At 64.9% G+C, this 54,460-nt stretch carries 58 protein-coding genes, 1 tRNA gene and 1 pseudogene; 30 read left to right on the top strand and 30 right to left on the bottom strand.

From position 1 onward, the window contains the following. Positions 1-316: 316 nt before the first annotated feature. The 4 genes from DBV35_RS28755 (at position 317) to dnaQ (ending at position 3,432) form a co-directional block, all read left to right on the top strand. Positions 317-1,165, top strand: coding sequence for a pyruvate, water dikinase regulatory protein (locus tag DBV35_RS28755; protein WP_108663853.1), 849 nt, complete (start codon positions 317-319; stop codon positions 1,163-1,165). Next, positions 1,165-1,980: a shikimate dehydrogenase gene (locus DBV35_RS28750; protein ID WP_108663852.1), complete on the top strand. Its 816-nt coding sequence runs from the start codon at positions 1,165-1,167 to the stop codon at positions 1,978-1,980. Before DBV35_RS28755 ends, DBV35_RS28750 begins: the two co-directional genes overlap by 1 nt. Positions 1,981-1,989: 9 nt before the next feature. Then, complete coding sequence (gene coaE / locus DBV35_RS28745; protein ID WP_108663851.1) at positions 1,990-2,577, top strand: dephospho-CoA kinase; 588 nt, start codon at positions 1,990-1,992, stop codon at positions 2,575-2,577. Positions 2,578-2,709: 132 nt separating this feature from the next. Then, on the top strand, positions 2,710-3,432 hold the full coding sequence (gene dnaQ / locus DBV35_RS28740) for a DNA polymerase III subunit epsilon (RefSeq protein ID WP_108663881.1): 723 nt from the start codon (positions 2,710-2,712) through the stop codon (positions 3,430-3,432). Between the two features lie 60 nt (positions 3,433-3,492). Here dnaQ and DBV35_RS28735 read toward each other — a convergent pair whose 3' ends face one another. The 7 genes from DBV35_RS28735 to pyrF all read right to left on the bottom strand — a co-directional run bounded on the left by DBV35_RS28735 (position 3,493) and on the right by pyrF (position 10,278). Further along, positions 3,493-4,446, bottom strand: coding sequence for a DMT family transporter (locus tag DBV35_RS28735; protein ID WP_108663850.1), 954 nt, complete (start codon positions 4,444-4,446; stop codon positions 3,493-3,495). A gap of 335 nt (positions 4,447-4,781) precedes the next feature. Beyond that, positions 4,782-5,879 carry a 3-isopropylmalate dehydrogenase gene (gene leuB, locus DBV35_RS28730; protein WP_108663849.1) on the bottom strand — a complete coding sequence of 366 codons (1,098 nt, stop codon included), beginning with the start codon at positions 5,877-5,879 and terminating at the stop codon, positions 4,782-4,784. A 105-nt stretch (positions 5,880-5,984) separates the two neighbouring features. Further along, complete coding sequence (locus tag DBV35_RS28725; RefSeq protein WP_108663848.1) at positions 5,985-6,929, bottom strand: threonine/serine dehydratase; 945 nt, start codon at positions 6,927-6,929, stop codon at positions 5,985-5,987. 31 nt (positions 6,930-6,960) lie between these two features. Continuing rightward, positions 6,961-7,716 carry a sulfite exporter TauE/SafE family protein gene (locus tag DBV35_RS28720; RefSeq protein ID WP_108663847.1) on the bottom strand — a complete coding sequence of 252 codons (756 nt, stop codon included), beginning with the start codon at positions 7,714-7,716 and terminating at the stop codon, positions 6,961-6,963. Then, the gene (locus tag DBV35_RS28715; RefSeq protein WP_108663846.1) at positions 7,713-8,762 is read right to left on the bottom strand and encodes an aldo/keto reductase; all 1,050 of its coding nucleotides are present in this window, start codon (positions 8,760-8,762) and stop codon (positions 7,713-7,715) included. Before DBV35_RS28715 ends, DBV35_RS28720 begins: the two co-directional genes overlap by 4 nt. 104 nt (positions 8,763-8,866) lie before the next feature. Then, positions 8,867-9,514, bottom strand: coding sequence for an arylesterase (locus DBV35_RS28710; RefSeq protein ID WP_108663845.1), 648 nt, complete (start codon positions 9,512-9,514; stop codon positions 8,867-8,869). A 56-nt stretch (positions 9,515-9,570) separates the two neighbouring features. After that, positions 9,571-10,278, bottom strand: a complete 708-nt coding sequence (pyrF, locus tag DBV35_RS28705; protein WP_108663844.1) for an orotidine-5'-phosphate decarboxylase — start codon at positions 10,276-10,278, stop codon at positions 9,571-9,573. A 34-nt stretch (positions 10,279-10,312) separates the two neighbouring features. Here pyrF and hisB point away from each other — a divergent pair, with 34 nt between their 5' ends. From hisB to coaA, 7 genes are read left to right on the top strand one after another with little or no spacing between them, the layout of a single operon-like run. After that, positions 10,313-10,915 (top strand): imidazoleglycerol-phosphate dehydratase HisB, encoded by a 603-nt coding sequence (gene hisB, locus DBV35_RS28700; protein ID WP_108663843.1) that lies wholly within the window; start codon positions 10,313-10,315, stop codon positions 10,913-10,915. Positions 10,916-10,932: 17 nt separating this feature from the next. Then, complete coding sequence (locus tag DBV35_RS28695; RefSeq protein WP_108663842.1) at positions 10,933-11,439, top strand: DUF2628 domain-containing protein; 507 nt, start codon at positions 10,933-10,935, stop codon at positions 11,437-11,439. After that, a complete protein-coding gene (hisH, locus tag DBV35_RS28690) occupies positions 11,436-12,086 on the top strand; it encodes an imidazole glycerol phosphate synthase subunit HisH (RefSeq protein WP_108663841.1) in 651 nt (216 codons plus the stop codon). The genes DBV35_RS28695 and hisH overlap by 4 nt, the downstream gene beginning before the upstream one ends. Beyond that, complete coding sequence (gene hisA, locus DBV35_RS28685) at positions 12,083-12,814, top strand: 1-(5-phosphoribosyl)-5-[(5-phosphoribosylamino)methylideneamino]imidazole-4-carboxamide isomerase (RefSeq protein ID WP_108663840.1); 732 nt, start codon at positions 12,083-12,085, stop codon at positions 12,812-12,814. Before hisH ends, hisA begins: the two co-directional genes overlap by 4 nt. Further along, positions 12,814-13,584, top strand: coding sequence for an imidazole glycerol phosphate synthase subunit HisF (gene hisF / locus DBV35_RS28680; protein WP_108663880.1), 771 nt, complete (start codon positions 12,814-12,816; stop codon positions 13,582-13,584). The genes hisA and hisF overlap by 1 nt, the downstream gene beginning before the upstream one ends. Continuing rightward, entirely contained in the window at positions 13,577-13,897 is a 321-nt protein-coding gene (locus DBV35_RS28675) for a phosphoribosyl-ATP diphosphatase (RefSeq protein WP_108663839.1), read from the top strand. Before hisF ends, DBV35_RS28675 begins: the two co-directional genes overlap by 8 nt. A 29-nt stretch (positions 13,898-13,926) precedes the next feature. Next, a complete protein-coding gene (gene coaA, locus DBV35_RS28670; protein ID WP_108663838.1) occupies positions 13,927-14,898 on the top strand; it encodes a type I pantothenate kinase in 972 nt (323 codons plus the stop codon). An 18-nt stretch (positions 14,899-14,916) separates the two neighbouring features. Here coaA and murJ read toward each other — a convergent pair whose 3' ends face one another. The 5 genes from murJ to rph form a co-directional block, all read right to left on the bottom strand. Further along, positions 14,917-16,482, bottom strand: a complete 1,566-nt coding sequence (gene murJ / locus DBV35_RS28665; protein WP_108663837.1) for a murein biosynthesis integral membrane protein MurJ — start codon at positions 16,480-16,482, stop codon at positions 14,917-14,919. Between the two features lie 6 nt (positions 16,483-16,488). Continuing rightward, positions 16,489-19,242: a [protein-PII] uridylyltransferase gene (locus DBV35_RS28660; protein ID WP_108663836.1), complete on the bottom strand. Its 2,754-nt coding sequence runs from the start codon at positions 19,240-19,242 to the stop codon at positions 16,489-16,491. Then, positions 19,239-20,423, bottom strand: coding sequence for a radical SAM family heme chaperone HemW (hemW, locus tag DBV35_RS28655; protein ID WP_108663835.1), 1,185 nt, complete (start codon positions 20,421-20,423; stop codon positions 19,239-19,241). Before hemW ends, DBV35_RS28660 begins: the two co-directional genes overlap by 4 nt. Before the next feature lie 76 nt (positions 20,424-20,499). Continuing rightward, positions 20,500-21,144, bottom strand: a complete 645-nt coding sequence (gene rdgB / locus DBV35_RS28650; RefSeq protein ID WP_108663834.1) for an RdgB/HAM1 family non-canonical purine NTP pyrophosphatase — start codon at positions 21,142-21,144, stop codon at positions 20,500-20,502. Continuing rightward, positions 21,141-21,854 (bottom strand): ribonuclease PH, encoded by a 714-nt coding sequence (gene rph, locus DBV35_RS28645; protein ID WP_108663833.1) that lies wholly within the window; start codon positions 21,852-21,854, stop codon positions 21,141-21,143. The genes rdgB and rph overlap by 4 nt, the downstream gene beginning before the upstream one ends. A gap of 119 nt (positions 21,855-21,973) precedes the next feature. Here rph and hrcA point away from each other — a divergent pair, with 119 nt between their 5' ends. The 4 genes from hrcA to DBV35_RS28625 all read left to right on the top strand — a co-directional run bounded on the left by hrcA (position 21,974) and on the right by DBV35_RS28625 (position 25,487). Continuing rightward, the gene (hrcA, locus tag DBV35_RS28640) at positions 21,974-23,020 is read left to right on the top strand and encodes a heat-inducible transcriptional repressor HrcA (RefSeq protein WP_108663879.1); all 1,047 of its coding nucleotides are present in this window, start codon (positions 21,974-21,976) and stop codon (positions 23,018-23,020) included. A gap of 161 nt (positions 23,021-23,181) precedes the next feature. Next, the gene (locus tag DBV35_RS28635) at positions 23,182-23,496 is read left to right on the top strand and encodes a hypothetical protein (protein ID WP_157962060.1); all 315 of its coding nucleotides are present in this window, start codon (positions 23,182-23,184) and stop codon (positions 23,494-23,496) included. A 254-nt stretch (positions 23,497-23,750) separates the two neighbouring features. Next, positions 23,751-24,953, top strand: coding sequence for a pyridoxal phosphate-dependent aminotransferase (locus tag DBV35_RS28630; protein WP_108663831.1), 1,203 nt, complete (start codon positions 23,751-23,753; stop codon positions 24,951-24,953). Positions 24,954-24,986: 33 nt separating this feature from the next. Further along, positions 24,987-25,487, top strand: a complete 501-nt coding sequence (locus DBV35_RS28625) for a DUF992 domain-containing protein (protein ID WP_108663830.1) — start codon at positions 24,987-24,989, stop codon at positions 25,485-25,487. A gap of 109 nt (positions 25,488-25,596) precedes the next feature. Here the strand turns inward: DBV35_RS28625 and DBV35_RS28620 are convergent, their stop codons facing one another. From DBV35_RS28620 to DBV35_RS28610, 3 genes are all read right to left on the bottom strand, one after another. Continuing rightward, entirely contained in the window at positions 25,597-26,439 is an 843-nt protein-coding gene (locus tag DBV35_RS28620) for a WecB/TagA/CpsF family glycosyltransferase (protein WP_157962058.1), read from the bottom strand. Between the two features lie 163 nt (positions 26,440-26,602). After that, a complete protein-coding gene (locus DBV35_RS28615) occupies positions 26,603-28,084 on the bottom strand; it encodes an ammonium transporter (RefSeq protein WP_108663828.1) in 1,482 nt (493 codons plus the stop codon). Between the two features lie 29 nt (positions 28,085-28,113). Then, the gene (locus DBV35_RS28610; protein ID WP_108663878.1) at positions 28,114-28,452 is read right to left on the bottom strand and encodes a P-II family nitrogen regulator; all 339 of its coding nucleotides are present in this window, start codon (positions 28,450-28,452) and stop codon (positions 28,114-28,116) included. Positions 28,453-28,688: 236 nt separating this feature from the next. Between DBV35_RS28610 and DBV35_RS28605 the strand changes: the two genes are divergently transcribed. From DBV35_RS28605 to mepA, 4 genes are all read left to right on the top strand, one after another. Next, the gene (locus tag DBV35_RS28605) at positions 28,689-29,102 is read left to right on the top strand and encodes an EVE domain-containing protein (protein ID WP_108663827.1); all 414 of its coding nucleotides are present in this window, start codon (positions 28,689-28,691) and stop codon (positions 29,100-29,102) included. Positions 29,103-29,108: 6 nt separating this feature from the next. Beyond that, on the top strand, positions 29,109-29,750 hold the full coding sequence (locus DBV35_RS28600; protein WP_108663826.1) for a class I SAM-dependent methyltransferase: 642 nt from the start codon (positions 29,109-29,111) through the stop codon (positions 29,748-29,750). Between the two features lie 86 nt (positions 29,751-29,836). Continuing rightward, positions 29,837-30,649 (top strand): CE1 family esterase, encoded by an 813-nt coding sequence (locus DBV35_RS28595; protein ID WP_211100072.1) that lies wholly within the window; start codon positions 29,837-29,839, stop codon positions 30,647-30,649. Further along, the gene (gene mepA, locus DBV35_RS28590) at positions 30,646-31,593 is read left to right on the top strand and encodes a penicillin-insensitive murein endopeptidase (RefSeq protein ID WP_245944136.1); all 948 of its coding nucleotides are present in this window, start codon (positions 30,646-30,648) and stop codon (positions 31,591-31,593) included. Before DBV35_RS28595 ends, mepA begins: the two co-directional genes overlap by 4 nt. Here mepA and msrA read toward each other — a convergent pair. Next, positions 31,533-32,192 (bottom strand): peptide-methionine (S)-S-oxide reductase MsrA, encoded by a 660-nt coding sequence (gene msrA / locus DBV35_RS28585; protein WP_108663824.1) that lies wholly within the window; start codon positions 32,190-32,192, stop codon positions 31,533-31,535. The genes mepA and msrA overlap by 61 nt on opposite strands. 14 nt (positions 32,193-32,206) lie before the next feature. Next, positions 32,207-32,506 (bottom strand): hypothetical protein, encoded by a 300-nt coding sequence (locus DBV35_RS28580; RefSeq protein ID WP_108663823.1) that lies wholly within the window; start codon positions 32,504-32,506, stop codon positions 32,207-32,209. A gap of 124 nt (positions 32,507-32,630) precedes the next feature. On the opposite strand from DBV35_RS28580, the gene DBV35_RS28575 reads away from it, so the two are divergent. Beyond that, positions 32,631-32,720, top strand: a tRNA-Ser gene (locus DBV35_RS28575). 877 nt (positions 32,721-33,597) lie between these two features. Then, positions 33,598-34,179, top strand: coding sequence for a hypothetical protein (locus DBV35_RS30435; RefSeq protein ID WP_157962054.1), 582 nt, complete (start codon positions 33,598-33,600; stop codon positions 34,177-34,179). Between the two features lie 322 nt (positions 34,180-34,501). Here the strand turns inward: DBV35_RS30435 and DBV35_RS31510 are convergent, their stop codons facing one another. Beyond that, positions 34,502-34,792, bottom strand: coding sequence for a helix-turn-helix domain-containing protein (locus tag DBV35_RS31510; protein WP_108663822.1), 291 nt, complete (start codon positions 34,790-34,792; stop codon positions 34,502-34,504). 241 nt (positions 34,793-35,033) lie between these two features. On the opposite strand from DBV35_RS31510, the gene DBV35_RS28565 reads away from it, so the two are divergent. Then, a complete protein-coding gene (locus tag DBV35_RS28565; RefSeq protein WP_157962052.1) occupies positions 35,034-35,570 on the top strand; it encodes a YecA family protein in 537 nt (178 codons plus the stop codon). A 23-nt stretch (positions 35,571-35,593) separates the two neighbouring features. Here the strand turns inward: DBV35_RS28565 and DBV35_RS30430 are convergent, their stop codons facing one another. The 3 genes from DBV35_RS30430 to DBV35_RS30790 form a co-directional block, all read right to left on the bottom strand. Next, positions 35,594-36,463: a WcbI family polysaccharide biosynthesis putative acetyltransferase gene (locus DBV35_RS30430; RefSeq protein WP_157962051.1), complete on the bottom strand. Its 870-nt coding sequence runs from the start codon at positions 36,461-36,463 to the stop codon at positions 35,594-35,596. Positions 36,464-36,510: 47 nt separating this feature from the next. Beyond that, positions 36,511-37,542, bottom strand: a complete 1,032-nt coding sequence (locus DBV35_RS28560; RefSeq protein ID WP_108663820.1) for a glycosyl transferase family 90 — start codon at positions 37,540-37,542, stop codon at positions 36,511-36,513. A gap of 180 nt (positions 37,543-37,722) precedes the next feature. Then, entirely contained in the window at positions 37,723-37,959 is a 237-nt protein-coding gene (locus tag DBV35_RS30790; protein WP_205648929.1) for a hypothetical protein, read from the bottom strand. Between the two features lie 498 nt (positions 37,960-38,457). Between DBV35_RS30790 and DBV35_RS28550 the strand changes: the two are divergent. After that, positions 38,458-38,562: pseudogene (locus DBV35_RS28550) on the top strand (transposase); the annotation flags it as partial. A gap of 4 nt (positions 38,563-38,566) precedes the next feature. Here DBV35_RS28550 and DBV35_RS28545 read toward each other — a convergent pair. The 7 genes from DBV35_RS28545 to DBV35_RS30415 form a co-directional block, all read right to left on the bottom strand. Beyond that, entirely contained in the window at positions 38,567-38,974 is a 408-nt protein-coding gene (locus tag DBV35_RS28545; protein ID WP_108663817.1) for a hypothetical protein, read from the bottom strand. A gap of 5 nt (positions 38,975-38,979) precedes the next feature. After that, positions 38,980-40,290 carry a recombinase family protein gene (locus DBV35_RS28540; RefSeq protein WP_108663816.1) on the bottom strand — a complete coding sequence of 437 codons (1,311 nt, stop codon included), beginning with the start codon at positions 40,288-40,290 and terminating at the stop codon, positions 38,980-38,982. Further along, entirely contained in the window at positions 40,290-40,742 is a 453-nt protein-coding gene (locus DBV35_RS28535) for a DUF2924 domain-containing protein (RefSeq protein WP_108663815.1), read from the bottom strand. The genes DBV35_RS28540 and DBV35_RS28535 overlap by 1 nt, the downstream gene beginning before the upstream one ends. Positions 40,743-40,926: 184 nt before the next feature. Continuing rightward, positions 40,927-42,951: a hypothetical protein gene (locus DBV35_RS30420; protein WP_157962048.1), complete on the bottom strand. Its 2,025-nt coding sequence runs from the start codon at positions 42,949-42,951 to the stop codon at positions 40,927-40,929. Beyond that, positions 42,948-43,658 carry a DUF7146 domain-containing protein gene (locus DBV35_RS31505; protein ID WP_425428503.1) on the bottom strand — a complete coding sequence of 237 codons (711 nt, stop codon included), beginning with the start codon at positions 43,656-43,658 and terminating at the stop codon, positions 42,948-42,950. The genes DBV35_RS30420 and DBV35_RS31505 overlap by 4 nt, the downstream gene beginning before the upstream one ends. A 178-nt stretch (positions 43,659-43,836) precedes the next feature. Beyond that, on the bottom strand, positions 43,837-44,136 hold the full coding sequence (locus DBV35_RS28520) for a hypothetical protein (RefSeq protein WP_205648926.1): 300 nt from the start codon (positions 44,134-44,136) through the stop codon (positions 43,837-43,839). Between the two features lie 98 nt (positions 44,137-44,234). After that, entirely contained in the window at positions 44,235-45,599 is a 1,365-nt protein-coding gene (locus DBV35_RS30415; RefSeq protein ID WP_157962047.1) for a hypothetical protein, read from the bottom strand. A gap of 493 nt (positions 45,600-46,092) precedes the next feature. On the opposite strand from DBV35_RS30415, the gene DBV35_RS28510 reads away from it, so the two are divergent. The 5 genes from DBV35_RS28510 to DBV35_RS28490 all read left to right on the top strand — a co-directional run bounded on the left by DBV35_RS28510 (position 46,093) and on the right by DBV35_RS28490 (position 49,589). Continuing rightward, positions 46,093-47,349 (top strand): site-specific DNA-methyltransferase, encoded by a 1,257-nt coding sequence (locus DBV35_RS28510; protein WP_108663876.1) that lies wholly within the window; start codon positions 46,093-46,095, stop codon positions 47,347-47,349. Between the two features lie 12 nt (positions 47,350-47,361). After that, positions 47,362-47,886: a phage terminase small subunit P27 family gene (locus DBV35_RS28505; RefSeq protein ID WP_108663811.1), complete on the top strand. Its 525-nt coding sequence runs from the start codon at positions 47,362-47,364 to the stop codon at positions 47,884-47,886. A 5-nt stretch (positions 47,887-47,891) separates the two neighbouring features. Then, positions 47,892-48,110, top strand: a complete 219-nt coding sequence (locus DBV35_RS28500; protein WP_211100070.1) for a DUF7220 family protein — start codon at positions 47,892-47,894, stop codon at positions 48,108-48,110. Between the two features lie 113 nt (positions 48,111-48,223). Beyond that, the gene (locus DBV35_RS28495; protein ID WP_211100069.1) at positions 48,224-48,916 is read left to right on the top strand and encodes a recombinase family protein; all 693 of its coding nucleotides are present in this window, start codon (positions 48,224-48,226) and stop codon (positions 48,914-48,916) included. Positions 48,917-49,097: 181 nt separating this feature from the next. Then, entirely contained in the window at positions 49,098-49,589 is a 492-nt protein-coding gene (locus DBV35_RS28490) for a thermonuclease family protein (RefSeq protein ID WP_205648925.1), read from the top strand. A gap of 28 nt (positions 49,590-49,617) precedes the next feature. On the opposite strand, the gene DBV35_RS31500 is transcribed toward DBV35_RS28490, so the two are convergent. Together DBV35_RS31500 and DBV35_RS28480 are read right to left on the bottom strand one after the other, a co-directional pair. Next, the gene (locus DBV35_RS31500; protein WP_157962046.1) at positions 49,618-49,875 is read right to left on the bottom strand and encodes a helix-turn-helix domain-containing protein; all 258 of its coding nucleotides are present in this window, start codon (positions 49,873-49,875) and stop codon (positions 49,618-49,620) included. Positions 49,876-50,014: 139 nt separating this feature from the next. Continuing rightward, a complete protein-coding gene (locus DBV35_RS28480; protein ID WP_108663809.1) occupies positions 50,015-50,869 on the bottom strand; it encodes a WcbI family polysaccharide biosynthesis putative acetyltransferase in 855 nt (284 codons plus the stop codon). A gap of 179 nt (positions 50,870-51,048) precedes the next feature. Here DBV35_RS28480 and DBV35_RS30410 point away from each other — a divergent pair, with 179 nt between their 5' ends. After that, positions 51,049-51,669, top strand: a complete 621-nt coding sequence (locus DBV35_RS30410; RefSeq protein ID WP_157962045.1) for a S1 family serine peptidase — start codon at positions 51,049-51,051, stop codon at positions 51,667-51,669. A 366-nt stretch (positions 51,670-52,035) separates the two neighbouring features. After that, positions 52,036-54,096 carry a M13 family metallopeptidase gene (locus DBV35_RS28475; protein ID WP_108663808.1) on the top strand — a complete coding sequence of 687 codons (2,061 nt, stop codon included), beginning with the start codon at positions 52,036-52,038 and terminating at the stop codon, positions 54,094-54,096. Positions 54,097-54,460 lie beyond the last annotated feature (364 nt).

Here is a 54,460-nt window from a genome sequence, read left to right as displayed (position 1 = left end):
GCTTGGAGCGCTTCATTCCATCGGCGCGCGCTCTGGAACTCCCTGTTCACATGATTGAACAAGTCCGCGCAATCCCTCCGATTGCGGCGGATCGCGTTTCGTTTGCGCGGCGGGTCGGGCTTGGGGCGATGTGTGGACCGTCGCGCAAGAGGCTCGCGGCGGTAACGATCCGTTCATATCTCTTCCGGTGTTGTCCACCCCACGGTGGCGGTGGACAGGGACGGGGATCGACCAAACCCCTCTCCACAGGCTTGCGCCCGGCGGCCGTCGGGGCCAGGACTTGTCCCAACACTATCCCCATGCCGAGGCGCACCTCGTGAACCGGAAACGCACGTTCGTCCACGTCCACCTCGTCTCCGACTCGACGGGCGAGACTCTGATGACGGCCTCACGCGCCGCGGTGGCGCGATATGAAGACGTTGAGGCCATCGAGCACGTCTATCCGCTCGTCCGATCCGACCGTCAGCTCGACCGCGTGCTGTCGGAGATCGAGGACGCGCCGGGCATCGTCATGTTCACGCTGGTCGCGCCGGAGATCCTGCAGCGCCTGCAGATGACCTGTGCGAAGCTGGGCCTCCCTTGCATCGACGTGCTAGACCCGCTGGTCGCCGTCTTCCAGTCCTATCTGAACGTCCAGAAGGCGGCGCGCGTCGGCGCGCAGCACGAGCTCGACGCCGGCTATTTCCGCCGCATCGAGGCGCTGAATTTCGCGATGCGTCATGATGACGGGGCGCTGCCGGACGATATCGACGAGGCGGACGTGGTCCTCGTCGGCGTCTCGCGCACCTCCAAGACGCCGACCTCGATCTATCTCGCCAATCGCGGCGTGCGGACGACGAATTTGCCGATCGTCACCAATCTCGGCGTGCCGCCCTCCCTCTTCGAGGCCAAGCGCGCGCTGATCGTCGGCCTCACCGCCTCGCCGGAGCGGATCGTGGCGCTGCGCGAGAATCGCCTCCTCACCATGCAGGCGGAGCGGCGAGGCTCGTCCTACGTCAACCGGCAGGAGGTCGCGAAGGAGGTGGCGTTCGCCCGCAAGCTGTGCGCGGAGAATGGCTGGCCGCTCATCGACGTCACGCGCCGCTCCATCGAGGAGACGGCCGCGGCGATCGTCGCCCTGTTGACCGACCGGCGCTACGGCTCCGGCCTGACGGAACAATATTGATGGGCGAGACGGTGAGGGTCGGCGTCGTCGGCTGGCCGGTGAAGCACTCGCGCTCCCCGATCATCTTCGACCATTGGTTCAAGGCCTACGGGATCGATGCGCACTATGACCGCATCGAGGTGAAGCCGGAGGAGGGTGAGCGCTTCTTCGCCGACCTCGCCGCGTCCGACCTTGCCGGCGTCAACGTGACGATGCCGCACAAGGCAACGGCCGCGCGCTTTGCCGTGCTCGATCCCGCCGGCGTGCGGCTCCAGGCGATCAACACGCTGTGGCGCGACGGAGACCGGATGGCCGGGACGAGCAGCGACGGCTCGGGCTTTCTGAAGAGCCTCGACGCGCAGGCACCCGACTGGCGGCGCGATGGGCCGGCGCTGATCCTCGGCGCGGGCGGGGCGGCGGTGTCGGTCGCCGATGCGCTTGCGGCGGCGGGGGTGCGGGTGCGCATCGCGAACCGCACGCACGAGAAGGCGGCGGCGCTCGCCGCGCTCGTCGGCGCGGAGGCGGTGCCCTGGGAGCGTCTGCCGGCGGCGATGGAGGACACGACCCTTCTCGTCAACGCGACCTCGCTCGGCATGAACGGGTCGGGGCCGCTCGATCTCGCGCTCGCCCCGCTGCCGCACGACGCCACGGTCGCGGACCTCGTCTACTACCCGCTGGAGACGCCGCTCCTGCGTGATGCGCGGGCGCGCGGTCTCGTCGCCGTCGATGGGCTCGGGATGCTCCTCTATCAGGCGACGGTGGGGTTCGAGCGCTGGTTCGGCATCGATCCGACCGTGGACGATGCGCTCCGCCGCGCCGTCCTCGCGACGATGTAGGGTGATGCGATGATCGTCGTCGGCCTGACGGGCTCGATCGGGATGGGCAAGTCCACCACCGCCGGTCTATTCGGCGCGGAGGGTGACGCCGTCTACAACGCGGACGCTGCGGTCCATCGCCTCTATTCGGGCCGTGCCGTGGGTCCGGTCGGCGAGGCCTTTCCTGGCGTCGTGGTGGACGGGGTCGTCGACCGCAAGGCGCTCGGCCAGGCCGTCCTCAACGACGCGGCGGCGCTGAAGCGGCTCGAGGCGATCGTTCACCCGCTGGTGCGCGAGGAGCAGGCCGCCTTCCTGGAGGCCGCGCACCGGGACGGACGGCGGATCGCGATCCTCGACATCCCGCTCCTCTTCGAGACGGGGCGGGACCGCGAGGTCGACGCCGTGGTCGTCGCGAGCGCGCCGGCCGACATCCAGCGCACCCGCGTCCTGGAACGTCAGGGCATGTCCGAGGAGAAGTTCGCCGCGATCCTCGCAAAGCAGATGCCGGACGCGGAGAAGCGCCGCCGCGCCCACTTCGTGGTCAACACGGGCGTCGATCTCGACCATGCCGCGCGCGAGGTCGAAGCGATCCGCCGCGCGCTCCTGACGATGGGCTGAGCCCGGCGCCTCGGCGTTGGAAAGGCGCGGCCGGTTGGTGCAATTGCGCGCCGCTTGTGGCATTTTCGCGAGGTGCCCCGCCCGCTTGCGGGGCCGGCGACCATCTCAGACTTGGGCCAGGGGGCCGTCGCGGTGCGCGAGATCATCCTCGATACCGAAACCACGGGGCTCGATCCGGCGACGGGTGATCGCGTCGTGGAAATCGGTGCGGTCGAGGTGCTGAACACGATCCCGACCGGCAACAGCTTCCACGTCTACATCAACCCCGAGCGGGACATGCCGGAGGAGGCCTTCCGCGTCCACGGCCTTTCGGCGGAGTTCCTGTCGGACAAGCCGGTCTTCGCCGCGGTGGCGGAGGATTTCGCGACCTTCATCGGGTCCGACATGGTCGTCGCCCACAACGCCTCGTTCGACATTGCCTTCCTCAACCACGAGCTGACGCGCTGCGGGCGAACGCCCATCGGCGCGCATCAGGTGGTCGACACGCTGGCGATCGCCCGGCGCAAGCACTCCGGCTCCAACTCGCTCGACGCGCTGTGCGCGCGCTACGGGATCGACGCCTCACGCCGGACCAAGCACGGCGCGCTGCTCGACGCCGAGCTTCTGGCCGAGGTGTATCTGGAGCTGCGTGGCGGCCGCCAGGCGACGCTGCTTCTCGCGGAGGATCAGGGCGGCCCGGCGGTGGTCGAGGTCGGCGCAACGCGTCACCGGCCGCGCCCCGCACCGCTCCCGCCTCGGATCAGCGCGGCAGAGCGCGCCGCGCACGCCGCCTTCATGGCGACGTTCGAGGAGCCGCTCTGGCAGACCTTCCTCGCCGAAGAGGACGCCACGGAGGCGATGGTCGCCGCCGAGTGAGGTGCTGGGCCGGACGCTCCGGCCTCAATCCCGAATCTCGATCGCCGATCCTGTAGCCGGCTAAACATCTTCCTTGGATTTGACCGCGACATCCAGCGGTTCGACCGGCGCGAACGGCCGGTTGGACGTCTGGATCGTGACGCGACGGCCGAGAACCGTCTCGCGCCAGAGCGTATAAAGCCCGGCTGCGGCCACGATCAGCGCGCCGGTGATGGTCCACGCGTCCGGTACGTCGCCGAAGATTAGGTAGCTAAATATAAACGCCCAGAGGAGGACCGTGTAGCGGAAGGGTGAGACCGAAGCGATGTCGCCGGTCCGCATCGCGATCACCATGCAGATATAGCCGACCATCACCGCGAAGGCCGCGCCGCCATAGAGGCCGACGATCTCGACCGAGAGCGGGTTCCACCCTTCCACCAGCGACACGGCGAGCGCGATGAGGCCGACGGAGAAGGAGGTGAGGAGGCTCGCATAGAGCGACGGCGTCTCGCGGCTGAGCTGCCGCGTCGCGATATCGCGCAACACGACGAAGCCGACCGAGAGGAGTGGATAGACAACCGCCATGCCGATGCCGCCTTCGGCGCCCGGCCGGATCATCACGAGCACGCCGACGAAGCCGACCGCGATGGCCGACCAGCGCCGCCAGCCGACCGGCTCACCGAGGAAGAGGGCGGCGGCCATGGTGACGGCGAGCGGCGTCACCTGCACGACGGCCGTGGCGTCGGCGAGCGAGATGCGTTGCAGGGCCAGCATGAAAAAGACCGTCGCCCCGATCTCGCCGATGGTGCGGAAGAGGAGGGCGATCTTGTCCGTCCGGTTCGGCCGGTATCGGAAGGCGTGCGTGTAGAGCGCGAGCGGGAGCATGAACAGCGAGGCGAACGCGCCGCGAAAGAACACGCCTTGCGAGATCGGCATGGTCTCGAAGGTCACCTTCAGCAGGGCATCGTTCAGCGCGAAGCCGATCGTTGCCACCGCCATGAAGACGGCCCCACGAGAGTTCTCGGAAATTGGCATCGGACCTTGGGCATTTTTATTGTTCGTGGGGCGGTCACGAGCGAGCTCAGCTTGGCTATCCGACGGTCCACCCAGCCGTCGGCGACAAGAAAAGGTGCCCCAAGGACATGGGGAGATTGCGCCGATGTCGTGTCGCGCGGGCGGCACGGCGAGTCGGCGCGCATCGAAATGGCGTCGATGATATTTGCGATTCGATCGATCGTCAGACTGTGATCATGGCTGAGCTTTGGCGCGGCGTCGAGGCCGCTCCCGACAACCCTGACGCGCGAAATCGGCATGTGGCACCGCCGGCGCGGGGCCGGCGGTGTGCAGGGGGATGAGGCCGGTCGGCGGTCTCAGAGCGCCTTTTCGAGATTGCCGAGGATCGCGTCGGTCATCTCATCGGTGGAGATCGCCTTGGCGCCGTGGGCGATATCGGCGGTGCGCAGGCCCTCGGCGAGGGTCGCGGCGATGGCGGCGTCGAGCGCCTTCGCCTCCGTGATCATGCCGAACGAATATTGGAGCGCCATGCCGAAAGAGGCGATCATCGCGATCGGATTCGCGATGCCCTTGCCGGCGATGTCCGGCGCGGAGCCGTGCACCGGCTCGTAGAGCGCGCGGCGGCGGCCGGTCTTCGAATCGACCGCGCCGAGCGAGGCGGACGGCAGCATGCCGAGCGAGCCGGTGAGCTGGGCGGCGATGTCGGACAGAAGGTCGCCGAAGAGGTTGTCGCAGACGATGACGTCGAATTGCTTCGGGTCGCGCACGAGCTGCATCGCGCCCGAGTCGGCCAGCATATGGTCGAGCTTGACGTCCTCGTTGCCGTCCTTGTGCGCGGCCTCGACGACCTCGCGCCACAGGACGCCCGTCTTCATGACGTTGCGCTTCTCCATCGAGGTGACGCGGCCGTTGCGGGCGCGCGCGAGCTCGAAGGCGGCGCGGGCGATGCGGTCGATCTCGTAGGTGTCGTAGATCTGGGTGTCGATCGCGCGCTTCTGGCCGTTGCCGATGTCCTCGATCGTCTTCGGCTCGCCGAAATAGACGCCGCCGGTCAGCTCGCGCAGGATCACGATGTCGAGCCCCTCGACCACCTCGCGCTTGAGGCTGGAGGCGTCGGCCAGCGCCGGATAGCAGATCGCCGGGCGGATGTTGGCGAACAGCTCGAAGTGCTTGCGCAGGCGTAGGAGGCCGGCTTCGGGGCGCTTCTCGTAGGGCAGACCGTCATATTGCGGGCCGCCGACCGCGCCGAACAGCATCGCGTCGACCGACTCGCCGATCGCCAGCGTCTCGTCGGAGACCGGGTCGCCTTCCGCGTCGACCGCGGCGCCGCCCACGAGCGCGCGCTGCAGCTCGAAGCCCGCGCCACGCCGGTTGAAGAAGTCGATGACCCGCTCGGTCGCCGCCATCACTTCGGGCCCGATGCCGTCGCCGGCGAGAAGGAGGAGAGAAGGCATGTCACGTTTCTTTCTGATCGAGGCGGTTGGTCCGTCATGGACCGGTTGGTGTCTGGGTCGCCGCGGCGTCCTCCCCGGAGGCCGCCGCGGGTGATTCTGGGCCCCTCAGCCGAGGAGCGCGGCGAATGTGGCCGGGTCGGTGTTGGCGCCGCAAGTGAGCACACCGACGCGCTCGCCCGGCTCCGGAACATAGGCGCCGGAGGCGAGCGCGGCGAACGCCGTGGCGCCCGACGGCTCCAGCAAGAGCCGCGCGCTCTGCCAGAGGGTGCGCTGCGCGTCGAGGATCGCCGCGTCGGAGACGAGCACGACATCGGAGACGAAGCGGCGGGCGATCGCGAGATTGAGGGGGCTCGTCCGCCCCGCGCCGAGCGCGTCGGCGGCGATGGTGTCGATCGAGACGTCCACCGGCGTGCCGCTCTCGAGCGCGGCATGGAGCGTCGGCGCGCCTTCCGGCTCGACGCCGACGACCTTGATCCGGTCGCCGAACCAGGTGCCGATCCCGCTGATGAGGCCGCCGCCGCCGACCGCGATGAGGACGGTGTCGAGGCCCTCGCTGTCGGCCTCCCACTCCATCGCGACGGTGCCCTGGCCGGCGATGGTCGTCGCCGTGGCGTAGGCGTGGACGCTGATCGCACCGGTCTCGGCCTGGAAGGCCTCGCAGGCGGCGAGCGCCTCGGGATAGCGGTCGCCGACGATGTGGACATCGGCCTTCGCCGCCTCGATCGCGGCGATCTTCGCCGGGCTCGCGATCGAGGGGACGAAGATGGTCGCGCGGATGCCGAGCCGGTGGGCGGCGTAGGCGACGGCGGCGCCGTGATTGCCGCCGGAGGCGGCGGCGACGCCCGCGGCCGGCACGTCGGCCGACAGCAGCGAGTTGAACGCGCCGCGCGCCTTGAAGGAACCCGTCACCTGGTGGTGTTCGAGCTTCAGCTCGCACTTCACCGGGCCGTTCAGCCGCAGCAGGGGCGTACGCCGGACATACGGGGCGATCCGGACGGCTGCGGCGGCGACTTCGTCGGGCGCGACGACGGTGGGATGGAGGCGGGTCATGGCTGCGCTCTTCCTATCGGACCCGCCCGGTCTACACCAAGTCGCTCAATGCGCGCAGGACGAGCTGCACGCCGATCAGCGTCAGGACGACCTTCAGCGCCAGCTTGAGGGAAGCCTCGGGCAGCCGCTTCATCAGCTTGGCGCCGAGGAAGGTGCCGATGAAGCCGGCCACGATCATCGCCGCCATCATGGGCAGCCACGGGATGAAGTCGAAGCCGAGCGTGGCGAAGGCAGAGATCTTGAGCCCGTGCTGGACGGTCATGCCCATCGCGGTGGTCGCGACGAGGGCCGCGTGGGAGAGGCCCGCCTGGCGCATCAGCATCATCACGAAAGGGCCGGTCGCGCCGACGAACATGGTGAGGATCGTCGCGAGGAGCCCGCCGCCGGCGAGGATCCCGCGCTCGCCGCGCCCGAGCGGCGGCAGCTTCACCCACGTTGTGATGACGACGAAGAGGCCGATGATGAGGAGGAGGACGTGCTCCGGGAGGTCGGTGACGAGCATCCCGCCGATGATGGCGCCCACCACCGCACCGGCGGTGAAGGGCACGATAAGGCGGAGCGCCACGTCCTTCGCGAGAAGGGCGGCGCGTCCGATATTGGAGCCCATCTGCACGACACCGTGCACCGGGACGAGCGCCTCCACGGGAACGACGAAGGTCATCGCCGCGAGGAGGGTGACGCCGCCGCCGATGCCGACCGATGCCGAGAGCGCACTCGTCAGCGAGCTGAGGACGATCAGGATGATCGCCCCGAGCGGATCGATACCGGCGGGCAGCAGGTCGATCATGGGCAGACGTTCGCGTGCGCGCGGTGGATGGTGTCGATCGCGGCGAGGAGGTCGTCGCCGAGGGTGAGGGAGGCGGCGTCGAGAACGCTCTTCAGCTGCTCCATCTTGCTCGCCCCGATGATGACGCTCGTCATGAACGGGCGGCCCATCGCGAAGGCGATCGCCATCTGCGCCGGATCGATCCCTGCCTCTTCGGCGAGGGTGACATAGCGGTTGATGGTCTCGTCCGCGCCCGGCCCCTCATAGCGCTGGAGGCGGTTGTAGAGCGCCTTGCGCGAGCCTTCCGGCAGCGCGCCGTTGCGATACTTGCCGGAGAGATACCCTTGAGCGAGCGCCGAGTAGGCAAGCAGGCCGACATCCTCGCGCAGGCACGCCTCGGCGAGGTTGGTCTCGAAGGTGCGGTTGACGAGGCTGTAGGCATTCTGGATCGAGGCGACGCGCGGCAGCGGGTCGGAGGCGCCGAGCCAGCGCATCAGGCCCCAGGTCGATTCGTTCGAGAGGCCGATATGAAGGACCTTGCCCGCTTTCACGAGGCGGCCGAACGCCTCGAGGCTCTCCTCGATCGGGGTCTCGTCGGCCGGACGGTCCGGCACGTTGAAGACGGTCGGGTTCGAGCCGAATTGCGAGACCGGGCGATCCGGCCAATGCACCTGGTAGACGTCGATCCGGTCGGTCTGAAGGCGGCGCAGGCTTCCCTCGACCGCCTCCTCGATGTCGCGCGCGGTGAGGCGGGGCTCGTGCCCGTCCTTGCGCAGCCACGACATGTGCGAGCGGCCGACGACCTTGGTCGCGACCACGATCTTCTCGCGCGCGCCGGGGCGGGCGGCGAGCCAGTTGCCCATGATGGTTTCGCAGCGGTTGGCCGTCTCCGCCTTCGGCGGCGTCGGATACATTTCCGCGTTGTCGAAAAGGTTCACGCCGCGTTCGAGCGCGTAGTCCATCTGCTCGAAGGCTTCCGCCTCCGTGTTCTGATCGCCCCAGGTCATCGTGCCGAGGGAGAGCGCGCTGACGGACAGGTCGGTCCGACCGAGTTTACGGTATTCCATGCGGACAGAGGGTCCCAATTTTTGTGCGGAGAACGTCAGGCGGAGCCGCCCGGCGAAGTGTCGACCCCCCGTCTACTACCGGAAACGCCGTCGGGAAAGGGCAGTCAGCCTGCCTTTTGCACCCGGCCTACCAGCTCGCGCACCTTGGGAAGGATCCGTTCGACGATGACGGCGACCCCCTCGACGGTCGGATGGATGCCATCGCCGAGATTGAGGGAGGGGTCTGCGGCGACGCCGTCGAGGAAGAAGGGGTAGAAGACGACGTCGCGCGTCGCGAGGTCCTGGAAGACCCCGGCGAAGGCCTTGCCGTACTCCTCGCCGAGATTGGGCGGGGCGAGCATTCCGGCCAGAAGCACCGGGAGCCCGCGCTCGTCGAGCCGGTCGAGGATGGCTTCGAGGTTCGCCCGTGCGTCGGCCGGATCGAGGCCGCGCAGCGCGTCGTTGGCGCCGAGCTCCACGATCACCGCGTCCGCCTCGGGGCCGACGGACCAGTCGAGCCGGGAGAGGCCGGCCGAGGTGGTGTCGCCGGAGACGCCAGCGTCGAGAACCTTCACGTCGAGTCCTTCAGCCTGAAGCGCCTTTTCGAGCTGCGCCGGGAAGCCGGTGCCGGGCGGGAGCTGGTAGCCGGCCGTGAGGCTGTCGCCGAGCGCCACGATGGTGATCGGCTCCGCGCGGGCGGCGCCCGTCATCGCGCCCGTCATCGCGGCGGTGAGCGCTGCGGCGAGGACGAGGCGTCGGAACGAATGGGACATGGCGGGCTCCTTTGCGGTCAGCCCTAAGGTGCGGTCTCGCGGCCGGATCGGCCAGACTACAGTCCGTCGCGCCCCGCGAGCCCCTCGGCGATCGCCGCGCAATAGCGCTCGGCGGCGGCGCGCGGATCGGAAGCGGCGTTGATGGGCCGGCCGACGACGATGGCGTCCGCGCCGGCGCGGATCGCGTCCTGCGGGGTCGCAACGCGCTTCTGGTCGCCCGCCGCATCGTCAGGCATCCGGATGCCGGGCGTGATCACCGTGAGGCCGGTGCGCTTCGCGACCGTCGCCTCGGTCGGCGCGCAGACGATGCAGTCGGCCCCGAGCGCGGCGGCCTGCCCGATGCGCTTTTCGACGAGCGCCGCGGCGGTCATCGCGTAGCCGGTCTCGACGAGGTCCGCATCGTCGAGCGAGGTCAGCACCGTGACGGCGACGATGTTGAGGCCCGCCGGCCGCGCCGACACCGCCGCGCGGATCGCCTGCGGGTAGGCGTGGACGGTGAGGAATTTCGCGCCGATCAGGCCGGCCGAGCGGACCCCGCCCGCGACCGTGTTCGCGATATCGAGGAGCTTCATGTCGAGGAAGACGTCGTGTCCGGCGTCCACCAGCTCCTTGGCGAAGCTCAATCCGCCTGCTATCGCGAACTCGAGACCGACCTTATAGACCCCGACCACACCTTCGGTCGCGCGGACGAGGCGCTCGGCGGCGGCGCGATCTGCAACATCCAGGGCCACGATGAGCCGACTCTCGGGTGTTGAGAACGTCATTTGCCTAGCCTCCGCCGCTTGCTAGAAGCATCCGATGACACAGACGCCCCCTTCTCGCAAAGCCGACGTCAGCCGTCGCACCCAGGAAACCGCCATTCGCGTGTCGGTTGACCTCGATGGTGGCGGTGCGCGCACGATCAAGACCGGCATCGGCTTCTTCGATCACATGCTCGACCAGCTCGCGCGCCATTCGGGCATTTCGATGACGATCGAGGCGGAGGGCGACCTTCATATCGACGATCACCACACGGTGGAGGATGTCGGCATCGCGCTCGGCCAGGCACTGCTCGAGGCTGTCGGCGACAAGCGCGGCATCGCCCGCTACGCGGACTGTTTGCTGCCGATGGACGAGACGCTGACCCGCGTCGCGCTCGACCTGTCGGGCCGCCCCTTCCTGGTGTTCCGGACGACCTTCCACACCGACAAGATCGGCACGTTCGACACGCAGCTGGTTCGCGAATTTTTCACGGCACTTGCCATGAATTCGCGAATGACGCTTCACATCGAGACGTTGTACGGCGAGAACGATCATCATATTGCGGAAAGCTGCTTCAAGGGCGTCGCGCGGGCGCTGGGAGCAGCGGTGAGGATCACGGCGCCGGACGGCGCGATTCCGTCCACCAAGGGCGCGCTGTAGGGCGCGGGGGCAGTTCCATGGCCGTTTGGACCGTTTTTGAGCATGAGAAGTTCGAGCCCGAAGAGCGGGCCGAGCATGCGCGGTTCGTGCGTGACGGCTTTGCCTGGCTCGCGATGCTGTTTCCGCTCTTCTGGATGCTGGCGAACCGGATGTGGGTCGTCTTCCTCGCCGCGCTGGTGGTGAGCGGCGGGATCGTCGCGCTCGTCTCCTATACGCTCGGGCCGGACGTCGCGATCGTCGCCTCGATCGGCCTCGCAATCTGGTTCGGCTTCGAGGCGCGGGCGCTGAAGCGCTGGTCGATGACGCGGAAGGGCTGGATCCTGTCCGGCGTCGTCGAAGGCCGCCGCTTCCGCAACGCCGAGCGGCGCTATTTCAGCGCGCGGCTTGACCCGACCTATGTCGCGCCCGGCGCATCGCATCCGCACGTCCCCTCCCATATCACCCCGCCTGCCCCTTGGGGTCAGGCGGCCCCCGCATCGGCTGTGCCGAACGTCATTGGTGTCTTTCCCGAGGGGACAAGGTGAGCGTCGTCATCATCGATTATGGCTCCGGCAATCTGCGCTCGGCCGAGAAGGCCTTTGAGCGCGCCGCCTCGGAGCGCAATCTCAAGGACGCGATCGTCGTGTCGTCCGACCCCATGCGCGTCGCGCGGGCGGACCGGATCGTGCTGCCGGGCGTCGGCGCCTTCGCCGACTGCATGACCGGCCTCGCCTCGACCACCGGCATGGTCGAGGCGCTGAAGGAGGCCGTGCTGCGCCGTGGCGTGCCGCTCCTCGGCGTCTGCGTCGGGATGCAGCTCTTCGCCACGCGCGGGCTCGAGCATGTCGAGACGGAGGGTCTCGACTTCATCCCCGGCGTGGTGAGCGCGATCGAGGTCGACGACCCGGCGCTGAAGATCCCGCACATGGGCTGGAACGTGCTGGAAGAGGTCAACGCGCATCCGGTGATGAAGGGGATCCCCCTCGGCCCGGACGGGCTCCATGCCTATTTCGTCCATTCCTACGCGATCCGGCCGAATTCGTCCGACGATCTCGTCGCGACGACCGATCATGGCGAGACGTTCGCGGCCATCGTCGGTCGCGACAACATCGTCGGAACCCAGTTTCACCCCGAGAAGAGCCAGACACTCGGTCTCGCCCTCATCGGCAATTTCTTGACGTGGACACCATGATTCTTTTCCCGGCCATCGACCTGAAGGACGGGACCTGCGTGCGGCTCGAGCAGGGCGAGATGGATCGCGCGACGGTCTTCTCGAACGATCCGGGCGAGCTCGCCGCGCACTTCGCGCGCGTCGGCTTCAGCCGCTTGCATGTGGTCGACCTCAACGGCGCCTTCGCCGGCGAGAGCCGCAATGCCGAGGCCGTCGACGCGATCCTCGCCGCGACCGACTGCCCGGTGCAGCTCGGCGGCGGCATCCGCACCATGGAGGCGATCGAGGGCTGGATCGAGCGCGGCGTCGCCCGCGTCATCCTCGGCACCGCCGCCGCCCGCGACCCCGCGCTCGTGCGCGAGGCGTGCCGCGCCTTCCCGCATCGCATCGTCGTCGGCATCGACGCGCGCGACGGCAAGGTCGCCGTCTCGGGCTGGGCCGACGCGACGGAGCTTTCCGCCCATGACCTCGCCCTCGCCTACGAGGACGCGGGCGTCGCGGCGATCGTCCACACCGATATCGGGCGCGACGGGATGCTGACCGGCCTCAATCTCGAGGAGACGCTCGACATCGCCCGCGCGGTGACGACCCCGGTCATCGCCTCGGGCGGCTTCTCCGGCATGAACGACGTCGCCCGCCTCGCCGCGCCGGACGCCTCGATCCTCGAAGGCGCCATCATCGGCCGCGCGCTCTATGACGGGCGCGTCGACCCGGCGGCCGCGCTCGCCACCCTCTCCGGAGGCGAATGATGCTGAAGAAGCGCATCATCCCGTGCCTCGACGTGAAGGGCGGACGGGTCGTCAAAGGCGTGAAGTTCGAGAATCTCATCGACGCCGGCGATCCGGTCGAGGCGGCGGCCGCCTATGACCTCGCGGGCGCCGACGAATTGACCTTCCTCGACATCACCGCGAGCCACGAGGAGCGGTCGATCCTGTTCGACGTGGTGCGCCGCACCGCCGAGCGCTGCTTCATGCCGCTCACCGTCGGTGGCGGGGTGCGCACGATCTCCGACATCCGCTCGCTGCTCCTCGCGGGCGCGGACAAGGTGTCCATCAACACGGCGGCGGTACGCGACCCCGATTTCGTGCGCCGCGCCTCCGAGAAGTTCGGCGCGCAGTGCATCGTCGTCGCGATCGACGCCAAGAAGGCCGGCGACCACTGGGAGATCTTCACCCACGGCGGCCGCAAGGCGACGGGCGTCGACGCGGTGGAGTTCGCCGTGCACATGATGAAGAACGGCGCCGGCGAGATCCTGCTGACCTCGATGGACGCCGACGGCACCAAGCAGGGCTTCGACGTGGCGCTCACCCGTGCCGTGGCCGACGCCGTCACCATCCCCGTCATCGCCTCGGGCGGGGTCGGCACGCTCGACCATCTGGTGGAAGGCGTCACGGAGGGGCATGCCGAGGCGGTCCTTGCCGCCTCCATCTTCCATTTCGGAACCCACACCATCCAGGAGGCGAAGGCGCACATGGCGGCCGCCGGCATCCCGATGCGCCTCGACCCTCCCCATGGCTGATTTTTCCATCCAGGCCCTCGAGGCGATCGTGAAGGATCGCCTCGCGGATCCCGACGCGGCATCCTACACGCGCAAGCTCGCGGCGAAGGGTGTCGACAAGTGCGCCGAGAAGTTCGGCGAGGAAGCGGTGGAGGCGATCATCGCCGCCGTCCGCCGCCAGCCTGACGAGCTGACGGCCGAAGCCGCCGACGTCGTCTATCATCTGACGGTGCTCTTGGCTGTGTCGGGTCTTTCGTGGGACGCGGTGATCGCCGAACTCGAACGGCGCACGGCGCGTTCCGGCCTGGAGGAAAAAGCGAGCCGCGTGTCCTGAGGAGTCTCCCTCTGCAAGAGCATCGCATCATGCCGGCGCAAGCCGAAGCCGTAGCCCTCCAGCGGGACGAGCTGGCGCCGTTCCACGTGTTCGACGAGGCGGAGTGGTCGCACCTGCGTGCCGACCAGCCGATGACGCTCGACCAGGACGAGATCTTCGCCCTGCAAGGCTTCAACGACTTCATCGAGCCCGGCCAAGTGGAGACGATCTACCTCCCCCTCTCCCGCCTCCTCTCCCTCTATGTCGAGGCGACGGGCGCGCTTCATCGGGCGACCTACGAGTTCCTCGGCCGCAACGGGGCGCAGACGCCGTACATCATCGGCATCGCCGGCTCGGTCGCGGTGGGCAAGACCACCACGGCCCGCCTCCTCCAGGCGCTGATCGCGCGCTGGCCGTGGAAGCCCAAGGTGGACCTCATCACCACGGACGGCTTCCTCTACCCGAACGCCAAGCTGATCGAGTTCGGGCTGATGGAGCGCAAGGGCTTTCCGGAGAGCTACGACGTCGCCTCGCTGATCGCCTTCCTCGCCGACATCAAGGCGGGCGTGCGCCATGTCGAGGCGCCGGTCTATTCGCACCTCACCTACGACCGCGTGCCCGGCAAGACGATCGTCGTCGATCAGCCGGACATCCTGATCGTCGAGGGGCTGAACGTCCTCCAGACGCAGCGCCTGTCGGGCGACCGGCCGCGCGTGCCGTTCGTGTCCGACTTCTTCGACTTCTCGATCTATATCGACGCCGACGAGACTGCGCTGGAGCAGTGGTATCTGAAGCGCTTCTTCCGCCTGAAGGAGAGCCGGTTCACCGACCCGCGCTCCTACTTCCACAAATATGCCAGCATCTCCGACGACGAGGCGAAGGTGTTCGCGCGCGGGCTGTGGGAGCGGATCAACCTCAAGAATCTGCGCGAGAATGTCGGCCCGACGAAGCTGCGGGCCGACCTCATCCTGCGCAAGAGCGAGGACCACCGGATCTCCCAGGTGGCGCTCCGCCGGGTCTGAGCCGGGTCTGACGGGCCGTCAGCGCCGGCGGAAGACGCGCACCAGGTCGCGCACGCCGATCGCCCCGGAGAACTCGCACACCAGCGCGAAGATGATGGCCGACCCGGTCACGAGGAGGCCGAGCGCGGCCGCGGCGCTGACGAGGTCGGCGTTGAAGAACCACCCGTTCAGCTCGCGCGCGATCAGGACGGCGACGATCATCAGAGCCAGCGAGGCAGCGAAGATGCCGAGCGCCCGCGTCCACAGGAGCGGATCGGGCTTGAAGTCGCCGCGCCGCAGAAGGCCGACGAAGAGGAGCGACGCGTTCACCCAGCCCGCGAGGCTGGTGGCCGCCGCGATCCCGACATGGGGGAGCCCCTGGGGGGCGAGCATCCGCGCGAGGATGAGGCTGCCGCCGATGTTCACGACCATCGAGATGGCGGCGAAGATCATCGGCGTCGCGGTGTCCTCGCGGGCGAAATAGGCCGGCGAGAAGACCTTGATGAGCACGAAGGCGGGGAGGCCGAACCCGTAGGCCGAGACGGCGGCGGCGGTGAGGGCGGCCGCCTCTCGGTCGAACGCGCCGCGCTCGAACAGCGTCACGACGATTTCGAGCGGCACCACGATGAGCGCTGCGGCGGCCGGCAGCGTCAGCATCAGCGCGAACTCGAAGGCGCGGTTCTGCGTCCACAGCGCGCCGCCGACATCGCCGTTGCGCAGCCGGCGCGACAGGTCCGGCAGCAGCGCGACGCCGAGCGCGATGCCGACGATCCCGAGGGGGAGCTGGTAGAGCCGGTCGGCGTAATAGAGGTGGGAGACGGCGGCGGGCCAGAAGGAGGCGATGATCGTCCCGACCACGATGTTGATCTGGGTGATCCCGCCCGCCGCGACGCCGGGGAGACCGAGGACCAGGAGCCGCTTCAGCCGCTTCGAGGGGCGTGGGCGCGGCAGCGTGAGCCGCACGCCGAGTCGCTTCACCGCGACGGCGAGGAGCACGACCTGCGCGATACCGGCCGCGAAGACGCCCCAGGAGAGGGCGAAGCCCGCGCTCTCCGCGTCGAGCTCCATGAACGCCGCGACGAGGAGCGCGCTGATCATCACGATGTTGAGGAGGACGGGGGCGAAGGCGGCCGCCGCAAATCGGTCGAGCGTGTTGAGGATGCCCGAGAGGAACGCGACCAGCGACATCGCCGCCAGATAGGGGAAGCAGATCCGCGTGAAGAGCGTCGTCAGCTCGACCTTGCTGTCGGCCGAGAAGCCGGGCGCCATTACCAGGATGAAATAGGGGGTGAACAGCTCGGCGAGCGTCGTCAGCACGAGAAGGCAGATGAGGAGCCAAGAGAGCACGGACGAGGCGAATTTCTCGGCCCCGTCCTCCCCCTCCTCCGCCCGCACGCGCGCGAAGAGCGGCACGAAGGCGGAGTTGAACGCCCCTTCCGCGAAGAGGCGGCGGAAGAGGTTCGGCAGCTTGAAGGCGACGAAGAAGGCGTCCGCCACCGGCCCCGCCCCGAGAAGGGCGGCGACGAGGATATCGCGGGCGAAGCCCAGGACACGCGAGGCCGCAGTAAACGCGCCGACCGTCGCGAAATTACGCAGAAGCTGCATGGGCGCCTACGCGACCGGCAGCGCGATTCCGCGCGCTTCTTCTGGGTTGTCGTAGGCCTTCACCAGCCGCTCCACGATCTTGGCGCGCAACAGGGGGTCGGAGATCTGCTCGCCGTCGGGCCCCGTCACGTAGAAGACGTCGACGACGCGCTCGCCGAAGGTTGCGATCTGCGCCGAGCGGACGTTGAGGTCGAGCTCCAGGAGCGCGTCGGCGAGGTCGCGGAAGAGGCCCGGCCGGTCGAGGCCCGAGACCTCGATCGCGGTGTAGCCGTCCGACCAGTCGTTCGCGATGAGGACGTCGGTCGGATGGTGGAAGGCCTTCTGCTTGATGGCGCGCGGGCGGGCGTCGATCGGCTTCGGCACCGGCGCTCGGTCGGCGAGCGCGTCGCGCACGGTCTGGGCGATGCGGCGCACCCGCTCCTCCTCGTCGCGCGGATCGCCCGACAAAGGCGTCAGGGCGAAGATGTCGACGGCGAGATCGTCCGTCGTGGTGAAGACGTCGGCCGAGACGATGTTCGCCTGCGCGGAGGCGCAGGCGCCGGCGACGACGGCGAGGAGGCGCGGCGCGTCGGGCGCGATCAGCGTCATCTCGGTGACCGCGCGGTCGGCCCGCATCCGGACGCCGACGATGACATTGGACGGGTCGCCCTTGCTCATCAGCTCGGCATGATAGACGGCGTCGTCCACCGCCGTGCGGATCCAGTAGGGCGGCGTGTGACGTTGCAGCACGGTGTCGCGCTGGGCGGGGGTGAGCATGGTCGCCCGCTCGCGGAAGGCGGTCTTCGCCGCCTCGATCCGCGCCGAGCGCGGCCGGCGGGTGTGGCGCGAGGCGATGATCGCCTCGGTCTCGTCGAAGAGGGTCGCGAGGAGCTGGCTCTTCCAGCCGTTCCAGACGTTGGGGCCGACGGCGGCGATGTCGGCCTCGGTCAGGATCTCCAAGAGCTTCAGCCGCTCGAAGCTCTGCACCTTGTTGGCGAAATCGTCGATCGTCTTCGGGTCGGAGAGGTCGCGCGACTGCGCGACGATGGACATCGTCAGATGCTCCTCGACGAGCCAGGCGACGAGGTCGGTCTCGGCCGGGGTGAGGCCGAGGCGCGGGCAGAGGCGGCGCGCGATGCGGGCGCCCTCGACCGAATGGTCCTTCGGCCGCCCCTTCGCGATGTCGTGCAGGAAGACGGCGACATAGAGCGCGCGGCGGTTGTGGACCGTCTTGATGAGGTTGCTCGCGAGCGGGTGGTCCGCCTCGGCGCGCCCGTTCTCGATGTCGGCGAGGATGCCGACGGTGCGGATGAGGTGCTCGTCCACCGTGTACGAATGGTACATGTTGAACTGCATCATCGCGACGACCTTGCCGAAATCCGGCACGAAGGTGCCGAGCACCTCGGTCTCGTTCATCATCCGCAGCAGCGTCTCGGGATCGCGGCTTTCCGTCAGGATGCGCAGGAAGATGCGGTTCGCTTCCGGGTCGGCGCGGACGGTCGGGTCGAGCGCGCGCAGCGAGCGGCGCAGCTCGTGCAGCGTGTCGGGATGGGGGCGGATGTCATGCTCGTCGGCGAGCTCGAAGACGCGCAGCATGTTGACCGGGTCGTCGCGGAACGCGCTCTTGTTGGTGAGTACGATGCGGTTCAGCTCGGCGTGGAAGTCCGGCGTGAGGGGCTTCCAGCTCTGCCCGGTCAGCGTGCGCATCATGCGCGAGAGGCCCGCCGCCTGCATGACGTGCTGCGCCTCCAGCGCCGCGCACAGGATGAGCGTCAGGTCACCGACATCCTTCGCGACGAGGAAGTAGTGCTTCATGAAGCGCTCGACGTCGGACAGGCCCGGCCGCTTCGCGTAGCCGAGGCGTTGCGCGATCTCGCGCTGCAGCTCGAAGGTCAGCCGCTCCTCGGCCCGTCCGGTGAGGAAGTGGAGGTGGCAGCGCACCGACCAGAGAAAGTCGTCGCATCGCTTGAAGAGGCGGAACTCGTTCGCCGAAAAGACGCCCTTGTCGACGAGCTCGGCCTCGTTGCGGACGCGGTAGAAATATTTCGCGATCCAGAAGAGCGTGTTGAGGTCGCGAAGACCGCCCTTCCCTTCCTTCACGTTGGGCTCGACGAGATAGCGCGTGCGGCCCTGGCGGCGGTGCCGTTCGTCGCGCTCGGCGAGCTTGGCGGCGATGAACTTCTTGCCCGTCCCGCGCACAACGGCCTGGTCGAAGCGCTGGTTCAGGCTGTCGGCGAGCTCGGCGTCACCGTCGATGAAGCGGCATTCGAGGAGCGCGGTGCGGATCGTCATGTCCGTCCGCGCGAGTTTGATGCACTCGTCGATCGAGCGGGCGGCGTGGCCGACCTTCAGGCCGAGATCCCACATCATGTAGAGGACCGTCTCGACCATGGATTCGGTCCAGGGCGTCGGCCGGTAGGGGAAGAGGAAGAGAAGGTCGATGTCGGAGCCGGGCGCGAGGAGGCCGCGCCCGTACCCGCCGGTCGCCACCACGGCGAGGCGTTCGGCGACCGAGGGGTTGGCCGTCGGGTAGAGGTGCTCGGCGGCGAAGCGGTAGAAGGCGCGGATGATCGCGTCCTGCCCGGCGGCGAGCGCCTTCGCGGCGACGGTGCCCGATTTCGTCTCGTCCAGCGTCGCGGCGCAGTTGGCGAGCGCGTCGGCCCGCGCGCGCTTCAGGCGGGCGAGGATCGGCGGGCGTGCCTTGTTCCAGTCATTGCCGCGCTCGACATAGATCTCTTCGAGGTCGCCGAGGATGGTGACCGTGTCGACGGCGGCGTTCATGGCATCAGCTCCCGGACGACGGCGTTGGTGAGAAGGCGGGCGGACTGAGGAATGCGGATGCGGCCGTTCCCGTGTTCGAGAAGGCCGCTGTCGATGAGCGTCGTGATGCGCTCCGCATCGAGCGGCGCGCCGGCGCGTTCGGCATAGCGGTCGAGGGCGAGGCCCTCGCTGAGGCGCAGCGACATCAGGAGATATTCGTCCGCGATCATGTCGCGCGCCAGCGCCTCGCGCTCGGCAAGGCCGTGGCCCTCGGCCTCGACGGCGGCGAGCCAGGCCTCGGGCATCCTGTGGGTGGCGGTCGCGGTGCGCGTGCCGTCGACGAGGATGCGCCCGTGCGCGCCCGGCCCGATGCCGAGATAGCGCCCGCCGCGCCAGTAGACGAGATTGTGGCGCGCCGCCTCGCCCGCGCGGGCGTGGTTCGACACCTCGTAGCGCTCGAACCCGGCGGCGGTGGTCAGCGCGTGGGTGAGTTCGTAGAGATCGGCCGCGGCGTCGTCGTTCGGCACCACGAGCTTGCCGGCCTTCGCGAGGTCCCAGAAGCGCGTCTCCGGCTCGATCGTGAGCTGGTAGAGCGACAGGTGGTTGCCGCAGATCGCGAGCATCTCGCCGAGCTCGGCGGCCCAGGCCTCGGTCGTCTGCCCCGGCCGGGCGTAGATGAGGTCGGCCGAGACGCGCGGGAAGATGCGCTGGGCGAGCGCCAGCGCGGCGCGCGCGGTGGCGACGTCATGCCGGCGGCCGAGCGCGACGAGGTCCGCATCGTTCAGCGACTGGACGCCGAGCGAGACGCGGTTCACCCCCGCGGCGCGATAACCCTCGAACCGGGCCTGCTCCACCGAGGATGGGTTCGCCTCCAGCGTGATCTCGACGTCGGCCGGCAGGCCGAGCGTCCGGTCGATCGCCTCCAGCACCGCGCCGACGGTCGACGGCTCCATGAGGGAGGGCGTGCCGCCGCCGAAGAACACGCTGATCGGCCGGCGGTCGGGATTCCAGTCCGCCATCGTTTCGAGCTCGCGCACGAGCGCGGCGGCGTAGCGCGTCTGGTCCACCCCGCCGTGGCGAACGTGGGAGTTGAAGTCGCAATAGGGGCACTTCGACTGGCAGAACGGCCAGTGCACGTAGACGCCGAACCCGCCTTCGTCGTCGGCGCGCGTTGCGATGGCGTCGTCAAGCAGCGTCAGCATGGCCCCTCCCCGCACGTGGTCCGGCGGTGACTGTCACGCGTCCGCCTTGTGTGCGTCCTGCACTCCCGATCGTCGATCAGCGGGCGCCTCCTCCTTCCAGTGCGGCCTTGAACAGGGCGACCGCCCGCGCTCTGTGCGAGAGGGGCCTTTCGCCGCCGTGCTTCTCCTCCGAGCTCATCTCGCCGAAGGTCCGTCCATCTCCGTCCTGCGGGACGAATATGGGATCATAGCCGAAACCGAGACCGCCGCGCGGTGCATCGGTGATGTGCCCGTCGCAACGGCCTTCGAAAAGGAGCGTCTCCGCGCCGGGCCGCGCGAGGGCGAGGACGGCGACGAACGCCGCGCCGCGCGCCTCATCGGTGGTGGCGTCCGCCGTCGCGAGCTTGTCGAGGACGAGGCCCATCGCCATGCCGAAATCGCGCGGCTCGCCGGCCCAGCGGGCCGAATAGACGCCGGGGTCGCCGTTCAGCGCCTCGACCGTCACGCCCGAATCGTCGGCGAGGGCGGGCAGGCCCGTCGCGCTCATCGCCGCCACGGCCTTCAGCTCGGCGTTGCCGGCGAAGGTCGTCTCCGTCTCCTCGGGCTCCGGCAGGCCGCAATCGGCCGCGCTCATCACGGTGATGCCCATCGGGGCGAGAAGCTCGCGGAATTCGCGCAGCTTGCCCTCATTGTGGGTCGCCAGGATGAGGCGGTCGCTGATTCCGAGGCGGTCCTTCGTCATGCCACCGTCATTTTCTGAAGTTCGACGAGCTGCGCAATCCCCGCCGAGGCGAGGTCGAGGAGCGCGTTCAGCTCGTCGCGCGTGAACGGGACGCCCTCGGCCGTGCCCTGGACCTCCACGATGGTGCCGGCCCCGGTCATCACGAAGTTCGCGTCGGTGTGGGCCGACGAATCCTCGGCATAGTCGAGGTCGAGCACCGGGCGGCCCTCGACGATCCCGCACGAGATCGCCGCAACGTGATCGGTGAGCGGATTGCCCATGATCATCCCGGCGTTCTTCATATGCGTGATGCAGTCCGACAACGCGACCCACGCCCCCGTGATGGCCGCCGTACGTGTCCCGCCGTCCGCCTGGATCACGTCGCAATCGACGCTGATCTGCCGCTCGCCGAGCGCCTCGCGGTCGACGATGGCGCGCAGCGAGCGGCCGATGAGGCGCTGGATCTCCTGCGTGCGGCCCGACTGCTTGCCGGCCGACGCCTCGCGGCGCATGCGCTCCTTGGTGGCGCGCGGAAGCATCCCATATTCAGCCGTGACCCATCCGGCACCGCCGCCGCGCAGCCAGGGCGGCACCCGCTCTTCGAGCGAGGCGGTGCACAGGACATGGGTGTTCCCGAATTTCACGAGGCAGGAGCCCTCGGCATATTTCGAGACGCCGCGCTCCAGGCTGACGGCCCGCATTTCATCGCCTGATCGGCCGTCGTGTCTCATGTCGAATTCTCCTCCCGTTCGGGAAAGACCGTTGGCATATTAAATGCCGGGACGATAGGCCCGGAGGGACCCACCTTTTAGGAGGTTAAGGGACGACTATGCACTTGGTGGACGCGACGATGGATGCCATCGAGCTCGACGAGCGCTCGCAGGACATTTTTCGTCAGATCGTGGAAGCCTATCTTGCGAGCGGCGAGCCCATCGGTTCGCGGTCGATTTCGCGTGCGTTGCCGCACAAGCTCTCGCCCGCCTCCGTCCGCAACGTGATGAGCGACCTTGAGCAGCTCGGCCTGATCTACGCGCCGCACGTCTCGGCGGGGCGTCTTCCGACCGATCGCGGGCTGCGCTTCTTCGTGGACGCGCTGCTGACGGTCGGCGAGCTGACGCCGGACGAACGGGTCGGCATCGACCAGCAGGTCTCCGGCAGCGGGTCTGACGCGGTGGACGCGGCGCTGACGAAGGCGTCGATGGTGCTGTCGGGCCTGTCGAGCGGGGCGGGCGTCGTCCTCACCAACACGGCGGACCTGCGCCTCAAGCACATCGAGTTCGTCTCCCTCGATCCGGGCAAGGCGATCGTGGTGCTCGTGGGCGAGGACGGGTCGGTCGAGAACCGCATCGTCAATCTGCCGGCCGGCCTGCCGCAGTCCGCGTTGCAGGAGGCGTCGAACTATCTGAACGCGCACATCCGCGGCCGCACGGTCGGCGAGGCGCACTCGATCATCGAGCAGCTCGCCGTCGACGCGCGCGCCGCGCTCGATTCGCTGACACAGAAGCTCGTCGAACAGGGCATCGCGACCTGGAGCGAGGCGTCGAACAAGGGGCCGGGGACGCTGATCGTCCACGGGCGCGGCAATCTGCTGCAGAACCTGGAAGTGCGCAGCGATGTCGAGCGCGTGCGCCAGCTTCTCGACGACCTCGAGACCAAGCGCGACCTGATGCAGCTCCTCTCCCTCACCGAGGAAGGCGAGGGCGTGCGGATCTTCATCGGCTCGGAGAACAAGCTCTTCTCGCTGTCCGGCTCGTCGCTGATCATCTCACCCTATCGGGACAATCAGCAACGCACGGTTGGCGTCCTCGGGATCATCGGGCCGACCCGGCTCAACTACGCGAAGATCATCCCGGCGGTCGATTATACCGCTCAGGTTGTCAGCAAGCTTATGAAATAAAGCAACCTACGAGCAGGCTTGCGAGTTTATTTCGCAAAACGCATCTGATTGGGATAAGGTATTGCGGTCCAATCGATTGCGGAGTCGTGTACGTGGCGTATCGATCGGCACAGGCGACGCGCGCCACACGAGGCGGATGATCCGCCGGGGAGACATTGATGATGAAGCATCTTTTGGCGATCGCCCTGATCGCGGGATCCATGGGGACCGCGTTCGCGCAAGAGGTTCCACGGATCACCGTTCGCCCCTATGGAGACGGCGCCGGCGGCCAGGGTTATGTGGGTCCCTACGGCCGGAACCTTCCGGGCGTGGCGATGTTTGCCGGCCGCGCGGTCGACCTTTCGCCGCTGGCGGCGTTCGGCGGCGTCCCGGTGCCGAGCCTGCAGAAGATCGAGAACGAGGCGACCTACAATCCCTCGCGTCTGCCGATCCTCGATGGCTATCAGGGCACCCTCGGCTACGGCATTCCGTTCTAAGGGCTGATGCCCGCACGCGCGGCGGGGCCCCGGCTTGGCGGCCCCGCTCGGCGCTCCAGTGAACGCGACGGCAGCGCCCACGGATGGCGCGCGGACCGATCGAAAAGACGCTCGGCGACACGACGCGTAATTTAATCAGAATGTCGCCTTGCAGGCCGGAGGAGATGCTCCGATAAGGGCGGCGAAAAAAGAGCGGTTCTGCCAGGTCGTCCTGGTCCTTCCGCCCGTCGCTCCAGCACCGAACGGACCAAGCCATGGCCTTTTTGTCCGACACGTTATCGCGCGTCAAACCCTCTGCCACGATCGCCGTCACCACCAAAGCGGCCGAGCTCAAGCGCGCCGGTCGCGATGTGATCGGCCTTGGCGCCGGCGAACCCGACTTCGACACGCCCGAGAACGTCAAGGAAGCCGGGATCCGCGCGATCCGCGAAGGCAAGACCAAGTACACCGCTGTCGACGGCATGCCCGAGCTGAAGGAAGCGATCTGCCAGAAGTTCGCGAACGAGAACAAGCTCATCTACACGCCGGCCGAGATCTCCGTCGGCACGGGCGGCAAGCAGGTCCTCTACAACGCGCTGATGGCGACGCTGAACCCCGGTGACGAGGTCGTCATCCCAGCCCCCTATTGGGTGAGCTATCCCGACATGGTGCTCCTCGCCGGAGGGACGCCGGTGCCGGTCGATGCGGGGCTCGACACGAACTTCAAGGTCACGGGCGCGGCGCTCGAGGCGGTGATCACGCCGAAGACGAAGTGGCTGATCCTCAACTCGCCCTCGAACCCATCGGGCGCGGCCTACACCTATGACGAGCTGAAGCAGCTCACCGATGTCCTCGTGAAGCACCCGCACGTCTGGGTGATGACCGACGACATGTATGAGCACCTCGTCTATGACGATTTCACCTTCTACACGGTCGCCGAGGTGGAGCCCGCGCTGAAGGACCGCACCCTCACGGTCAACGGCGTCTCGAAGGCCTACGCGATGACCGGCTGGCGCATCGGCTATGCCGGCGGCCCGACGCACCTCATCAAGGCGATGGCGAAGATCCAGTCGCAGTCGACCTCGAACCCGTCCTCGATCTCCCAGTGGGCGGCCATCGAGGCTCTGCTCGGCCCGCAGGACCATATCGCGGCGAACAACAAGATCTTCCGCGAGCGGCGTGATCTCGTCGTCGCGATGCTCAACCAGGCGCGCGGCATCCGCTGCCCGTCGCCGGAGGGCGCGTTCTACGTCTATCCGAGCTGCGAAGGCGTGATCGGGCGCAAGGCGCCGTCAGGCAAAGTGATCGAGACGGATGAGGACTTCGTCACGGAACTGTTGGAAACAGAAGGCGTTGCCGTTGTCCAAGGTTCTGCATTCGGGTTGGCCCCCCACTTCCGGATCTCCTACGCGACGGCGACGTCGGCACTGGAAGAGGCTTGCCAACGCATCCAGCGGTTCTGCGGAAACCTGTCATAACCACGCCGCTGGCGGCTAGAAGGACGGTTCGCGATGTTACGGATGATCTCTGCGGCTTTATTGGCAATCGGGACGGTGTGGGCGGCAGCGCCCGCCCATGCTGAGTTCGGTGTGCGCGTCGGCATGCTCACATGCCACGTGGACCGCGGCTACGGCCTCATCCTCGGATCGCGCAAGACGCTCGGCTGCACGTTCCGTCCGCTCCGCGGCGGCCACGAGCCCTATGAGGGCTTCATCACCAAGATCGGCATCGACGTCGGCGAGACCGGCGGGAGCCAGATCGCCTGGGCCGTCTTCGCCCCGACGACGCAGCTCTCCCCCGGCGCGCTCGAGGGCCGCTATTATGGCGTGACCGCCGAGGCGACGCCGGGCGTCGGCATCGGCGCGAACGTGCTGATCGGTGGCTTCGACCGGTCGATCAACCTCCAGCCGATCTCGGTGCAGGGGCAGGTCGGCGCTAACCTCGCGGCCGGTGTCGCGGGTCTGCGCATCCGGTCGGTGAACCCCGGCCCGCCGCCCGTCTACAAGCCCTGAGGCGCCACGGGCCCGTCCACCAGGACGCGGCCCGCGGACGATGGCAAGCGACGATTGTCGCCGCTGGGTGCCCCGTGCGCCCGGCGGCGTTTTCGTTTGGGGGCGGGGTTTACTCGGCCGCCTCGTCGCGCGCGGCGAGCCAGGCTTTCCGGTCGCGCCGGTGCATGCTGTAGAGGGCGGGCAGGTTGGCGACGATGCCGAGATAGCGCCCGCCGAGCCGCTTCGGCTCGGAGGCGGCGCGGTAGACCCATTCGAGGCCCGTCCGGCGCATCCAGGTCGGCGCGCGGCGCACCTCCTCCGACAGGAAGTCGAGCCCGGCGCCGATGCCGAGGAACACCCCGTGCGGGACGGCGCGGGCCATCTTGTTCGCCCAGATCTCCTGCTTCGGCGCGCCGAGGGCGACGAGGATGAGGTCGGGCGCGGCCTTCCGGAGGAGGTCGACGAGCTCGTCGTGGAGCGTCGCGTCCTTCTCGAAGCCGAAGGGCGGCGCGTAGACGCCGCGGATCTCGAGGCCCGGATTTTCGCCGACCAGATAGTCCCGCGCGCGCTCCAGCCGCTCGATGGTGGAGCCAAACAGGAAGACGGAGCGGCCCGCATCGGCCGCCGCCTTCATCAGCGGCGCGATCATGTCGGAGCCGGTGACGCGCTCCTTGAGGGGGACGCCGTCATGCCGGGCGACCCAGACGAGGGGCATCCCGTCGGCGGTGACGAGGTCGGCCTCGCTGTAGACCCGCTGAAACTCGGCATTGTCCCGAAGCTTCATCACGTGGTCGAGGTTCGCGGTGATCACCGTGCGCGCCGGCGGGCCGCCGGCCCACGCGATGATCCGCTCAATCACCGCCTCGGGCGTCGCGACGGCGACGGTGATGCCGAAGACGCGGGCTTCCGGGAAATCTGGGAGAGGGGGGGCGGGCGGCACGGAAACGGGTCCGGTCGGCGTCGGGTCGGTCATCGGGCGCTCTGCGCGTTCGCGGGGAAAGGGCGGAGAGGGGTGGCCGCGGGCGGCACCGAATGCGACCGCCATCTCGGGAGCGTCGCATGATGGTGTGGACGAAAAAAGGCCCGGGCGTACCCGGGCCTTTCGATGCGCATGAAACGGAGCGGCTGGGCGCGGGTCAGACCCGCGTGGAGCCGAATTCCGGATAGGCGTGGACACCGACTTCGGACGTGTCGAGACCGATCGCTTCTTCCTCCGGCGTCGCGCGCAGACCCGTGACGGCGGCAAGGATGAGCCAGACGATGAGGCTCGAGAAGAAGGCGAGGGCACCGACGGAGACGACGCCGATGAACTGGACGTAGTAGGTCGCGTCGGAGTTCGACAGCGGGACGATCATCGTGCCCCAGATGCCGCACACGAGGTGGACCGGGATGGCGCCGACCACGTCGTCGATGCGGATCTTGTCGAGCAGCGGCACGAAGATCACGACGAACACGCCGCCGATACCACCGATCATCGCGGCCTGAGCCATGGTCGGGGCGAGCGGTTCCGCGGTGATCGAGACGAGGCCCGCGAGCGCGCCGTTGAGCGCCATCGTCACGTCGACCTTCCGGTAGAAGAGCTGGGTGAGGATGATGCAGACGATCACGCCAGCCGCCGCGGCGGTGTTCGTGTTGACGAAGATCTTCGCGACGGAGGACGCGTCCTCGATCGTGCCGAGGGCGAGCTGCGAGCCGCCGTTGAAGCCGAACCAGCCGAGCCACAGGATGAGCGTGCCGAGCGTGGCGAGCGGGATCGAGGAGCCCGGCATCGGGTGGATCATGCCGTTCTCGCCGAACTTGCCGTGGCGGGCGCCGACGACGATGGCACCGGCGAGAGCCGCCCAGCCACCGACCGAGTGCACCAGCGTCGAGCCGGCGAAGTCGGAGAAGCCCATCTGGTCGAGCCAGCCCGTGCCCCACTCCCAGGAGCCGGTGATCGGATAGAGGATACCGGTCAGGAAGACGGTGAAGATGAGGAACGGCCAGAGGCGCATGCGCTCGGCGATGGTACCGGACACGATCGACGCCGTGGTGGCGCAGAAGACCATCTGGAAGAACCAGTCGGACGCGGCGGCATAGTCACCCGTGTCGGCCGACGGATCGGGGATCACCTTCATGGACCAGGTGCCCATGTAGCCCGAGAGCTCGGCGATATTGTCGGCGACGTTCACATTCTCATACATGAGATTGTAGCCGAGCAGCCAGAACATGATGCCCGCGATCGAGTAGAGCGCGATGTTCTTCAAGCACTGCATCGCCGCGTTCTTCGAACGCACGAGGCCCGCTTCCAGCATGGCAAAACCAGCCGACATGAACATGACCAGGAAGCCGGCCATGAGGAAGAGCAGCGTGTTCAGGATGTACGGGTAGGGATCGGGCGCGGCCTCGGCAGGCGCCGCCTCGGCGGCCGGAGCCTCCGCAGCAGGGGCCTCAGCTGCGGGCGCAGCCGCGTCCGCAGCGGGTGCCGCGGGCGTCGCGTCCGGGGCAGTCGTCGTCACGGCGGGGGTCTCCGTCGTGGTCGTCGTGGAGGTGGAGTCGGCTTGCGACCACGCCGCCGTCGCCGTGAGCGCAAGCGCGAAGCCCGCTCCGGCGATCTTCCAAAGTAATGTATTCTTCATGAGGCTGTCCGCGAGAGAGGAAGGAAAGGTTACAGGGCTTCGGCATCCACCTCGCCGGTGCGCACGCGCACGGCGGTGTCGAGCGTGTAGACGAAGATCTTGCCGTCACCAATCTGACCGGTCTTCGCGCTTTGCTGGATCGCATCGATCACACGCGGAACCGACTCGCTCGTCACGGCCACTTCGATCTTAAGCTTCGGGAGGAAGCTCACGGCATATTCTGTACCGCGGTAGACCTCGGTATGGCCCTTTTGCCGGCCATAGCCCTTCACTTCGGTCACCGTCAGCCCTGCAACGCCAATGGCCGAAAGCGCATCACGCACCTCGTCCAGCTTGAAGGGCTTGATGATCGCCATCACAATTTTCATGCGCATTCCCTATGTCTCCCCGGCGGGCTCGGGGCGCCCGACGGCGGTCAACACACGCGCTTTACAAGACGTGTGCCAACCGTGAGCGCCGCGATTGCACGTCTCCTGTACACGGGAAGTGCTCAAAGAAAAAGCAATTGCCTATCCAGTTGGCGGCATGATCCCCGCGAATGCAGCCTCTTCCGCCATTCGCGGCGAAGCGATAGCGTCGCACCCGTCGATTCTGCGGAGGCACAATGGCGTACTGGCTCTTCAAGTCCGAACCGAACACATGGAGCTGGGACGACCAGGTCGCGGCGGGGAAGACGGGCACCGAATGGGACGGGGTCCGCAACTATCTGGCCCGCAACCAGATGCGGGAGATGAAACGCGGCGACAAAGGCTTCTTCTACCATTCGGTGGACGCGAAGGAGATCGTCGGCATCGTGAAGGTCATCAAGACCGTCCATCCCGACTCCAAAGACGACAGCGGCACCTGGGAATGCGTCGACATCGCCGCCGTGGAGCCGCTGAAGCGCCCCGTCTCGCTCGCCGAGGTGAAGGCGACGCCCGAACTCGCCGAGATGGCCCTCGTCAAGAACATGCGCCTGTCCGTCCAGCCCGTCACCGAGGCGGAATGGAAGACGGTGATCGCCATGTCGAAAAGCTGAGATTGTATGGAGGCAGCGGAGTTCGTTCGCGCCAACACCCTTCTCGGCACACCCTCCCACGTGCCGGAGCTGCGCCTCCATCTCGCCGACGAGGCGCTGCCGCTCTGGCAGAAGACGGAGGATGAGCTTTCCGAGACCGGCCTCCCGCCTCCCTTCTGGGCCTTCGCCTGGGCCGGCGGACAGGCCCTCGCCCGCTACGTGCTCGATCATCCCGACCTTGTCGCCGGTCGCACCGTGCTCGATCTCGGCGCGGGCAGCGGCATCGCCGGGATCGCCGCGAGCCTCGCGGGCGCGCGCCGCGTCGTCCCGAGCGAGCTCGACGCCTTCGCCCGCGCCGCGATGGCGATGAACGCCGCCGCCAACGCGGTCTCGCTCGAGCCCTGCGTCGGCGACCTCCTCGACGGGAGCGCCGACGCGGACGTGATCCTCGCCGGAGACATCTTCTACGAGCGGCCCCTCGCCGAGCGCGCCTTCGCCTTCCTGCGGCGCGCGCAGGCGGCGGGCGCGCTGGTGCTGATCGGCGACCCCAAGCGCTCCTACCTCCCGGCCGACGCGCTGGAGGCTCTGGAGACGTACGCGATCTCCGTGCCCCTCGCGCTCGAGGATTCGGACGTGAAGCGGACCACCGTGTGGCGCCTCAAGCCGTGAGGCCTCATGCGATCGTGAACAGTTCGCGCGTGGCCTTCCGACAAGCCCGCCGACAGACTCGGCGGACCCGACAGAGGAGCACGACCATGCCGATCCTCAGGGCCGCGATGCTGACCATCGCGGCGCTCCTCGCCTACGTGCCCGCTGCCAGCGCCTGCGGCCCTGACACCGACTGCACGATCGGCGACCGGACCTATCGGATCGCGGTGCCGGAGGGCGAGGGCCCGTTCGGCGCGATCCTCTTCATGCACGGCTATCGCGGGACGGCCGAGGGCGTGATGAAGCACAAGGAGCTGCGCGAGGTTGCCGCCGAGCGCGGCCTCGCCCTCGTCGCCGCCAAGTCGGGCGGGGAGGACTGGCTGATCCGCAACGCCCCGCGCAAGGGCCTCACCGACGATGCCGCGGAGCTCGCCTATTTCGACGCGCTTCTGGATGCGCTCGTCACCGAGCACGAAATTGACCCGGACCGCATTCTCGCGACGGGCTTCTCGGCGGGCGGGATGATGACGTGGACCCTCGCCTGCCGCCGCCCCGACCGGTTCAAGGCGTTCCTGCCGATGTCCGGCACCTTCTGGGCCCCCCTGCCGGACGACTGCACCCCCGAGCCGGTGGACCTCGTCCACATTCACGGCACCGCCGACACCGTGGTGCCGATCGCCGGGCGCGCGATCGCCGACACGAGCCAGGGCGACGTGCGCGACGCGATCGCCCTTTTCGGCACGGCCGGCGGCTACGACCGGCCCCCGCTGCGCCGCGTGCCGCCCACCGATCTCGGCCTCGCCTGCACCGGCGCCGCGCGCGAGGACGGCAAGGCCCTCCTCTACTGCCTCCACGATGGCGGCCACATGTTCCGACCCGAATGGGTCGCCTGGGCCGCCGACACCTTCCTCGCCCCATGACGCGCCTCGCGCTCGCGATCGCGCTCCTCGCCGCGCTCCTCCAACCGGCCGCCGCCGAGGATCTCGCGAGCCGCACCTTCGGCGCCGTCGCCGCCCCCTCCCCTTCACCCGCCCGCGCGGTCGGAAGCTATTCGCGCGGCTGCATCGCCGGCGCCGCGCCGCTCGCGATCGACGGGCCGCACTGGCAGGTGATGCGCGCCTCGCGCAACCGGAATTGGGGCCACCCCGCGCTCGTCGCCCTCGTCGAGGATCTCGGCGTATCGGCCGCGGCGCTCGGCCTCGGCGGCGTTCTCGTCGGTGATCTCAGCCAGCCGCGCGGCGGTCCGATGCCCTATGGGCACGCGAGCCACCAGATCGGCCTCGACGCCGACATCTGGTTCCAGCCGATGCCGGAGCCGCGCTTCACCGAGGCCGAGCGCGAGAGCCTTCCCTTCCGCACCGTCCTCAACGCCGCCGCCTCCGACGTGGACCCCGCGCGCTTCACGCCCGCCTACGCCGCGCTCCTGGAGCGCGCGGCGAAGGACGCGCGGGTCGAGCGCATCTTCGTCCATCCGCTGATCAAGAAGACGATGTGCGCGGCGACGGAGGGCGCACCCTCCCGCGACTGGCTCGGCAAGATCCGCCCCTGGTACGGCCACCACGAGCATTTCCACGTGCGGATGGGGTGTCCGGCCTCATCCAAGGCGTGCCAAAGGCAGGCGCCACCGCCGAAGGGGGACGGATGCGGCGAGGCCCTCGCCTACTGGTTCACCCCCGCCCCCTACACGCCCGACCCCAAGGCGAAGCCGAAGCCCCCGCTCACGATGGCGGGGATGCCGCGGATCTGCCGCCTCCTCGCCGAGGCGGGACACGTCGCCCGTCCCCGCCCGCGGCCGTTCCTCGATCAGGCGGCCGTGCCGACCCCCGCAGGACAGGCGACGCCCGTCCCGCCGAGCCCGCAATAGCCGTTCGGCACCTTGTGCAGATATTGCTGGTGCTCCGGCTCGGCATAGTAGAAGGGCGCCTCGCCATCGATGGTGGTGGTGATCGGCCCGTACCCCGCCTTCTTCAGCGTCGCCGCGTAGGCGTTGCGAATCGCCTCGGCCGCGTCTTTCTGTTCCGGCGTCGTGGTGAAGATGGCGGAGCGATATTGCGTGCCGACATCGTTGCCCTGGCGCATCCCCTGCGTCGGGTCGTGCCCCTCGAAGAAAATCCTGGTGAGCGTCTCGAACCCGACCACGCCCGGGTCATAGACGACGAGCACGCCCTCGGTGTGCCCCGTCCGGCCCGAGCAGACCTCGCGATAGGTCGGGTTGGGGGTGAAGCCGCCGACATAGCCGACCGCCGTCACCGTCACGCCCGGCGTGCGCCAGAAGAGGCGCTCCGCGCCCCAGAAGCAGCCCATGGCGAAGACCGCGCTCTCGCACCCGGGCCATGGCCCCGCCATCGGCGCGCCGTTGACGGCGTGCCGCGCAGGAACCGGCAGGGGCGTCGCGCGGCCGGGCAGCGCCTCGGCCTCCGTCGGCAGCGCCACCTTCCGTGCGAATCGCGAAAAGAGCCCCATCGCCCGCCTCCCCACTATCTCGGACGATAGATGAGCTGGGCGATGAGGAGGATCAACGTCGCGAGGATGAAGAGGGCGAGCCAGGCCGGCAGGCGCAGGACGACCTGCATGGCGGGGTCCCAGAGATCGGGCGCGGTGCCGAGGAGCCAGGCGTGAAACGCCTCGAACGAGGACTGCGACGTCAGGTACCAGAGGTCGCCGAGCGGGGTGAGAACCAGGCTGTCGGTGAAGACGGACTGATAAATGTCGTGGAAACCTGCCGCGAGGGCAGCGATGACGGTGACATAGCCGAGGATGCGGAAGGGGAGGCTCAAGAGCCACAATATCCCGGACACATTCAATCCTTCCCTTGACAAGATGGGGCGTCCTGGTGTGCCAAGACCGCGTAAGTACCCCCTTAACGCAGCGCACGAGGTCTGCTAAGCGGGGCGCTCGCACGGAGGGGTGGCCGAGTGGTCGAAGGCGCACGCCTGGAAAGTGTGTAGGCGGGAAACCGTCTCGAGGGTTCGAATCCCTCTCCCTCCGCCACCGCATCAGTTCGAACCGTTCTCCGCTTGCCGGGTGATCGCTAAAAGCGCCACGGTCCGCGCCGCCTCGCATCAGAGCTGTTGACTGCGGTTTGATCCGAATGGCGCTATCTCGTTCTCTCGGCGGGTCCGTTCTCTCAAGCTGTTGACTTCACGGATCTAGTCAACAGCTCGGATCGCCGCTCCTGGCTTGATCTTGTGGCCAGCCGCATCACTCGCTTTTTGCATATCCACTCGGTAGGCGTTCGGCGCTGCGATCGAACTCGCTTCGGACGTATCGCGGAAAGTCGGGCAATCCTCCACTCTGTAGCTTCTGACTTATTCCGGCAGTTCAGCCGACTTGGGGCGCGAATTGATCGACGCTGGCCCTTCCTCTCAAAACTCGCAAAGCACCGCGGCTTCGAGGGCCCGGGTTTCGCGAGATGGTTTTGGGGGTCGATACCTTCGACTGAGTCGGGGCGCCCTCGATAGGTGATGGCTACACGCGAAAACGTCCATTTTGAGACGTTGCCCTGTCACTTGGGGCCAGCATGGGATGCCTCCCGCCGACGCGGGAGCGGATCGCGCTCCTTGTGGAGGTCAGCACATAGAACGAGCAAAAGGTATACGCTAAGGTTGCGACATCATCAGCAAGGAAGCGTGAGTTTAGCGATCCATTGGTTCAAGGCCGTATTATGCCATCGTTCGAAACGCAAGTGTCCTCATTATCAACGGCTGATCGAGTAAGTCTGATTAAAAAATGCGTAAATCTACTAGTTGATCACATTTCGGGCGTAATTCTACTAGAGCAGACTAATAAAATTATATTCAGGAGCAGGGAGTTTAGAGCTGAGCGGCTCGGCCGAGCAGGCGTTGCGGTTAGTCGATTACGCTGGCCATTGCTGCGGGCGGAGATCATTGAAACGCAATCGGTGTGGGACAGTAAGTTCGATATTGATACGATTGCGCTACCAATGATCGCATATCTACTGGATGACAAGCACGTTCTCGCCACTCTCAAACAAGAGACTTTTGACGGCCACAACACCTATGTTGCGCCGCCGCGAGATCTGTCACAAGATGACCCCGACTATGAACAAGTGATGGCAGCGCTGCGTAAGCATCATCGCGACTTTGCCCAATCGCAGGCTGATCGCGGCGAGAAAGAATTGCGAGCTATAATCGCCGAGATCCGCACCGAAGCCAAATCAGATCGCATTCGTGGGTTTAGGAACTTCCGCATGCGCTCTGCCCATCTTGTTATTCAGACACGCGCCGAACGTGGTGCACCTGGCGGCATCCCAAAAATCACATTCGACGATGCATCCGACATATTGGAGTGCACTATCACACTGACCGAGCGGCTTTATTGCTGGGTCTGCGGAACCAGCTTCGACATCTCCACAGACGTGCGCCGTATCGAGGAGGAACATGCCAAAGCCCTTTGGCTGCAATATCTGCGGCCACTCGACGAAGCCTAGAAACGTACTCGGTTCAGCAACCTCTGCTGGCTGATTCGCTGCGCTCGGCCTCCGCCGGACGCACGGATTGCAAAAGCGTGGTGCGCGAACGTCCTTCTAGCCCCTCAAAAACGGTCGATTCTGCGAGCCGTCGAATGTCTGCATACGGGACGATGCCCCATTGAGCTTGCGCAACTGTTCAGGGTTCAAGAGAGACGCGGAAGGGACCGATGCTCCCTCCCGCGTTCTGGGGTCCTCGGGGGGACGGGCGCCCTTCCACAAATCCGATTACCCACCTCGCCAACAGACCGGGGTACGGCCCGTGCTGTTCAACGATCGGCCGTCAGTTGATCGCCGAATTGACCCTCCCCATTGGGGGCTGGGGCGACTCGAAGCTCTCGAAGAAGTAGGAAACTGGAACGCCGAGGAGCTGTGTAAGGCGGGCAAGATACTTAGCCCGTACCCTCGTAGCGCCATCCTCAAACTCGACGAGCTGGTGTGGAGGTAGCCCGAGCTTGAGTGCAACCTCATCGACTGACAGCTTGAGAAGCCTGCGGCGGCATCGAAGTTTTCTGCCGATATGTCGATCTAGGTCTGCCGCTCGATTTGTCTCGCTCTTCGCCTGCGTTCGCATCGCTGCCCTGTGTCGTCCTCGAATAAGCTGACAATGAAGCTACTAAAGCGTGTGACGTACGGCAACTAAAAATTGCTTTAGTTGGAGGCTGACCCAACAAAGTTGACGGGAGGCCTCGCGGGGTCGAAAGGAGAGGCGCTAGGAGGCGACCTCTCAAATGGTTGTTCGAGTACCTGTCACAACGGCGAAGCACGTAAGGGATTTTTGTCGGTCCATCAGTTCCGATGCCAAGCCGCTCCTGTTGACGATCGATCCCGATCCGGCCGCGGTCGCTCGAAACTGCTTCGTGAACGTGAAGGAGAAGGTCGAGCGCGACGGGGGGAGAATCGTCTACGGATGGACCATCTGGGAGTACCCAGGTGTTTTTATCGAGGCGGAGCATCACGCAATCCATCGTGACGGTGAAGATCGATTGCGCGACATTACGCCGGCCGATCCGGGGGAGGGGCATCAGCGCCTCTTCCTCCGGGATGACACGCATCCCTTCGACTTTGAGAGGCCTTGGGCCCATCTCGACAATGTCAGACAAGCGCTATCGAAAGACCCTCTGATCGATCGCCTATTCGAGTTGTCGGCCGAGCGGCACAAGCTCTTCGCATCACTCGGCGCTGTCGGATTGGTGCAACTGCCCGACGATGTCGCTGATCAGCTCATGCACATCGGAGCCAAGCACGATCAGGCTCTATTCGACATCGGCATGAAGTACACAGGGGTGAATGATCCCTGTTTCTGCGGAAGTGGACGTAAGTTTAAGAAATGTTGCCGTGACAGGAGCTAAAGTATTTGTTTGTAAATCGTCGTTCATGGTCGTGGTATATTTGAGGAAGAATTCGAAGTTCTTAAGCTCTGAACGGCTGATTTAAGCTGATCCGATGGTAACTTGGAATAAAGCCTATAAAATCCGTCGACTATATTATTGATGGAGATAAATTTATAATTATTTTGGTACAGTTGAGTGGTCCTGTACTTTAGCTTAAAATAATCCGCGACAAAATCAAAAATGGGCAATACTTGATGTTCAGCAAGACGATCAGGGGTCGCCGCTACATCAACGCGGCGCTGCCTAACGTCAATGTGCTTGAGTATTTGACTCATGTATCTAGACATCATGAAAATCGTTGGATGATTCATCGTATAAAACAAGCGGTGTGAGCGGTAGAAGCGGTTTATCAATTCTACGCCCTTGACCGGAGCATCTGCCTCTCTGTGTCCCAGCTCAGTGAGCGCCTGGTCATGTACGCCAAACAGGCCAAGCTCTTCGAACCCATCGGGTGAGAACTTCGAAACGCACTCTGTAGCCGATAGCCCGCGTCGGAATGCTTCGAGGACAACGATGCTGTGATAGGGCAGGGGGCCTGAAAGGCGGGATGCTCGAGCGCCGACATAGCAACAGTCTGGCGTCAAACCACGGTAGTGGAGGTTCGTGACGAGGACCAGCTTCTGTCCAAACCGTTGGTTCAGTGCGGCCGGCGTGAGAAGCGGGCGCGAGTTCGGCTGTGAGAATACAAAGTCGGCATTTTTGGCTTCATCCAGGAAGCGTTCCTGCGCAACCGGATCGTCCCACCCTGGGTGATCGAGCCTGAATTGAGTAATATCGACGTCCGCAATGGCTCTCTGAAGGTAGTCTGCTGTCGGCTGTGACTGACAGTTTTGAATCGTAGCGATCTTCAATCTCTGTTACCTTAATGCCTTAGTCGGAATCGCGCCGGCCATGCAACTTATCGGCGGAGTGTCACTTTCTCGGCGTAGCCGGTGGCAACCCTGCGCTGTAGTTTCTTTTCCACTGCCCTGTCAGAAAACGCGTCCATGAAAGCCTTGCCGCTCTCGGCGATGCGACGACAGTGTTCGTGATGCTCCCGGCACCATTCAAACACTTCTTCGAGGTCAGATAGGTCTGCCTTGACCGGTACGTAGTGCGTGAACGGTCTGAGAAAACTTTCGCAGGCCCAAGATTCGACTGTCGGGTGAGGCATAATGACAACTGAATTAGATGCCAACATCCATTTGAGCGATGTCGCCACATCGTTGCCTTCCAAGCAAAGTAGGTATTTGGCTTGTAGTTGATCGCGCATGCTCATGCGATCTTTAAGGAAGGGTTCAAATTCGCTGGTCTTTAAGTTGCTGTCTGATATGTTTTCGGTTAAGGCCGAATAACCTATATCTATATCGAGAGTTTTGAGGTTTGGCGATACATCTGGAATGAACGCACGACTGCTAGGGGGCTGAAGCGGAGAATTCATTTTGAAATTGCCGGTGGTGGATCCCCGCCAGACCAAGCGATCCTCTTTTTCGCCAAAGGGAATATCCCACTTATTCAGATCACGAATCGCCCCGAAATGAAGTTCGCGCTTCAGTGGTAGAAGAATCGAGTTGCCAGGATGCCGCAGATCTCGGCTCTTGCAAAAGGTCGGGATCTTGAATGAGGCCCTGCTGTCTCCCGGAAAAACTGTAAAGTTCCCGTCGAGTTCATGTTCGGCAAAGAGCTCAATTACGGGAGTAAGGTAGTAGCCAATAATTCTTGGAAAGCGCTCTTCTCCGTAGGCGCGCATGAGCTTCGGGCCGGCAGGTTGATTGAGGGCACAATTGACGACTTCATCAATGTTGATGTGCCTGTTTGCCATAAGGGCTGGGAAACTGTCAGGCACATGGAACTCGCCGCGGACCATGTGCTGGAGGCCTGCCAAATAAAGCGCACGTCGCCGCTTCGGCGTCGGAACGTCGGTCTCGGCGAACTTACTTATCGCATCCACAACTCTGCACCTTCTCTCATTCCCGGGAGCGAGCAATGGCGCGGCCTTCTAGGGAGCTCGCCCCTACGCCTGACCCCGAGAGAGCTCGCCATAGCCCAATCTCGCACTTCAGAACAGGGCAACAGGGCGGACGAGTGGTCCGTCTCGCGGGGTGCATGGATATCGGTTCGGCCCGTCCAACTATTGGGTTCCCAGCGTGAAGCGGGATGTCACTTCGAACGGATCAAGTTGAAGAACCTCTACGGCAACGACTCTTCCGGTTAACGGCAGCATGTCATCAGCGAGCGTGTCCATCTCGCTGATTGGGGTTTCAGTCCTCCAAGGGAATTTGACGAGGGGATCCCAATACACCATCGAGAGCTGACGGCTCGGCCAATCCTGTTGAATCGCGCCGATTATTCTGCGGTGCAGGTTCATCAAATCCACCGTGCTCACTGCGCGGAGGAACAGAAATGGGTTCCTGCTCGGTAGCCAACCGAGCCTGGTGAACCTGATTCGACATTGCCGCGCCCCGACTAGAGTGGAGCGCAAGGAATGACCTGCCTTCGGATCTCTCTGAAAAGTGGCGACCGGGATATGCGGGGGGTATGGTGTCCAAGAAAAGGGCGGCAGAAGCCCTTGCTGCTCCAAGCGATCCTCTAGGCGCGAGATTTGGGCGGTCAGCCGGGGGTCGAACCTGAGGGTGATGGCGGTTTTCATGCTTCATCCTCGTTTGGCCCCAACAATCTAAGCGATAGAACTCGGTCGCTCCATGGCAGAAATCCAAATTGCCGCCGGGTTTGACGGAAACGACGCCACGAGGGCCGAAGGCCACGCACTCAAACTCGGCTACGACAATCTCCTACGTCCTGACCTGCCCCGCTAATTTCGGACCAACAATTCCTTGAGAGGCTGCCCTCCGGCATGGAGGGAAGGATGCGCAAGTCGAGATTCACGGACGAGCAGATGGTGTCGATCGTGCGGGAGGCGGATCGTGACACGACGCCGACGGTGGCCAAGCGGCACGGTGTCAGCGAGCAGGGTCTCACCCAGCGCAATTCCCAGGAGACAGTATGAGGGACGCCTGTTCCTGCCAATCTAGGGAGAAGCGACCTGTTAGTTTTCGGAGATCGAGTGCGCTGGTTTTCGTTCCGTTTATGGCGTCCTCGATAAGCATCGGCGCCAACAAGGTCAGCTTAAGCACACGGCTCACATATGCCGGATCGAGCCGTTCCGCCTTCGCTAACTCCCGTAGCGTCGCGTGTTCACCGCTCTCCAGCATGCGCTGCCAGCGGTACGCCCGTGCGATCGCCTTGACGAGTGCGTTGTCGATCTCACCGACCGAGGGCGTCCCCGGAGCTAGCTCAGTCCCGTCTGGCGCCACGATGCGTTTCCGACCACGTCGCCGCTTGAACGTGATCGGCACAGTCACGGTGATCGTGTCTGCGAACATTTCGCTCACGCCGCCAGCGACTCCCGCGCCGCCATCTCGTGCGCTACGCCCGATAGACCGTCGACCCGCAGCCGAATAGCGAGACCGTCGACCCCGATCTCCACCCGCTCCACGAGCAGCTGGACAAGACGCGCCTGTTCAGCTGGAAACAGCTCGTCCCATAACGGATCGAGGGCATGCAGTGCCGCGCGCACCTCGGCCTCCGTCGTGTCCTCATCCTGCTTGCGGGCTTCTCGCCATGTCCCGACGATGATTTCGGGCTGGCGGAAGATGACGCGCAGCTGGTCGATGACGGTGCGCTCGATTTCGCCAGCCGGCACACGCCCGATGGGGCAGGCATCCGGCCCGCGCTTCAGGATCGCCTGGCTGACATAGTACCGGTAGAGCTTGTTACCCTTTGTGGTGTGGGTCGGGGAGAACGCCGAACCGTCGGGCCCGAACAGCAGCCCTTTGAGGAGTGCTGGGGTCTGTGCCCTGGTCCGTGGTGCCCGGGCGCGTGGGCTCTCCCGCAGGATCGAATGCACCTTCTCCCAGATCTCGACGTCGATGATGGCCCGGTGCTGTCCGGGGTAGGCGGTGCCCTTGTGAACGATTTCGCCGAGGTAGATCCGATTGTTGAGGATCTTGTAGATCGCCCCCTTGTCGATCGGACGGCCGCGCTTCGTGGTGAGGCCCTCGGCCTGGAGGGTCTTCGCGAGGAGTGTGGTGGATCCGAGTTCGAGGAAGCCCCGGAAGATCCGTCGAACTGTCGCGGCTTCAGTCTCGATCACAACGAGCTTGCGGTCCTCGACGTCATAGCCGAGCGGCGCCCAGCCGCCCATCCACATGCCCTTCGCCTTCGAGGCTGCGACCTTGTCACGGATGCGCTCGGCGGTGACCTCGCGCTCGAATTGAGCGAACGAGAGCAGGATGTTCAGCGTCAGCCGGCCCATCGATGTGGTCGTGTTGAACGACTGCGTGACGGACACGAATGTCACGCCGTTGCGGTCGAACACCTCGACGAGCTTGGCGAAGTCAGCGAGGGAACGGGACAGACGGTCGATCTTGTAGACGACCACGACATCCACGAGTCCGTCCTCGATATCGGCGATCAGCGCCTTCAGCCCGGGCCGCTCCAGCGTGCCACCTGAGAAACCGCCGTCGTCGTACTGGCCGCGCAGCAGCACCCAGCCCTCGGAGCGCTGGCTCGCGATGTAGGCCTCGCAGGCCTCGCGCTGCGCATGGAGTGAGTTGAACTCCTGCTCCAGCCCTTCCTCGGAGGATTTGCGGGTGTAGACCGCGCAGCGGCGCTTCAGCTTGATTTCGGGCTTCGCCATCATGCCGTCCGCCGTTGATTCTTGAGGCCGAAGAAGACGAGGCCGTTCCAGCGCGTGCCGGTGATGGCGCGGGCGATGGCCGAGAGGGACTTGTAGGGCCTGCCCTGCCATTCGAAGCCCTCGGTGAGGACCGTCACCGTGTGCTCCACCCCCTTCCATTCGCGGATGAGGCGTGTGCCGGTGATGGGCCGGTCCCGATGGTCGGCACGCTTGCGGCTCTTGGCCCGATCCCCGCCATCAAGTTCCTCGCCGAGCCGCTCCAGCCGGCGGACGGTCTCGGGCTTGAGGCCGCCATAGGCGAGCTCCTGGATGCGATACGCGAGCCGGCTCTCCAGATAGCGGCGGTTGAAGGCGGGCGGCTCGCTGTCGAAGAGGTCGCGCCATTGCTTTTTCAGCTCGGGCGTCGGGGTGGTCTTCAGAGCCGCGAGGCGGGCAGGGATCGAGTCGGTCATGCGTTTCTCCGAACGGACGGGTTCGCACCACCGCTCTGGTCGGGCGAGAAGTGAAGTCCGAATTCTCCAGGCTCCGCTGGTGTCTCGCGGTCGCGGAGGCGAAGGCGGATGATCCCGCGGGCGAGGATCGCGCAGACTTCGCCAAGGCGCTCCTTTGTAGTCATCCGGTTCGGGGAGAGCGGATTCATGCTGCGCCCCCGGAATCGAGGGCACGATCATCATTTTGGTCGGCTGATGCGATGCCGGTTTCATTTGTCGCCGCCGCGAAATCCCGCGGGTCTGTCACAGCAGCGGGGGAAGGCACAGCCGTGAACGAGGAGATGCTTGTATTGGGACCGACGGGTGCCTCGCTCCTCGTGTTCGTAGGCGCAGCGCTAGGTGTACTGGAGCCGTACGGATCTCGGAGGGGATGCCCCCGATGACCCCGATGCGTTTCGGGAGCCTGAGAACCTTGCTGAGTGAATTCCTCAATATGCCATCGTCCAGCGCCACCGGGACCTGGCCTGTAGCTGCATGTACTCTCTAGTCGTGGCTCCGTAGTGGCATCGGGGTCATCGGGGTCATCGGATCCATTCGAGGCCGTATGACCCCGATGACCCCGATGTGTTTCCGCCTCTTCGGATTTTTGGAGCGCGTAGACCGCCACGCCGTGTTTGCCTGCGCCTGCTTGGCGGACCAGCACATATCCCGACATCCGAGTTCCGGTCAGGCTCGCCAGCCGCTTCGCCTGGTATTGGCGGCCCCGTCCTAGGGGGTCGAGTGCGTCGATCACGGGGGCGGCGAGGTTCCTTTGCGAGACCACCGACTCCCCATGGTGCGTGTTCCAGAGGCTAAATAGCTCTGTGATCTCTGCTCGTTGCGTATCGCGGGTCTTGGTCTCCGCAATTCGAGCCACGGGATCCTGACACCCGAGTGCCACGAGTGGGTCTCGCACCCACGAGGACCACGTCTCGAAGCTCCCGATGGGAAGTCCAGCTGGGAGCTCATCTTTTGAACAGCGCCCCCACCGCCATATGGTCAGCACGGCCGCCAGGATCTCGCGGCGCTTGTCATGACAAATCGCCTTGATGTCGGTTTGGAATGACCGCAACTCCGGGTTCTCGGTTCGCGGATCCAGCTCGATGATCAGGAAGCGTCGGACTAGGTCTTCCGCCAGCCCCAGGCCATTGCCAGTCAGGACTACGAAGGTCGATGAGTTCAAAGGCACCATTTGCGACCGGCCGAGCAGACGAATGCGCGCCGGGCGCTCGGTCAGAACGCTCGCAAGGAGGTCAGACTTCAGTGTTCGGTTGTTCAAGTTGTCGAGGAACAGCGCTGGACTGGCCTCGATGAGTTCCGCGGCGATTCGCTTTTCCAGCTCCTCCTGCCCTGAACCACCGGAAACGGCATGAGGCTCTTGTCCGAAGGCGATTTGACAGATGCAGCGGACGAGCAGCCCCTTTCCCGCGCCCGCCCCGGACATGGACGCAGCGCCGATGAGGCAACCGGGCGCCAGAGTGAGACTCGCGCGGCAGACGGCGGTGAGAAGCGCGGCGAGGAAAGCCGATTCATCCGCGCCGGGCGGCGATTCAATATCGACAACCTCGCCTCCGCGCGCATCACGCAACACCTTGGCGTCGCTGAAGCAGAAAGTCCTGAATAGCTCCCGTATGTGACGGAGTGCTGCGCGGGCGTCCGCGATTGTGGGACGCTCAGGAACGAGGTCGGCAACGTCGGGCACGTTCTCACACCACAGGCCGGACCGCGCGTCGTAGCCGACCGCCGCGTGGATTGACCCGTCTTCGCGCAATACCGGCGCGCGAGTGATGCCGTTGAGTATGGGGAGGTTCAGTGCACCGTTCCAGCCGAGGTACATCTCGGCGATAGGCTTGGGCAGTTGGACATCAACCTCGCGCTCGCCCTCTCTGTTCGTCCTTATTGCGTAGGGACGGCACTTACTGTGGGCGTGCAAGATGAGATCGCCCCCGTCCAGCACCCGGACGCGCGTCCCGCCTTGCACTGCGTCGGGGTAGAGGCGAACAACTGCTCCGCGGTCGTAGAGGCCGCCGGCCATCGCGAGGACGTCGCGCAGGTTAGACACAACGATGTCAGGGCTCGCACGGTCCACCAGCAAGCGGGGCTTAACCTCCGCGAGCGTTTCAGCACTCTCGTCCGGCTGGTCGATCGCATCAGTGATGGTTTTCAGGTTGTCTTCCGTCGGATCAATCACGCGCCCGCTCCCGTGCTCACATGGCGGCCCAGGAGGACGTCGTTGAAGTCAAATCCGGCAGGAGGCCGGGCGATCCGCACACTGATGCCGCAACGCGTCCATCGGCGTAAGCAATCTTGCGCAGCGGCCTCGCCAGGTTTGTCGCCGTCGGCAAGAATGATGACATTGGTGACCGTCTCGGGGACATCGAGCGCTCGTAGGCCTACGGTGCAGAGGGCGGCCCAGGCGGGCTTACCTGTTGCTTGCATTACGGAGAGGCAGGTTTCGATGCCTTCCCCGACCATGAGTTCATCGCCCGGTTCAGCGAGCCGTACGGCGCCTCCCCGGCACGGACCGAGCATCATCTTCGCGGAGCCTACGGGCGCCTTTTGAGATCCATCTCGTGCGAGAAAGGTCCGATGGATTGCGACGGGTTCGTTCGATCCGACCCGATGGACTGCCGCGACCATGCAAGGCCAAGAGTCGCCGCTCGGGTGGCGCAGCGCCGGATGGAAGCGAATCGACGGTGGGATTGGGAGCGTGATGCCGCGAGAGGCCTGGTATGTCTCAACCAGCGTCCCCGATGCGGGACGAGTGGCTGACCATATCCGCCGCCAATTCTGTTCGCGATCCTCGGAGGGAGTGGGCCTCGCCCGAGCCACAGCGTGGATCGGAGTTCGTTCCCTCTGCTCGTTCTTGTGGTGCTGCGACGCAGGCCAGTGGCCCATCCGCTTCAGCTCATGGATCACGGCGGCCTGGGGGCATCCGGCGAAGCAGTGGACAAGGACGGTCGTGTTTTTCCCATCCGTAATTGAGAGGCTGGGAGTGCGGTCGGCATGAGCCGGGCACACTGCCATCCATGAATGGCGACCTACGGGCTTTGCCTTGAGCGCTTTTGCGAGTGCCTCAGCGCTCATGGCGGCGACCCCTCTCGTCGGAGGTCAGCGGATCGTCGGGGGATGATGCCGTGTCGTTGGTGCACGTCTGGCGGGGGCCGATCCTCGCCGTCGCCCAGCGATCAAGATCCTCGGCAGCGTAGACGGTGTAGCGGCCCGCCTTATGAAAGGCGGGTCCGCCGCCTACACAGGCAAGCTTCGCCAGCCACTTCGGAGAGCAGGAAAAGCCATAGTTCTCGCAGACATATTGGGCAGCGGCCACACGGCTGAAGTATCGCGTCGGTGGAGGAAGTTGAGCGGGCTGCTTCATTTGCCGTCTCCGGTGGCGCCCGCAGAATCACGGGGTCATCACCGGAGATACAGGTCGTCACATGCCCGAAATAGAGGCCCGAAATTGCTCTGATCCGGTTATTTCGGGCCTTCTTGGGCCATACGATACGCGCGATGCTGGTCGCGGATGTTGTTCCGAATCGTCTTCACGGTCGGTGCAGGGACGTCGCGATGGTGCGCGGTAAGCCAGTCGAGCAGCTGTTCGGCTTCCCTCGCCAACTTTCTGGAGGCCAGACCGTTTTCGCACCGCCTCGTGAACTCCGCCTGGACAAGGTGCTTTGTTGTTGGGCGGCCCGCAAAACCACTGTGCGTAAGGGGATTGTGCCCCGCAAAGGGCTGGTCGAACGCCCAGTGGCGGGCGATGTGCTCTGCTCGCACCATGATTGTCGACCAAACCGGTCCGTCTTGATTGCAAATGGAGTCGCCGGCCCCGCTGCTCCAATCGGGCTGGCCGAGGTCGGGACAGGAGACAAGCGTCGCAGGGCCGCCCGCCGGAACGCCCAGGAATGAATGGCACTCGAAGGGATAGACGATCCGGATTCCGGCGAGTTGATAACCTTCGATGCGTTCAGTCGCGTCATTTTGCGTCCCGATAACCTCGACCTCACCGGAGTAAATTCGCGCGAAGAGCTGGCTGTAAGCGACGCGCCAGGGATCAGGAGACCAGTCCACGTCGGTCGATGCACCCTGCGTCGCGATCCACTGAGCTGCGCAGAACAGGGGTATGTAGCCGCCCTCTGCCGGTGAACGCATTGGCGGTGGCATTTCGGGCAATTCAACTCGTGCGGACCAAATGCGCCTGATCGCTACGGCCTCCAGGAGGACGTTCTGGTAGCAAGAGCGGCTTGGAAATACGTCGCGATCCATAAGCACATCGCGACCATTTTCGGTTGTGGGTTTGAGATGTTCCCACTCGGAGGGGGGAATGCGTGTGTGCTCTTCTGAGTGGCCATCGACCGCCGTCGCCATGACGGCGCCGCGGCGTAACGCGGCCCAAAGCTGTCCTCTGGCTTCGGCAAGTGGGACCACGGAAATGGCTGTGGGTTCCGTTTCATCTGCAAGATGATCGCAGAGCAGCATCTCGACGACGGTGCCTGCCCTGCGCCGCTTGAGGACATAGCCTTCGTAGTCCGGTTGACCTCTTCCGTAGGTCCAGAGTTCTCGTCGCCAATCCCAGCAATGTTCGACGTATGTGTCCCACCACTCTCGAACCTTCTCGGGTGTACGCCACGCAATCCAGGCGATGGCCATGGGCAACGTCCAGGTCGGCTCTCTCATGGGCTCGAATGCGTCGTGGTCGGGTGTCGATGCCAGCGGACCACATTCGAGCCGAGAGGCCTCTTCCTCAGCCTGTTCGGGGGTCAGCTCTCCAATGCGAACCTGCTGCAGGAGGTCGCCTCTCTGATTAATGATCCGTTCGTCATCGTCGGCATCCCCGGTCATTATTCCCCCCGACCAAGTGCCTCGTCGGTTGAATGGGACGCGCGTCCCTCCGACGATTGTCGGCGCCAGTATGCGGGAAGTTCAGGCTTGCACCAGCCGGGCCTCAATCGCCGTGCGCGGGAATATTCGGCATGACGCATCAAGGGTTTCGCCAATCACGGTTTGCGTTCGAATAAATGTGCGGAGATGAGCCTCGAACCCCGAAGCGAGGGCAATTCTCCGCTCCAAGATGTACAGGTAATCTGAAGAAATTTGTAGAAAACATAAGAAACTATGACTGAGACGAGTGCGTTGATCCGGTTGTAGTCTGTGGCGAATATTTGTCCGTCGTTACGGATCGTGGTAGAATTCAACTGTGTGATTGTGCTCAGTGCTTGATGTTCAGGGAAGCGCTTGAGCGCCGATCATTGTCCGGAGCGCCCGTTCGTCCGCGGAATTCTTGCTCGGGGTGAAGTCTGTCGTTGGCCGATGAAATGCGTCGATGAGTTTGCGTATGCAGAAGTCCACTGATGATCGGCTTGCCGTTGAGTATCGCTCGACTGACAGCCTCATCCCCTATGCCCGGAACGCACGGACCCACTCCCCCGCGCAGGTGAGCCTGATCGCCGGGGCCATCCGCGAATTCGGCTTCACCAACCCCATCCTCGTCGATGGCGAGAACGGCATCATCGCTGGGCATGGCCGCCTGCTGGCGGCCCAGCAGCTCGGCCTCTCCACCGTCCCGGTCATCGAGCTTGGACACCTCATGGAGACTCAGAAGCGCGCGTACATTCTCGCGGACAACAAGCTCGCGGAGCAGGCAGGCTGGGATCGCGATCTGTTGGCCCTCGAAGTGGCGGACCTCTCCGAGCTTGGCGTTGATGTCTCCTCCCTGGGCTTCGCGGGTGCCGAGATCGATGCGCTCCTGGCCGCCGATGGCGTTGATCCTCGCGAGGAAGAAACGCCAGGGGTTCCGGACATCCCCGTCTCCCGGATGGGCGATCTGTGGCTCTGTGGGCGGCACAGAGTGCTGTGTGGGGATGCGACAGATGCGGAGGACGTTCGCAGGCTCCTCGACGGCGTGGGCCCCACGCTGATGGTCACGGACCCGCCCTATGGCGTCTCGTATGAACCCGAATGGCGGAACACGCGGGCAGGGAGCCACACCCGTCGTCTCGGGAAGGTGAAGAATGACGATCGGGCCGATTGGCGGGAAGCCTGGGCGTTGTTCCCCGGGGAGGTCGCCTATGTCTGGCACGCTGCCCTCAACACCACTGCCTTCGCGCTCAGCCTCGAAGCGAGCGGCTTCGACATCCGTGCGCAGATCATCTGGGCGAAAGAACGCATGGTGCTGAGCCGCGGCCACTATCACTGGCAGCACGAACCCTGCTGGTACGCGGTGCGGGGCAGGGGCCACTGGTCGGGTGACCGGCGCCAGACGACGCTCTGGCAGATCGCGAACCGTGACCAGGACACCGCCACCGTCCATGGCACGCAGAAGCCCGTCGAGTGCATGCGCCGGCCGATGCTGAACAACTCCTCGCCCGGTCAGGTGGTCTACGACCCCTTCCTCGGGTCAGGAACCTCGCTCATCGCGGCGGAGAGCATCGGACGTGCCTGCTTCGGCCTGGAACTCGATCCTGCGTACGTGGACGTCATCGTCAGCCGCTGGGCGTCCTTCACGGGTGAGGAGCCGATCCTCGCGGAGAGCGGGCAGACGTTCGGCGACGTCCGAGCCGAGCGGCTCCATCAACTCGTTGCGGCGGAATAGAGGAGGGGAGCCATGCGCGGACGCAAGCGCGTTCCAACCGCCATGAAGCGGGCCAACGGCAACCCGGGCAAGCGCAAGCTCAATGAGAACGAGCCTCAGCCGCCGAGCACCAAGCCTTACTGCCCGGAGCATCTGTCGCCGACCGCGAAGAGGGAATGGCGGCGGATCGCGGGAACACTTCACGAGATGGGGGTGGTCACGTCCGTCGATCGCGCGGCATTGGCGGCCTATTGCCAGGCCTATGGGCGGTGGGCCGAGGCGGAGCAGAAGCTCGCCGAGGGGCCGACGCTGATCAAGACGCCCTCCGGCTACGTGCAGCAGTCTCCGTGGCTTGGGGTGGCGAACCGGCAGATGGAGCTGATGGTCAAGTACATGTCCGAGCTTGGGATCACGCCCGCCTCCCGGAGCCGCATTGCCCTCCCGGATGCCGTGTCCCAGCCGGTGACGGTCAAGATCGTGAGCTTCAGCGACGTGAAGGTGGAGCCGGAGATGAAGCAGATCGATCTGTCACCCACGGCCATCTCGGCGCAGCACTGACCTCCATGGTCCACCAAAGCCGCGTGATGTCCCTGGTGGAGGCTGTCACCAACGTGGCGGTGGGCTATGGCCTCGCGATCGTCACGCAGCTCCTGCTCTTCCCGCTGTTCGGGCTGCCGGCCGATCTCGGGACCGCCGCGGCCCTCAGTGTCGCGTTCTCGGCGATCAGCATCGTTCGAGGATTCGTCATCCGTCGCATCTTCGAGCGGCTGAGGACACCTTGAGAGATCTATCCCGGCTATAGAACACCCTTGAGGCGCTACACTCTCCTCGCGCTCTGAGCGTACAAAACTGCGCAACCAACGTTAGGCAGTTCTGTACGGAGCCGATGACCCCTATGACCCCGATGCCATTCCGCCTCGTCGCCTATCATCGCGTCTCCACGGCCCGGCAAGGACGCAGCGGGCTCGGCCTTGCAGCGCAGGAGGCGGCGATCATGGCGCTGGCGAAGGATCGGGGCGCGGAGGTCATCGAGACCTTCACCGAGATCGAGAGCGGAAAGCGATCCGATCGTCCTGAGTTGATCAAGGCACTGCAGTTGGCACGGCTGACAGGGGCGACGCTCGCCATCGCCAAGCTCGATCGCCTGTCTCGCAATGCTGCGTTCCTTCTTACCCTTCGCGACAGCGGCGTGCGTTTCATCGCGGCCGATATGCCCGAGGCGAATGACCTCACGGTGGGCATCATGGCGCTCGTCGCCCAGCAGGAGCGGGAGGCCATCGCGAGGCGCACCCGTGAGGCCCTGGCGGCCGCAAAGGCGCGCGGTACAAGGCTGGGTAATCCGAATGGGGCCGCTGCGCTGAGGCGCGCCCAGAAAGGCAACGAGGCCATCCTAACGGCGATCGCGGACAACACCCAGGCCTTCGCCGACGAACTGTTGCCGGTGATCCGGGGCATTCAGAGCCAGGGCGCCACCAGCCTCCGCGACATTGCCGCGGAACTGAACGCGCGTGGGATCCGAACTCGCCGAGGAGCGAGATGGCACGTTTCGAACGTTCGGAACCTTGTGCTGCGTATCGCTGAATATTAACGGGCAACGCCTTCGCACGGTGCGGGATACGTATGGTTCGCGGCTCGCTAGGGCGGGGACCGTGCCCAATCGCGAAATCGCACGACCCATCGAGTTCAGTCATGAAACTCACGGTGATGGACGAGGGGCGATATGGTCGGCATTCAGGCGCCAGCAGACGCGCTCGGCGAGGGTGGAAATGATGTCTCATGGCACGATGAGCTTCGTGGCCGGATTGCTCGTCGCCTTGTCCTCCGGACCAGCTTTCCCCCAGGCCTCGGCAATTCCTGACGAATGCGACCTCTACACCTACCGCGCGACCGTCACACGCGTCATTGACGGCGACACCGTCGTGGCGGACATCGATCTCGGATTCCACGTTTGGAAGCATGGTGAGCGGCTGCGGCTCTATGGGATTGATACACCAGAGATTAGGGGGGAGACACGTCAAGAAGGTCTTCGCGCTGCTGAGGCGTTACGGGAGCTTGTCGAGGGAAAGGATGTACTTCTTTGTACGGTCAAGGACTGTGCTGACGGCTTTGGCCGCTATCTGGCGCGGATCTTCGTGATCGATGACAAGCCCTTCAGTGTGAACGCCTGGCTCATCTTGAACGGCTACGCCGTCCCTTACGTCCCGAAGGGGCGTTGCAAGGCGGAAACGCCTGTCGGCGAGCTCGAGGGATTCAACGACTGACCCACGTTTTCGCGCAGTCGCGCGCGGCTTAATGCAGAGTCCGACTGGGGACCACTGTCGATCCGTTCTTCTCGAATAAATAGCTGACGGGTATCTGAAGGATCACTGTAAGCGCCGCAAGTTTCGACGAGTTGACCCTTCTTGATCCCCGTTCATACTCATTCAATGTCTCGGGCGAGATGCCCAACTTTAAAGCGACAACGTCTATCGGGAGCTTGAGTTGTCGTCGGCGCAGTTTCAGTCGCCGTCCGATCTGCAGATCCAGTTCGGATTTCGCGTCGGTCAAAACGGCCTCTCCCAATTTAGAAATAATTTATGGTTGCAGAACCTTCTATCAAAGGGTGTCAAGAGGCGCAACAACACTGACAAGCCAGAGCTGTCCGTTCCGGAGGGGCGCCGGTGAGGGCTTCAGCCCGGCCTTGAGCTTAGCCACGATCAATTGCTCGACGCGTGGCGAACGGTGTCAGCGTGAGGCGCTCGAGGGGCTCATTCGCGTAACTCTCATAGAACGAATGGACAATGCTTCTTAAAGAAAAAAAGTCGGAGGCCTGCTTATAGAGCTGGGTCTCTCTGAATGTTAGGCCGAAGCGTTCCGCTACGAAGTCGAAAATCGGCAATACCTGATGATGATAGAGGCGATCTGGCATCGCAGTAACGTCAGTTCTTCGTGGTTTCGCGTCAATATGCATCAGAATTTGATGCATATATCTGGATATCATGAATATAGAGGGGTGGTTCATCGTATAGAAGAGGCGCTTGGTTTTGTAGAACCTCTCGATAAGCGGAACCGACTTAACCGGCATGTCCTCTTCACGAGCCTTCAGCTCGGCGATGGCCTCGGAGTGGATCGAGAAGAGTCCGAGTTCATCAAACCCCTCGAAGCTGAACCGAGACACGCATTCGTCGACAGAATGGCCCCGCTTGAAGGAGTCGAGGATGACCACACTGTGATATGGAAGCGGGCCTGGCACACGTGAGGCACGCGAACCAACATAGCAGCAATCGGGGGTGAGGCCTCGATAGTGCAGATTAGTGACCAGGACGAGCTTTTCGCCAAAACGGTCTCTCAGTGCCTCCGGGGAGAGCTGCGGCAGCGCAGTCGGTTGGGCGAAGACGAAATCCGCGCTCCTTGCTCCGTCAAGGAAGCGCTCCTGCGCGTCCAAATCGGTCCAGCTAGGATGGTCCAGGCGAAACTGTTCGACCTCGGCTTTGTTCAGCGCCTTCTGAAGATAATCGGCCGTCGGGTTCGATTGGCAATTTTGAATCGTGGCAATCTTCAATGGAAGTTCATCTCTTCAATGCCGACGGCTGAAAAGGCGTCATTAGATCGTGGAGGGCGCTCAATCGGTCGCGCCTTGACACAGGCTAAACCGCTCATCCGATATTGCAATAAGGTCGCCGGCAGCGGTTCGGTTCTGCTCAAATCGGGCACAAGCATATTGTCGCTCGGAGGTTGCCAATGCTCTCGAGCTCGGGGCCATGCACCATTTCGGTCGGGGGAGGGTGGGGCTTCCTTGTTGAGGTTGCTGGAGAGCGATTGGTGGTTGCCGCCGCGCACTGCCTTCCCGGGGTGCCAGGATCGACTCCCCGCCATGATAACTCATACGCTGTCACCTACGAGTTTATCCTTGGCGAGCTCGACGGGGATCTTGGTGTCTCGGCGAGGCTCATACTCGCCGATGCGGGCGCTGACATAGCCGTCCTGGGAAAGCCGGCAGAGGGACGCTCGCCCGAGCTCGCCGCCGAGTATGACAAATTCGCTGGTAGATTTCTCCCGCTCCCCGTTACTTCGGCTGAGGCAGTCGCATTTGGCTACGTTCCGCTGTCAGGTGGTGCCTGGATAGGTAGCCGCATCGTCGATCAGGATGAGCGCTTCCTCGACCTCCTTGCGGATTCAGGATCGCTTAGCGATGTGTGCTCCGGCGCGCCCATCGTGACGGCCTCAGGGGCTGTCGTTGGAATGTTCCGGCGAAATGCGCGTCAATCAAGCACTCGACCTGGTCCACATCCTAAAGTTCGTCAGATCTTGTCGATGGTAGCTGAGGTGAAGGACGCCACGCCGCCGGCTGGATCTGACTGAACCTGACCATATAGGTTGGCCTCCTTCGCGTGGCTGTCGCCACGTGCGACCTGGAGGCACTGGTACGCAGGACGATCTACCGCGATGGGCTCATTCTCTTCGAGGACGAGGATGTCGAGCAGGCGCGGGGAGCCGTCTCACACCCAGGCAGCGCCAGTTTCGATTCGCGTGCCGTCTTTCTCGGCGCTACGCTTCCATAGCCGAAGCCAAATGGGAAATGTCGAATGAAGCGGTAAGCGCCGGCCGCCTGTCCGGAGCCTTTCATACACCGGGCGCCCCACGTCCGGCGAAAGTCACCGGCGGCTGGCGAGGAGGAGGAACTCCGCCGCCGGATACCAAGGCCTGAACCCGACCGAGGAGACCCCGATGATCCGCCCGCTTTTCACCAGCACCGCACTCTGCGCTATGGTCACGGCCGCTCCGGCGCAGGAGGCACTCCCGCCACTTACCGCAGATAATCTCGTCTTTTCGGTTGAGAACATGGATCGCAGCGCCGATCCCCGACAGGACTTCTACCGCTATGCGGCGGGCGGATGGATGGACCGGGTAGAGCGTCCGACACGGTTTCCCACCTATGGGATCTTCACCATAATGAACGACCGGCTGTCCAAGCAGGTCGCCATCGCAGCGGCCAAAGCAGGGAAATCCGCCGCCGATCTGCCCAAGGGGTCACCTGCCCAGCAGGTCGGGGATTTCTACAACGCCTTCATGGATGTCGATGCCATCGACGCTGCCGGGATCGAACCAATCCGCGCCATGTTGGACGAGATCGACGCAATGTCTTCACTCGCCGACATCACACCGTTCATGGCGGCGCAGGCTGCGACCTCCGGTCCCGGTCTATTCGTGCTCTTCGGTCCGGGGCAGGACCCGGAGGACAGTGGCAAGCATGCGCTCTACGCCGTCGGTCAGAGCTTCGGGATTGACCGCCATTTCCTTGAGCTGCTGCGGACTGAGCCGGGCGACAGTGCGCTGATCCCCTATCACGACTATGTCCGGAAGCTGATGGAAATCGCAGGGTATGCTCCTGAGGATGCCCTTCGGATCGCGGACAAATCAATCGCCATCGAAACGGCGCTATACAACGGGTTCCTGACGCCGGAAGAGTTCAAGGACCCCAAAATGCGGTCCTCCAAGCTGCCCTTCGATGAAGTCGCCGCCCAGGTGCCCGAGATCGACATCCCCCTTTACCTGGAGATGATCGGATTCGAGAAACCGGACGAATTCGTAATGTTCCAGCCCCGGGCGCTGACCCGTCTGTCCGAGGTCCTGCGCGAGACACCTTTGGGCGACCTGAAGGACTACATGACCTACCGGATCGTTCAGAACTACTCGCCGTTTCTCGATACGGAACTTCTCGAGCCGAAACTTAACCTCTTCGAAGCCCTAATCGGCGCACGGCCCGATCAGCCACGGTCGGAGCAGGTGTACGACCTGCTGAAGGAAAAGATGGGGCACCCGGCCAGTAAGGTTTTTGTCGACCATTTCTACCCTGAGGGGACGAAGGAGGACGTGCTCGACATGGTCGATCGGATCAGGGCCGTGTTCCGCCACCGGATCGAGAACAGCCCATGGCTGTCCGACACGACGAAAACTGAGGCGCTGAACAAGGTCGACAATTTTTACTACAAGGTCGGATTTCCCGACAAATGGATCGACTACAGCGGTGTGGAGATCGGCCACGACCCGGTGGCCAATGTGATCGCACTGGGTCGCTTCGACATGGAACGCACCATCGATAGTCTGACCCGGCCGCCTGAACACGAAGAGTTCAACGGTGCGTCAACTCTGCCGATCGCGATGAACGCGGCGTACACACCGCAGATCAACGGGTTTGAGGTGACGGCAGCGATCACCATGGCGCCGGCCCTGTCGCCGGACATGGACGCGCCATTGAAATTCTGCCGGATCGGCGCAGTCATCGGGCATGAGATGACCCACGGTTTCGATTTTGGCGGCCGCAAGTATGATGCGACCGGTAATCTCCGAGACTGGTGGACACCCGACGACACGCAGGCTTTCATTGTCGAGGCGAAGAAGCTGATCGAACAGGCCGACAATTTCGAGGTTCTCCCGGGACTAAACATTAACGGCGCGCTCGGTGTCGGCGAGAACATGGCTGATGTGGGCGGCATCACGCTCGCCTACGAATCGCTGAAAGTCTACCTCGAGGAGCATCCCGAGGAGAATGTCGAGATCGACGGCATGTCGCCTACCGAGCGCTGCTTCGTAGGTTGGGCGCAGTTCTGGGCGTCGAAACAGACGGACCAGTTCCTGCACACAATCGTCACGAACGATGGTCACGCGCCGGACTTCTACCGCTCAGTCGCCGCTCTTCAGCATCTGGATGCATTCTATGAGACTTATGGGATCGTCGAAGGAGACCCGATGTGGTTGCCGCCGGAGAAACGTGCGAGGGCCTGGTGAGGAGCTCGGTCGAGCGCGCACTTGATAAGGTGCGGACTGAGTTCGCTTCTGCCCTGCCTACGGACATTCTGGCCAAGCCTTTCGAGTTCCCAAGAGGAGGGACAAAAACGCAATCACTGCGCTCTTTGAAGGCGTGCCGGCCCCGTAGCGCAACTATTGCCGGCATAGCCACCCACACGCCCTACGCGTGACTCTCCACCTGCGGTATTCTCGAACTATCCCGCAAGCTGAGAGTTCAATGTTCCGAATGCGGCCTTCGTCGGGCAACCACGGCTAGGGTAAGATCTTCGAGCCGATCCTTGCTGCTGAAACGCGCTTCGCAGTGGCGGATGACAAATGCCACGCCCACGATCAACGATTTCCG

The organism is Acuticoccus kandeliae (assembly GCF_003073115.1).
This window is presented reverse-complemented; position numbering and strand designations above follow the sequence as displayed.

What these genes read in the sequence shown, in the direction of transcription:
- DBV35_RS28500 (WP_211100070.1), top strand. Translation starts at nt 47,892, where the DNA reads ATGGTCCACCAAAGCCGCGTGATGTCCCTGGTGGAGGCTGTCACCAAC.
- leuB (WP_108663849.1), bottom strand. Translation starts at nt 5,879, where the DNA reads ATGCCTTCTCTCCTCCTTCTCGCCGGCGACGGCATCGGGCCCGAAGTG.
- mepA (WP_245944136.1), top strand. Translation starts at nt 30,646, where the DNA reads ATGACGCGCCTCGCGCTCGCGATCGCGCTCCTCGCCGCGCTCCTCCAA.
- DBV35_RS28595 (WP_211100072.1), top strand. Translation starts at nt 29,837, where the DNA reads ATGCCGATCCTCAGGGCCGCGATGCTGACCATCGCGGCGCTCCTCGCC.
- hemW (WP_108663835.1), bottom strand. Translation starts at nt 20,423, where the DNA reads ATGCTGACGCTGCTTGACGACGCCATCGCAACGCGCGCCGACGACGAA.
- DBV35_RS28750 (WP_108663852.1), top strand. Translation starts at nt 1,165, where the DNA reads ATGGGCGAGACGGTGAGGGTCGGCGTCGTCGGCTGGCCGGTGAAGCAC.
- DBV35_RS28725 (WP_108663848.1), bottom strand. Translation starts at nt 6,929, where the DNA reads ATGACCCGCCTCCATCCCACCGTCGTCGCGCCCGACGAAGTCGCCGCC.
- DBV35_RS28715 (WP_108663846.1), bottom strand. Translation starts at nt 8,762, where the DNA reads ATGGAATACCGTAAACTCGGTCGGACCGACCTGTCCGTCAGCGCGCTC.
- coaA (WP_108663838.1), top strand. Translation starts at nt 13,927, where the DNA reads ATGCCGGCGCAAGCCGAAGCCGTAGCCCTCCAGCGGGACGAGCTGGCG.
- DBV35_RS28600 (WP_108663826.1), top strand. Translation starts at nt 29,109, where the DNA reads ATGGAGGCAGCGGAGTTCGTTCGCGCCAACACCCTTCTCGGCACACCC.
- DBV35_RS28495 (WP_211100069.1), top strand. Translation starts at nt 48,224, where the DNA reads ATGACCCCGATGCCATTCCGCCTCGTCGCCTATCATCGCGTCTCCACG.
- DBV35_RS28720 (WP_108663847.1), bottom strand. Translation starts at nt 7,716, where the DNA reads ATGATCGACCTGCTGCCCGCCGGTATCGATCCGCTCGGGGCGATCATC.
- DBV35_RS30415 (WP_157962047.1), bottom strand. Translation starts at nt 45,599, where the DNA reads ATGACCGGGGATGCCGACGATGACGAACGGATCATTAATCAGAGAGGC.
- DBV35_RS28520 (WP_205648926.1), bottom strand. Translation starts at nt 44,136, where the DNA reads ATGAAGCAGCCCGCTCAACTTCCTCCACCGACGCGATACTTCAGCCGT.
- hrcA (WP_108663879.1), top strand. Translation starts at nt 21,974, where the DNA reads ATGGATGCCATCGAGCTCGACGAGCGCTCGCAGGACATTTTTCGTCAG.
- rph (WP_108663833.1), bottom strand. Translation starts at nt 21,854, where the DNA reads ATGAGACACGACGGCCGATCAGGCGATGAAATGCGGGCCGTCAGCCTG.
- DBV35_RS28505 (WP_108663811.1), top strand. Translation starts at nt 47,362, where the DNA reads ATGCGCGGACGCAAGCGCGTTCCAACCGCCATGAAGCGGGCCAACGGC.
- DBV35_RS28545 (WP_108663817.1), bottom strand. Translation starts at nt 38,974, where the DNA reads ATGTTCGCAGACACGATCACCGTGACTGTGCCGATCACGTTCAAGCGG.
- hisB (WP_108663843.1), top strand. Translation starts at nt 10,313, where the DNA reads ATGACACAGACGCCCCCTTCTCGCAAAGCCGACGTCAGCCGTCGCACC.
- DBV35_RS28510 (WP_108663876.1), top strand. Translation starts at nt 46,093, where the DNA reads ATGCAGAAGTCCACTGATGATCGGCTTGCCGTTGAGTATCGCTCGACT.
- hisA (WP_108663840.1), top strand. Translation starts at nt 12,083, where the DNA reads ATGATTCTTTTCCCGGCCATCGACCTGAAGGACGGGACCTGCGTGCGG.
- DBV35_RS28735 (WP_108663850.1), bottom strand. Translation starts at nt 4,446, where the DNA reads ATGCCAATTTCCGAGAACTCTCGTGGGGCCGTCTTCATGGCGGTGGCA.
- DBV35_RS28695 (WP_108663842.1), top strand. Translation starts at nt 10,933, where the DNA reads ATGGCCGTTTGGACCGTTTTTGAGCATGAGAAGTTCGAGCCCGAAGAG.
- murJ (WP_108663837.1), bottom strand. Translation starts at nt 16,482, where the DNA reads ATGCAGCTTCTGCGTAATTTCGCGACGGTCGGCGCGTTTACTGCGGCC.
- DBV35_RS30410 (WP_157962045.1), top strand. Translation starts at nt 51,049, where the DNA reads ATGCTCTCGAGCTCGGGGCCATGCACCATTTCGGTCGGGGGAGGGTGG.
- DBV35_RS28630 (WP_108663831.1), top strand. Translation starts at nt 23,751, where the DNA reads ATGGCCTTTTTGTCCGACACGTTATCGCGCGTCAAACCCTCTGCCACG.
- DBV35_RS31510 (WP_108663822.1), bottom strand. Translation starts at nt 34,792, where the DNA reads ATGCGAACGCAGGCGAAGAGCGAGACAAATCGAGCGGCAGACCTAGAT.
- pyrF (WP_108663844.1), bottom strand. Translation starts at nt 10,278, where the DNA reads ATGACGTTCTCAACACCCGAGAGTCGGCTCATCGTGGCCCTGGATGTT.
- DBV35_RS28625 (WP_108663830.1), top strand. Translation starts at nt 24,987, where the DNA reads ATGTTACGGATGATCTCTGCGGCTTTATTGGCAATCGGGACGGTGTGG.
- DBV35_RS28710 (WP_108663845.1), bottom strand. Translation starts at nt 9,514, where the DNA reads ATGTCCCATTCGTTCCGACGCCTCGTCCTCGCCGCAGCGCTCACCGCC.
- coaE (WP_108663851.1), top strand. Translation starts at nt 1,990, where the DNA reads ATGATCGTCGTCGGCCTGACGGGCTCGATCGGGATGGGCAAGTCCACC.
- DBV35_RS28660 (WP_108663836.1), bottom strand. Translation starts at nt 19,242, where the DNA reads ATGAACGCCGCCGTCGACACGGTCACCATCCTCGGCGACCTCGAAGAG.
- DBV35_RS28635 (WP_157962060.1), top strand. Translation starts at nt 23,182, where the DNA reads ATGAAGCATCTTTTGGCGATCGCCCTGATCGCGGGATCCATGGGGACC.
- DBV35_RS28535 (WP_108663815.1), bottom strand. Translation starts at nt 40,742, where the DNA reads ATGACCGACTCGATCCCTGCCCGCCTCGCGGCTCTGAAGACCACCCCG.
- DBV35_RS28620 (WP_157962058.1), bottom strand. Translation starts at nt 26,439, where the DNA reads ATGACCGACCCGACGCCGACCGGACCCGTTTCCGTGCCGCCCGCCCCC.
- DBV35_RS28605 (WP_108663827.1), top strand. Translation starts at nt 28,689, where the DNA reads ATGGCGTACTGGCTCTTCAAGTCCGAACCGAACACATGGAGCTGGGAC.
- DBV35_RS28540 (WP_108663816.1), bottom strand. Translation starts at nt 40,290, where the DNA reads ATGGCGAAGCCCGAAATCAAGCTGAAGCGCCGCTGCGCGGTCTACACC.
- msrA (WP_108663824.1), bottom strand. Translation starts at nt 32,192, where the DNA reads ATGGGGCTCTTTTCGCGATTCGCACGGAAGGTGGCGCTGCCGACGGAG.
- DBV35_RS31505 (WP_425428503.1), bottom strand. Translation starts at nt 43,658, where the DNA reads ATGGGCCACTGGCCTGCGTCGCAGCACCACAAGAACGAGCAGAGGGAA.
- DBV35_RS28475 (WP_108663808.1), top strand. Translation starts at nt 52,036, where the DNA reads ATGATCCGCCCGCTTTTCACCAGCACCGCACTCTGCGCTATGGTCACG.
- DBV35_RS28490 (WP_205648925.1), top strand. Translation starts at nt 49,098, where the DNA reads ATGTCTCATGGCACGATGAGCTTCGTGGCCGGATTGCTCGTCGCCTTG.
- DBV35_RS28675 (WP_108663839.1), top strand. Translation starts at nt 13,577, where the DNA reads ATGGCTGATTTTTCCATCCAGGCCCTCGAGGCGATCGTGAAGGATCGC.
- DBV35_RS28610 (WP_108663878.1), bottom strand. Translation starts at nt 28,452, where the DNA reads ATGAAAATTGTGATGGCGATCATCAAGCCCTTCAAGCTGGACGAGGTG.
- DBV35_RS28615 (WP_108663828.1), bottom strand. Translation starts at nt 28,084, where the DNA reads ATGAAGAATACATTACTTTGGAAGATCGCCGGAGCGGGCTTCGCGCTT.
- rdgB (WP_108663834.1), bottom strand. Translation starts at nt 21,144, where the DNA reads ATGACGAAGGACCGCCTCGGAATCAGCGACCGCCTCATCCTGGCGACC.
- DBV35_RS30790 (WP_205648929.1), bottom strand. Translation starts at nt 37,959, where the DNA reads ATGAACCTGCACCGCAGAATAATCGGCGCGATTCAACAGGATTGGCCG.
- hisF (WP_108663880.1), top strand. Translation starts at nt 12,814, where the DNA reads ATGCTGAAGAAGCGCATCATCCCGTGCCTCGACGTGAAGGGCGGACGG.